The following is a 40,667-nucleotide window of genomic DNA, read 5'->3' as shown; positions in this document are numbered from 1 at the left end:
GATGATCCTCAGAAAGCTGAGGCTTTTTTACGCCCTTGTTCTGATCGCCTGGCTTAGCCGATCAATCACCGTAGACTTCCAGGCTTGAGGGCAAGCGCCGACCCAACCGAATTATTCAGACCCGACTATTTATCGAGATGAAAAGATATGCAATGATCGCCGCCGAATCAGCGGAGCATGTCTGAACCTTGCGTGAGCATCCGTTCCGGCAACTCCAAAACCCCACGGCGCATTGCTTTTTCATTGAACCGATAATGACCAACTTTCTGTTCGATCTGCTATCGAACCTCGCCTTGCTCGCCATCGTATCGATGGCCTGCCGACTGTATAACCGGTTCGGGTCGGGTGCAGCGTTGAGCGGCCCGGCGATTTTCATCGTGCTCGCGCTGCTCGCGTGCGTGCTCGACGGCTTGTTGACTTTTGTCGTGTTCGCCGACGCGCAGAGTCGCTATGGACAATTCGTCCGGCCGACTCTATTTCTTCGGCGTGCTGGCGCATATGCGCTCGCAATCGTGATCGCGTTCTCATGGCATCGCGTGTCGAAGCGCAGGCGAGCCGTGAAAAGCGACCAGGACAACGCGGTTGTCATCTGCACGTCACCGTATTCCGAATCGCGATTGCGCATGTAGGGGCGGCGCGCTCGAGCGGCTTCTCACATACGCCCCGCCACTTTTTCGTCTCTCAATTGCCGCCCGCGAGCAGGGCAGGAACGGTCCTTGCGCCTGCGGGCGCCGTCGGCTATAACTCCCGAAGACCGCGCGTTGTGGGTCATGGCACCACCGTCGTTCAATCCGTTGATGGCAACTTATAACGAGGAACATCTTGGATATCGAAACCGCACGTGCATTCATCATGACCCGGGGCATCGACATCGGCACCAAGGTGCTCGGCGCCATCGTGCTGTGGATCGTCGGCCGCTGGGTCATCGGGCTGATCTCCAACCTGTTGCGCAAGGTGCTCGCTCGCAACGGCAAGGTCGATCCGACGCTCGCCCACTACCTCGCGTCGATTCTCGGCGCGTTGCTGAACCTGCTGCTCATCCTCGCAATCCTGCAAATCTTCGGTGTGCAGACAACGTCGTTCGCCGCATTGCTCGCCGGTCTTGGCCTCGCGATCGGTACTGCGTGGGGCGGCCTGCTCGCGCACTTCGCGGCCGGCGTGTTCATGCAGGTGCTGCGACCGTTCAAGGTCGGCGATTTCGTCACGGCCGCGGGCGTCACCGGCACCGTCACGGAGTTGGGCCTGTTCGGCACGACGATCGTCACGCCGGACAACGTGATGACCATCGTCGGCAACAACAAGATCTTTTCCGACACGATCTCGAACTACAGCGTGCTGCCGTTCCGGCGCGTCGAGCTGACCGCGAAGATCGCCAACAGCGTCGATCCGACCGATGCGATCGCGCGTCTGAAAGCCGCCGTCGCAAAGATTCCGAACGTCTCCGAAAACCCCGCGCCGGACATCGAGGTCTTGAGCTTCACGCCGGAAGGACCGTTGCTGTGCGTACGCCCTTACTCGTCCAATCAGAACTACTGGCAGGTCTACTTCGACACCAATCGCGCGATCGTGCAGACCTTCAAGGAAGCCGGCTATCCGACCCCGGAAACGCCGCTCGCGCCACGCGCGATCACGCGCGATTGATGCGACCTAACGTGCGCGCGAAGCCGGCACGGGTCGCCGGCACCGCGGCATGAAAAAAGGCGTCGCAAGATTCGCGACGCCTTCTGGTCATCAAGGTCCGAACTACAGCCGGCTACAGCTCGTCAACGCGTACTCGCGTTCGCGCCATTCTTGCGCAGCATCTTCCACAACGCGGCGAGCACGACCGGCACAATTGCCGCGCCGATACCGACCAGCACGATCACGTTCAGATACTGACGGATGAACGGAATGTTGCCGAAGAAATAGCCGAGCAGCACGAGCAGGAGCACCCACGACAGCGCGCCGACGACGTTGAACATCTGGAAGCGGCTCCAGGTCATCGACGACGCACCCGCGACGAACGGTGCAAAGGTCCGCACGACCGGGATGAAACGCGCGAGCACGATCGTCTTGCCGCCGTGTTTCTCATAGAAATCGTGAGTCTTCTGCAGCGCGGCGCGATCGAGAAAGCGCTCGAGCACCGGAATATGCGAATTGAACACACGCGGTCCGATCGCACGGCCGATCAGATAGTTGGTCGTATTGCCGCCGATCGCCGCCACCAGCAACAGCAGGATCAGCAGCCCGAGATGCATCTGCCCGGCCGCGCAGAACGCGCCGCCGATGAACAGCAGCGAGTCGCCCGGCAGAAACGGCACAACCACGAGTCCGGTTTCTGCGAACACGATCGCGAATAGCACCGCGTAGACCCAGGTGCCATACACCTGGATGAAGTCCCCGAGGAACTTGTCGATGTGTAGGACAAGGTTGGCGAAATGGAGCAACGTATCCAAGGAATGTCCTTATAGACCGATGATTGCGTAGATGAAAAACGGCCGTCGCGCGACCCGATAACAGGGCAGCAAGCGGCGGGCCGACCGCTGCGAATTGACCGCGACATGATACAGAAAGTGCCTCGGGTCGATTAAAAAACTGCGGGTCGGGCACCGGCACGGGCGACGTACGCCGAGTCGCTATAATTTCGCCATGTCCGAATTCTCCGAAACGCCTGCGGGCACCGCGGCCGCGGCCGCACCCTCCGACGGCTCCCGCGCGGCGCCCGCGCCGCGTCCGCTGCGCGCGATCCAGCCGCTCCCCGATCAACTGATCAGCCAGATCGCCGCCGGCGAAGTGGTCGAGCGGCCGGCGTCGGTGGTCAAGGAGCTGCTCGAGAATGCGCTCGACGCGGGCGCGCAGACGCTGCGCATCCTGCTCGACGAAGGCGGCGTCAAACGCATCTCGATCACCGACGACGGCTGTGGCATCCCCGAGAACGAACTCGTACTCGCACTGACGCGCCATGCGACCAGCAAGATCCGCTCGCTTGCCGAGCTCGAGGCGGTCGCGACGCTCGGGTTCCGCGGTGAAGCGCTGGCGTCGATTGCGTCGGTCGCGCAGATGAGCATCACGAGCCGCACCGCCGACGTGCCGCACGCGGTGCGCATCGATGCGGAAACCGGCGTGCTGAGCCCCGCCGCCGGCGCGCAAGGCACGACGATCGAGGTCCGCGAGCTGTACTTCAACACGCCCGCGCGCCGCAAATTCCTGAAGAGCGAACAGACCGAACTCGGCCACTGTCTCGAACAGATCCGCCGCGCCGCTCTCGCGCGGCCGGACGTGGCGATCTCGGTGCTGCACAACGGCAAGGCCGTCGAGCACTGGAACGCGAGCGAGCCGCCCGCGCGCGTCGCGAAGATTCTCGGCGACACGTTCGCGACCGCCCATCTGCCGCTCGACGAATCCGCCGGTCCGCTCGCAATCTACGGCTGCGCCGGTCTGCCGACCGCAAGCCGCGGCCGCGCCGATCAACAGTATTTCTTCGTCAACGGCCGCTTCGTGCGGGACAAGCTGCTCACGCACGCAGTGCGCGCCGCGTATGAAGACGTGCTGCACGGTGAGCGTTATCCGTCGTACGTGCTGTTCCTCGATCTGCCGCCCGAGGGCGTCGACGTGAACGTGCATCCGTCGAAAATCGAGGTGCGTTTCCGCGATTCGCGCTCGATTCACCAGTTCGTGTTCCATGCGGTGCAGCGCGCGCTCGCGCGGCACGCGGGCGCGTCGCCGGAAACGACGGCTGGCGGGCATGCGGCACACCTGGAACCGTCGGCCGGTGAACCGGCTTCGTTTGGTTCGACGCCGCTGGGCGGCGCAAGCGGCGCAAGCGGCGCAGGCGACGGCATCGGCGCGGGCGCCGGTGTTTCGAGCGCCGCGGGCTTCGCCGCCGGAAGCCGTGGCAGCTTTGGCGGCGGCGGCTTCGGCAGCTTCGGGGCCTCGCAGCCCGGCAACACGTGGATGCGCCAGGCGCGCATGACGCAAGGCACGCTGCCGGTCGCGCAACCGCTCGCCGGTTACGACGCGCTGTTCGGCCGCAAGGACCCGCTCGCGGGCCGGGTCCAAGGCGCGTCGCTGTTCGAAGCGCGCGACTCCGCAACCGAAACGACGTCGCCATACGACGCGGCACCGTTCGCGTCGCGCCCGGCTGCCCCCGCATTCGACACTACCGACGATCAGCCGCTCGGCTTCGCGCTCGGCCAGATCCACGGCATCTACGTGCTTGCGCAGAACCGCCACGGGCTCGTGATCGTCGACATGCATGCCGCGCACGAGCGCATCCTGTACGAGCAGTTCAAGAACGCGCTCGCCGACCGAGCGATCGCCGTGCAGCCGCTGCTGATTCCGCAGACGATGCAGGCCGATCCGGTCGAAATCGGCACGGTCGAGGAAGAGCGCGATACGCTCGATGCGCTCGGCTTCGACCTCGCGGTGCTGTCGCCCACCACCCTCGCGATCCGCGCGGTCCCCGCGCTGCTAAAGGACGCCGATCTGCAAGCGCTCGCGCGCGCGGTGCTGTCCGACCTGCACGCGTTCGGCGGCTCGCGCGTGCTGACCGAGCGTCAGCACGAACTGCTCGGCACGCTCGCGTGCCATCACGCAGTGCGCGCGAACCGGCGTCTGACGCTCGACGAAATGAACGCGCTGTTGCGCCAGATGGAAGCGACCGAGCGCGCCGACCAGTGCAACCACGGGCGTCCGACGTGGTATCAGCTGACGCTGGCCGATCTCGATCGGCTGTTCATGCGCGGCCAGTAACCGCCGCGTTCGATCACACCGCCCGCGCCGCGCGCCCGCTTGCTCATGACGTCACGCCCTACCCTGATCCCGTGCCTGCTCGGCCCGACCGCGTCCGGCAAGACGGCCGCGGCGCTCGCGCTCGCGGCGCGGCGGCCGGTCGAAATCATCAGCGTCGACTCGGCGCTCGTCTATCGCGAGATGGACATCGGCACCGCGAAGCCGACTGCGGAAGAACGCGCGGTCGCGCCGCATCATCTGATCGATATCGTCGATCCGGCCGACTCGTACTCGGCCGCGCAGTTTCGCGCCGACACGCTGCGGCTCGTCGGTGAAATTCATGCGCGCGGTCGGCTGCCGCTGCTGGTCGGCGGCACGATGCTGTACTACAAGGCGCTCACGCAGGGGCTCAACGACCTGCCCGGCGCCGATCCCGAACTACGCGCGACGCTCGACGCCGACGCCGCCCGCGACGGCTGGCCGGCGCTTCACGCACGGCTCGCCGCGCTCGATCCGGTCACTGCCGCGCGTCTCGCGCCGAACGATTCGCAGCGCATCCAGCGCGCGCTGGAAGTGTTCATGCTGACCGGCCAGCCGATGTCGGCGCTGCTCGCCGCGCCCGCGCGCACGGACGACGCCGCGTCGGCATGGCGCTTCGTGCCGGTCGCGCTGGAGCCGTCCGAGCGTGGCTTGCTGCACGCGCGCATCGAGCAGCGCTTCGATGCGATGCTCGCGCACGGTTTCGTCGATGAAGTGGTCAAGCTGCGCGCGCGCGGCGACCTGCTGCCGGAGATGTCGTCGATGCGCTGCGTCGGCTATCGGCAGGTGTGGGAATACCTCGATGGCTCGGTCGATTATCGGACCATGCGCGACAAGGGCATCTTCGCGACGCGGCAACTCTGCAAGCGGCAGCTCACGTGGCTGCGCAGCATGCCGGAAAGACAGGTGGTGGATTGCTGCGATCCGCACGCGACGGCGCGGGTGGTGGAGTTGATCGAGACGCTGGTTGGAGACGCCGATCGAAGTGAGGGAATTAGAGGGACCTGAAGCGGGGATTCAAAGCGGGAAATGTGAAGCAATGGATTTGAAGCCCGCGCGGCGCGCCGTTGCGGCACGCCACGCGAACCCTCGTCAATCGTTAGACCACGACCGTCTGCGCTTCACCCGCCGCGCTTTCACGGACCGTGCCGATCTTCCAGACCTGCTCGCCCGCCGCGGACAGCAGACCGATCGCCGCCTGAGCATCTGCGGCCGACACGATCACCGCCATACCGATACCGCAGTTGAACACGCGGTGCATTTCCGCATCGGCGACGCCGCCGTGCTTCTGCAGCCACGAGAACAGCGGCGGCAGCGGCCACGCGCGATGATCGAGTTCGGCCGTGAGACCCTCGCGCAGCACGCGCGGAATGTTCTCGACCAGGCCGCCGCCGGTGATGTGCGCCATGCCCTTCACCTCGAGCTGCTGCATCAGCGCAAGCAGCGGCTTCACGTAGATGCGCGTCGGCGCCATCAGCGCGTCGGCGAGCGGGCGGCCGTCGAAGTCCGCGTTCAGATCGGGATTGGCGCGCTCGATGATCTTGCGCACCAGCGAAAAGCCGTTCGAATGGATGCCGCTCGACGCGAGCCCGAGCACCACGTCGCCCGGAGCAATCTTGCTGCCGTCGATGATCTTGCTCTTTTCCACCGCGCCGACCGCGAAACCGGCCAGATCGTATTCGCCGTCCGGATACATGCCCGGCATTTCCGCGGTTTCGCCGCCGATCAGCGCGCAGCCCGACAGCTCGCAGCCGTGTGCAATGCCCTTCACGACGGTCGCCGCCGTGCCGACATCGAGCTTGCCGCAGGCGAAATAGTCGAGGAAAAACAGCGGCTCGGCGCCCTGCACGAGGATGTCGTTGACGCTCATCGCGACCAGATCCTGGCCGACCGTGTCGTGCTTGTTCAGCTGGAACGCGAGACGCAGCTTGGTGCCGACGCCGTCGGTGCCGGACACGAGCACCGGTTCCTTGTACTTCTTCGGCACTTCGAACAGCGCGCCGAATCCACCGATGCCGCCCAGCACGCCGTCGCGCAGGGTCTTCTTGGCAAAGGGCTTGATGGCGTCGACGAGGGCGTCGCCCGCATCGATGTCCACGCCGGCGTCGCGATACGACAAACCTTGGGCCGAATCGGGTGAAGGCTGGGCGGATTTCGGTTGATTCATGGGGAAGAGCAAGAAGGTCGGTAAAATGCGATTTTACCCGATGCTGGCCGCGTGGCTGGAATTCGCGCGTTCCGACGAGATCCTGGAAACGACCTTTGCAACACGATACCCCGATTCCGGCGCCGCCGACCCGCGCATTTGCGTCCGTCGCGCTTCGCGACCTGCGGCCTCACGACCCGGCGAGCACGCTTCACGACAACTGAGCGCCTGGCAACGTTCCAGGCCCCGCGGTCCGGGCCACTCGCGGCCCGAGCCTCATTTTCGGCATTAACCTACTGTGCTTCGTCAACTGACGCTCGATCTCGGCACCCCGCCGCCATCGACATTCGACAATTTCTTCGCCGGCGCGAACGCCGAACTGGTCACGCGCCTGCGTGAGCTCGACGACGCGCTCGCCTCCGGACCGGTCGCCGATCGCACCTTCTACATCTGGGGCGAAGCCGGCAGCGGCCGCACGCACCTGCTGCAGGCGCTCGTGCATGAAGCGCCGCCGGGACATGCGCGCTTCGCCGGTCCGCAAAGCAGCCTTGCCGCCTTCGGCTTCGATCCGCGCGTCGCGCTCTATGCGATCGACGACTGCGACGCGCTGTCGGCCGCTCAGCAGATCGCCGTGTTCAACCTGTTCAACGAGGTGCGCGCGCATCCGACCAGCGCGCTCGTCGCCGCGGGCAACGCGGCGCCGATCGGCATGACGGTGCGCGAGGATTTGCGCACGCGCCTCGGCTGGGGTCTCGTGTTTCACCTCGCGCCGCTGCCCGACGACGCGAAGGCCGCGGTGTTGAAACGCGCGGCGCGCGAGCGCGGCATCATGCTCGCCGACGACGTGCCGGCCTACCTGCTCACGCACTTTCGCCGCGACATGCCGAGCCTGATGGCGCTGCTCGACGCGCTCGACCGCTTCTCGCTCGAACAGAAACGCGCGGTCACGCTGCCGCTGTTGCGCACGATGCTCGCGTCGCCCGATCCCGCCACCGCGCTGGGTTCACACGCCGTTCTTCCGGCTTCAAGTAAAATGGGCCCCCATGGCTAATCTTGCACTCTTCGATCTCGATCACACGCTCATTCCCACCGACAGCGACCACGAATGGGGCCGCTTCATGGTGAAAAAAGGCATGGTCGACGCCGAAAATTTCGCCCGTGAAAACGACCGCTTCTACGCCGACTACAAGGCCGGCAAGCTCGACATTCACGCTTATCTGATCGCCATGCTGACGCCGCTCGCGAAGTACACGCGCGCGCAGCTTGCGGACTTTCACGCGCAGTACATGCACGAAGTCATCACGCCGGCCATCCAGCCGGTGGCGATCGAGCTCGTGAAGCAGCATCGCGAAGCGGGCGACCTGTGCTGCGTCGTCACCGCGACCAACGAATTCATCACGCGTCCCATCGCCCAGGCGTTCGGCGTCGACACGCTGATCGCGTGCGAGGCGGAGACCGTCGGCGGCGATCCGCACGGCGCCTACACCGGCCGCCCGACCGGCACGCCGAGCTACAAGGAAGGCAAGATCGTGCGCACCGAAATGTGGCTCGCGTCGCTCGGCAAGACGTGGAGCGACTTCGAGCACAGCTATTTCTATAGCGATTCGCACAACGACATCCCGCTGCTCGAAAAAGTCACCGATCCCATCGCGACCAATCCGGACGACACGTTGCGCGCCCATGCGCAGGCCAAAGGCTGGCGCATCCTCGAACTCTTCCAACCCTCGTGATCAAGAAACTCATCCGCAAGCTATTCGGCCAGGACACGGCGAGCGCTGACGACACGCTCTCCGCCGCCAGCGTCGACGGCAACGCCAATGACAAGCCGCCGGCGCGCGGCAAGTCCGTATCCGGCACGACCGTATCCGGCACGGCCGCGCGGCCGCGTCGCAAATCCACCGCCGCTGCCGCCGCACAAGCGCCGCGCGAACCGGACGTCCCCGTCATCATTCCGCACGACGTGCATGGCATCGACCCCACGCTGATCTCGCGCAACGCGATCCGCGTGACCGAGGGCCTGCAACAGGCGGGCTTCCGCGCGTTCATCGTCGGCGGCGCGGTGCGCGACCTGCTGCTCGGCGTGAAGCCGAAAGACTTCGACGTCGCGACCGACGCGACGCCCGAACAGGTGCAGAAGCTGTTCCGCCGCGCGCGCATCATCGGCCGGCGCTTCCAGATCGTGCACGTCCAGTTCGGCCAGGAAATCATCGAGACCTCGACGTTCCGCGCGCTGGTCGATCCGCCCGCGGCCGACGCGCCGCCGCCGAAGCGTCTGAAGCGCGACGAGCTCGACCGCCGCACCCACGCGGTCGACGCGAGCGGCCGCGTGCTGCGCGACAACGTGTGGGGCGAGCAGCACGAGGACGCCACGCGCCGCGACTTCACGATCAACGCGATGTACTACGATCCGGCCACCCAAACCGTGCTGGATTACCACAACGGCATGGCCGACATGCGCACGCGCCTGCTGCGCATGATCGGCGACCCGGCCACGCGCTATCGCGAGGACCCGGTGCGCATGCTCCGCGTCGTGCGCTTCGCCGCCAAGCTCGACTTCGACATCGACGACGCCACGCGCGCGCCGATCGAGAAGATGGCCGATCTGATCAACAACGTGCCCGCCGCGCGTCTGTTCGACGAAATGCTGAAGCTGATGCTGTCGGGTCACGCGCTCGCGTGCCTGAAGCGGCTGCGCCAGGAAGGCCTGCATCACGGGCTGCTGCCGCTGCTCGACGTGGTGCTCGAGCAGCCGACCGGCGAGAAATTCATTTCTCTGGCACTCTCTAATACAGATGCACGCGTGCTCGCCGGCAAACCGGTGTCGCCGGGCTTCCTGTTCGCGACGCTGTTGTGGCACGACGTGCAGCAGCGCTGGCAGAAGTTCGAGGCCGAAGGCGAGTATCCGGTGCCCGCGCTGCATCGTGCGATGGACGAAGTGCTCGACATGCAGACCGAAAAGCTCGCGATCCACAAGCGCTTCTCGGCCGACATGCGCGAGATCTGGGGTCTGCAGCTGCGCCTCGAAAAGCGCTCGGGCCGCAGCGCGCTGAAGTTGCTGGAACACCAAAGATTTAGAGCGGGGTATGATTTCCTCCTGTTGCGCTGCGAATCGGGCGAACTCGACGAGTCGGTCGGTACGTGGTGGACGGAGTTCATCGAAGGAGACGCCGCCGCGCGCGAGGCATTGCTCACGCAAGGCGGGAAAGACCGGAGCCCCAGAAAACGACGGCGGCGCGGTGGCGCCAGAAACCGCAAATCAGGTGACGGGGTGGAGGGCGGCTCGTCCGCCGAACGCGCGGACAACGACGCGAGCCGCGAAGGCTCGCACGAAGACTGACGCGGCGTTCGCGGAAGAGCCGTCGAAACGATAGCTGCAGGAAGTTATGCCATGACGGTTGCTTATCTTGGCCTCGGCGCGAATCTCGGGGACGCGCGCCAGACCCTGAAAGACGCGGTGGTGTGCCTCGCACAACAGCACACCATCACCGTGCTCGCCAAATCGAGCCTATATCGCACTGCCCCGATCGACGCGGGCGGCGACGACTATTTCAATTGCGTCGTGAAGCTGGAAACGACGCTCCCCGTGCGGCATCTGCTCGCGCTGTGTCACAAGATCGAGCATCATTTCGGCCGTGAGCGGCCGTTCCGCAATGCGCCGCGCACGCTCGATCTCGACATCCTGCTGTACGGCGATCAATCGATCGACGAAGCCGATCTGATCGTGCCGCATCCACGCCTCGTCGAGCGCGCGTTTGCGCTGGTGCCGCTGGTCGAGATCGACGCGGCGATCGTGATTCCGCGACATGGCCGGGCCGCCGCGCTGCTCGATAGCGTGAGCGATCAGCGCATCGAGAAGGTGAAGGGGCCCTGCCAGTGTCCGATGCTCAATGCACTCACCGGTAATTCCGCCGGGAAGGGCCGCTGCGAATGAGTTCGCCGCCGCTCACGGTCACCGCGCCGCAGCTGCGCCCGCCGTTCGGCTATATCGCGATCGAGGGGCCGATCGGCGTCGGCAAGACCTCACTCGCGCGGCGCCTCGCGCAACGCTGGTCGATGCACGAACTGTTCGAGCGCCCGCAGGACAATCCGTTTCTTGAACGCTTCTATCGCGACACCGCGCGCTATGCGCTGCCGGTGCAGTTGCGCTTCGCGCTGCAACGCGCGCAGCAGGCGCAGGCAGTGGGCGCCGCGCAGGCGAGCGGAACATCGCTGATCGCCGACTTCATCACGCAGCGAAACGACATCTTCGCGCGTCTGACCTTGCAGGAAGACGAATGGCAGCTGTACCGCGCGCTTGCCGCGCGGCTCGACGTCAGCGCGCCGGAGCCGGACTTCGTCGTTTATCTGCAGGCGAGTCCCGAGGTGCTGTTCGCGCGCATCCAGAAGCGCGCGGTGCCGATGGAGCTGCAGATTTCCGATGCGTATCTGCGCGCGCTGTGCGACGCGTACAACGAATTCTTCTACCACTACGACCGCACGCCCGTGCTGACGGTCAACGCCGAACACCTGAATCCGCTCGACTCCGACGCGGACCTTGCGCTGCTCGCCGAACGCATCGAGACAATGCGCGGCCGCAAGGAATTCTTTGTCAAAGCCACGTCGCTGTAAGCGGCGCGGCTAGTTCATTTTTCTCACTGGATTGACCATGACTTATTTGCAGGAAGCGAGCCGGAGCGCGATCACCGTGCCGAAACTGCAGGCAATGCGCGACGCCGGCGAAAAGATCGCGATGCTCACCTGCTACGACGCGAGCTTCGCCGCGCTGCTCGATCGCGCGGGCGTCGACGTGCTGCTGATCGGCGACTCGCTCGGCAACGTGCTGCAAGGCCAGGCGACCACGCTGCCCGTGACGCTGGCGGACATTGCGTATCACACGGCGAGCGTCTCGCGCGCGCGGCCGTCGGCGCTGATCATGGCGGACCTGCCGTTCGGCACGTACGGCACGCGCGAAGATGCATTCAGGAGTTCGGTCGAACTGATGCGCGCGGGCGCGCAGATGGTCAAGCTCGAAGGCGGAGAATGGCTCGCGGATACGGTGCGGTTTCTGGTCGAGCGCTCGATTCCGGTGTGCGCGCACGTGGGTCTGACGCCGCAGTCGGTGCATGCATTCGGCGGCTTCAAGGTGCAGGGCAAGACCGAAGCGGGCGCGAGCCAGCTACTGCGCGATTCACTCGCGATGCAGACCGCCGGCGCGCAATCACTGTTGATGGAAGCGATCCCGGCTCAACTCGCGGGCGAGGTCACGAGGCAACTGCGCGTTCCGACGATCGGCATCGGCGCGGGTCTCGACTGCTCGGGTCAGGTGCTCGTGCTGCACGACATGCTCGGGATTTTCCCCGGCAAGCGGCCGCGCTTCGTGAAAGATTTCATGCAGGGACAGCCGAACATTCAGGCGGCCGTCGAGGCGTATGTGCGGGCGGTGAAGGACGGCACGTTCCCAGGCGCCGAGCACACGTTCTGATGTATGTTTGCCGCGCTGGGTGCGCGGCATTCGGTTTGTCTCAGCGCTCTAAGCAACAACCCGTGCGGGTATCGCGCCGCGCAACGCGTTGCACACGAGCAGCGCTTCGGCGTTCAGCACATCCCGCTGCGTCAGCACTTTCTCACCCGCCTGCAAGTCCGAGGCCCCGTCGAGCAATACGCTTCGCATCACGCCAGGCAGCACGCCCGACGCGAGCGGCGGAGTCCACCATCGTCCCGCGAGCTTCACGAACACATTCGATCTGCCGCCCTCGGTCAGTTCGCCCCGTTCGTTGAAGAACAGCGTATCGAAGGCGCCCTTCGCCTCGGCTTCGCGCCAGCCGCGGTCGTAGTCGGCGCGGCGCGTGGTCTTGTGGCGCAGAAGCGGATCGGCGGCCTGGGTTGGCGCGAACTGCGCTTCGGGGCCGAGCAGAACCCCAACGATCGCATCCGCCAACGGCGTAAGTATCGCGGCGGTGATCTGCGTCACACCGCTTTTGCTCAACGCAAGCCGCATACGATGCGGCGTCTGCGCCGGCAGCGTGGCGCACCGCGCTGAAATCTCCTCGCGAATGCGCGCTTCGTCGAACCCGAAACCAAGGGTCGCGGCGCTCGACGACAAGCGCCGCAAATGCCGCTCGACATGCCGCACGCCGTCTTCCCGCGTTGCGTACATCGTTTCGAACAGTTCGAAGCCGGGCTCGGCGCCGGTCAGAAAACGTGCTTTCAATCGACACTCCTCGTGCTCGTCGGCGGCCACGCTGTCGAGCACGATGCCCGCGCCGATGCCCATGCTGCCGCGCAGACCGTCCGTGCCGCCCGCTTGCGCCGTCGACGCGGTCAATGTCAGCGTGCGGATCGCGACCGACATGCAGAAGTCGCCGCAATCCTGATCATCGTCCGGCGCATCGAGCCAGCCGATCGCGCCGGTATAAAGTCCGCGCGGCGTGCTTTCCAGTTCGTCGATCAGCTGCATCGTGCGATGCTTCGGCGCACCGGTAATCGAACCGCAGGGAAAGAGCGCGCGCAGGATCGTCGCGAACGAGGTGCCGTCGAGCAACGTCGCCTCCACTGTCGACGTCATCTGCCACACCGACGCGTACGGCTCGACCGAAAACAGCGCCGGCACATTGACCGAACCGATCCGCGCAACCCGCGACAGATCGTTGCGCAGTAGATCGACGATCATCACGTTCTCGGCGCGATTCTTCAGATCGGTGGCGAGGAACTCGGCGTTGCCGCGGTCGATGGCGGGATCTTGCGAGCGCGGCGCCGTGCCCTTCATCGGCCGCGCGCGCAACGTCGGGCCGTGCTTCTCGACGAACAATTCGGGCGAACACGACAGCACCCACGCATCGTCGGGCAACGCGATCAGCGCGCCGAACGACACCGGCTGGCGCGCGCGCAAACGCCGATAGAACGCAAGCGGCGAGCCGAACACGTCGAAGCCGAGGCGGTACGTGTAGTTGACCTGATAGGAATCGCCCGCGCGCAGCGCAGCGTGAATCGCGTCGATCGACGCATCGAATTCGGCGCGATCGACGCTCTCGCGCACGTTCGCCGTACCCGCGACCGACGGCTCCGGAGCACCGTTGTCCCGCGTCATCAGCCACGCGTCGACCTCGTCGCGCGCAAGCTTCGCACAGCGTTCGAACAATAAAAAACGCAGCGTGGCATTGCCACGCTGCGTTTCAGTGGACCGAAGCTTGTCGATACCGACGAGCCCACGACCAAATTCATAGTCGGCCAGCACGACGGCGTGCAGGCCGTTGCGGGTATCGGTCGCGACGCGGTCGCACACCGCTTCGAGCTGCGCCGCCTCGGTGCAGACCCGCTCGCGCACGAAACCCGTGTACAAGCGGCTCGACGGACGCGCCGCCGTTGCACCGCAATCGTCAAGCAGCGCGAACACCGCGCCGCGCCTGTCCACCGTCATCCTGACCGCCAAATCAGATCAATCGAAAAAGCTCTTCACCCGATCGAACCAGCTCTTGCTCTGCGGACTATGCCGCGCACCGCCTTCCACGAGCGCCTTTTCGAACTGCTTGAGCAGGTCGCGCTGCGCTTCGGTGAGCTTGACCGGCGTTTCGACCTGCACATGCACGTACAGATCACCGGCGATGCTCGAACGCAGCCCCTTGATGCCCTTGCCGCGCAAACGGAACGTCTTGCCCGACTGCGTACCTTCCGGCACGGTGAAAGTTGCGCGACCGGCCAGCGTCGGCACTTCGATATCGCCGCCAAGCGCCGCGGTGGTGAACGGGATCGGCATCTGGCAATGCAGATCGTCGCCGTCACGCTCGAACACCGAGTGCTGCTTGATATGAATCTCGACGTACAGATCGCCCGACGGTCCGCCGTTGATGCCCGGCTCGCCATTGCCGGCCGAGCGGATGCGCATGCCGTCGTCGATACCGGCCGGGATCTTCACTTCGAGCGTCTTGGTTTCCTTCACCTTGCCCGCGCCGTGGCAGTGATTGCACGGCTCGGGGATGTAGGTGCCGCTGCCGTGGCACTTCGGGCAAGTCTGCTGGATGCTGAAGAAGCCCTGCGACATGCGCACCGAACCCGAGCCGCTACAGGTCGGGCAGGTTTCCGGCTTGGTGCCCGGCTTCGCGCCCGAGCCATGACAGACTTCGCACGAAACCCAGCTCGGCACGCGGATCTGCGTGTCGTAGCCGTGTGCGGCCTGCTCGAGCGTGATTTCCATGCTGTAGCGCAGATCCGCGCCGCGATACACCTGCGGACCCGCGCGGCCGCCTCCGCGTGCGCCGGCGCCGGCCGCCTGGCCGAAGATGTCGCCGAAGATGTCGCCGAATGCATCGGCAAATCCGCCGAAACCTTGCGCACCGGCCCCACCCATGTTCGGATCGACGCCCGCGTGACCGTACTGATCGTACGCGGCGCGCTTTTGCGAATCCGACAGCATTTCATAGGCTTCCTTCACCTCCTTGAAATGCTCTTCCGCATCCTTGTTGCCCGGATTGCGGTCGGGGTGGTGCTTCATCGCGAGCTTGCGATAAGCCTTCTTGATTTCGTCGTCGCTCGCGTTCTTTGCGACGCCCAGAACCTCGTAGTAATCCCGTTTCGCCATATCGGTTCAACGCCGCCGCGCAAAGCGACGCGGTAGCTCCTTGTGAATGCTGTGGAGTCTCACGACTCGTCCGGCCGCTGTCTGCGCCGCGTCTCGACACGGTTCAAAACAACGCCCTCCATAAAACGAACGTGCCCGGAGAGCCCAAAAGGCTCGCCAGGCGCGAAAAACCGCTCTTGCACTCAAGGCGCCCAAAGGGCGCCGATCTCGTGCAGCCGGGCCGCGCACATCGCTGTGCACGGCTTTACGGTCGGATGCCGACCTGGCTTTAGTCCTTCTTCACTTCCTTGAACTCAGCGTCGACCACGTCGTCGGCCTGCTGGCTCGCGCCCGCCGATGCACCGGCACCCGTACCGCCCGCCGCGCCCGCTGCCGCTTCGGCACCTTGCGCAGCCTGCATGTCGGCGTACATCTTCTCGCCCATCTTCTGCGAGGCCGTGGCCACCGCTTCGATCTTCGCTTCGATCGCGGCCTTGTCGCTCGAGCTGCTCTTCAGCGTGTCTTCGAGTTCCTTCAACGCGGCTTCGATCTTGTCCTTCTCACCCGCTTCGAGCTTGTCGCCGTACTCGGTCAGCGCCTTCTTCGTGCTATGGACGAGTGCGTCACCCTGGTTGCGGGCGTCGGCCAACTCACGCAGCTTGTGATCTTCTTCAGCGTTCGCTTCCGCATCCTTCACCATCTTCTCGATTTCGGCTTCGGACAGACCCGAGTTCGCCTTGATCGTGATGCGGTTTTCCTTGCCGGTCGCCTTGTCCTTCGCGCCGACGTGCAGAATGCCGTTCGCGTCGATGTCGAAGCTCACTTCGATCTGCGGCACGCCGCGCGGTGCCGGCGGAATGCCTTCGAGGTTGAACTCGCCGAGCAGCTTGTTGCCCGCTGCCATTTCGCGTTCACCCTGGAACACCTTGATCGTCACGGCGCTCTGGTTGTCGTCAGCCGTCGAGTAGACCTGTGCGTGCTTGGTCGGGATCGTGGTGTTCTTGTTGATCATCTTCGTCATCACGCCGCCGAGCGTTTCGATGCCGAGCGACAGCGGGGTCACGTCGAGCAGCAGCACGTCCTTGCGGTCGCCCGACAGCACCTGGCCCTGGATCGCGGCACCAACGGCCACGGCTTCGTCCGGGTTCACGTCACGGCGCGGGTCCTTGCCGAAGAACTCCTTCACCTTTTCCTGCACCTTCGGCATACGGGTCATACCGCCGACCAGGATCACGTCGTCGATTTCACCGACCTTCACGCCTGCGTCCTTGATGGCCACGCGGCACGGCTCGATGGTGCGTTGGATCAGTTCTTCAACCAGCGCTTCCAACTTCGCACGCGTAATTTTCAGGTTCAAGTGCTTCGGACCCGACGCGTCGGCCGTGATGTACGGCAGGTTGATTTCGGTCTGCTGGCTCGACGACAGCTCGATCTTGGCCTTTTCAGCCGATTCCTTCAGGCGCTGCAGCGCGAGCACGTCTTTCGACAGATCGACGCCCTGTTCCTTCTTGAACTCGCCGATGATGTAGTCGATGATGCGCTGGTCGAAGTCTTCACCGCCGAGGAACGTATCGCCGTTCGTGGACAGCACTTCGAACTGCATTTCACCGTCGACGTCCGCGATTTCGATGATCGAGATGTCGAACGTGCCGCCGCCGAGGTCGAACACGGCGATCTTGCGGTCACCCTTTTCAGCCTTGTCGAGGCCGAATGCCAATGCGGCTGCGGTCGGTTCGTTGATGATCCGCTTCACTTCCAGACCGGCGATGCGGCCTGCATCTTTGGTGGCCTGACGCTGGCTGTCGTTGAAATACGCCGGCACCGTGATCACGGCTTCGGTGACGGTCTCGCCGAGGTAGTCCTCAGCGGTCTTCTTCATCTTGCGCAGCACTTCGGCCGAGATTTGCGGCGGCGCGAGCTTCTGGTCGCGCACTTCGATCCATGCGTCGCCGTTGTCCGCCTTGATGATCTTGTAGGGCATCAGGCCGATGTCCTTCTGCACTTCCTTCTCTTCGAAGCGGCGGCCGATCAGGCGCTTGACCGCGAACAGCGTGTTCTTCGGGTTCGTGACCGACTGACGCTTGGCCGGCGCGCCGACCAGGATCTCGCTGTCTTCCATGTAAGCGATGATCGACGGCGTGGTGCGCGCGCCTTCCGAGTTCTCGATGACCTTGACCGAGTTGCCTTCCATGATCGCCACGCACGAGTTGGTCGTGCCGAGGTCGATGCCGATGATTTTGCCCATTTTTACAAATCTCCTGACTTTGATCGCTGCGGAAAGCGCCCGGTTGGCCCATCTGGCGGCGGGACGATCCGCTCTCAATTCCTACCTGCACTCAAAATAAGTGCGGCCACATCGTTTTCAAGACCTCTATCGCGATGCGGTCTTTAATTTTTTTCAATCACGGGGCGGCCTCGTGAATCCTTGCTGCGAGCCCGCTCCGCCAGCTTGCACGGCGCCCCCGGCGTGGTTCGCCGGAAGTGCCTGAATCGACTGGATGTTTTGCGGCGCGCGGCGATGCGAAGCGACGAGGCAGACGCCGCCGGCGCGGACGCCGGGGTGCGCTTCGACGTGCTTACTTCGGCGCCGCGACGGTCACGAGCGCGGGACGGAGCACGCGATCCGCGATTACGAAGCCCTTTTGCAACACCGCGACGACCGTGTTCGGCTCCTGGTCGGCCGGCACCATCGAAATGGCCTGATGGCGATGCGGGTCGAACTTCTCGCCGACCGGGTTGATGGCCACGACGCGACCCTTCTCGAGCGCGCCGCTCAACTGGCGCAGCGTGAGCTCGACGCCTTCGCGGACCTTCTGCAGGTCGTCGGACGAATGGGCGACGGCCGCCTCGAGGCTGTCGACGACCGGCAGCAGATGCTCGGCGAAGTTCTCGATCGCAAACTTGTGCGCCTTGGCGACGTCTTCCTGAGCGCGGCGGCGCACGTTTTCGGTTTCGGCCTTCGCGCGCAGGAAGTCTTCCTGCAATTCGGCGATCTTCGCCTGAGCGTCGGCCAGCGCCTGCTCGGCGGCAGCCTGGGCGGATTCAGTGGTGGCGCCGGTGTCCTGCTGTTGAGTGGCGGCCTCAGCCGCCTCGGCGGCCTGGCGCGCGGCTTCGTCGGCGGGCGTGGGATTCTGGCTCGTCGGGTTCTCTTGCGTGTTTTCCATGTCGCTGAAAGTCGTTAAAAAGTAAAAGCAAAGACGGAAAAAGCCGTTCCGACACAGTACGATTCGTGCTTTGCAAAATCGCGACAGGTGTCTTCGCGCCGATCCGCCAGACCGGACCCCAGATGGGGTCTGAAATAGCCGTTTCAAGCGGCTCCGAGGTTTTTTCGCACCACCGTCGTGCAGGCGAAATGCGCCGTAACAAGCATTCATGTGGCGCAATCAGATAGGGATTGAGTGCAGCCCGCAACTGACCTATTCTCCAGTCATGGAGCGGCAACGCACGTTAACCCTAATTTGACGTAAGCCTTACCGACACCTGACAGTCGTTCCGAGAGCCCGTTTCAGCCCATCGAGGGGAGTACCGTGAAACTGACCGTTGCAATCGGGGTGGTCGCACTGGTACTGATCGCGGGCACCACGACCATCTGCATGTCCGGCGCGGTTAACGACCACACCACCGAGTACGGTGGCGCACACGCCACGGTCGAGCAGTTTTTTAGTTCCCACCCGAAAATCTGTCGATAGTGCGCCGGTCGCGTTTCGTCGGTCGCCCGTGCAGCGCGGCGGCCGGCTCGTGATACACCTTGCGCCGTTCCTGCTCGACTTGCCGCTTCTCCTTGCTCTGCGCGGTTTCAACGTAAAGCGTCTGCGCCACGCTCGCCGGGCCGCGCACGTCGCATACGCCCAGCACCTCGACCTGCCACACGTAGCGCTCGATCTCGATTTCGACCAGATCGCCGACACGGACGTCCTTGGCCGGCTTCACGGCCGCGCCGCCGATGCGCACCCGCCCCTTGTCGACCGCATCCGCGGCCAGCGAACGCGTCTTGAAGAAACGCGCGGCCCACAGCCATTTGTCGATGCGCAGTTTCGCGCCCGGTTCGGTTGAAATGCGGTAGTTCATCTGCGTATTCAAGCTCCTGTCGTGTGCGGCACCGGCACCGCCTGCACCGGCCAGCCCTGCAGATGCTGCGCGACGATTTCGCCGAGCGCTGCAACCCACGGCTGAGACGCGTTCAGACAGGGGATCCGGTGAAACTCCTTGCCACCCGCCTGCAGAAATTCGTCGCGCACTTCCATGCCGATTTCCTCGATCGTTTCGAGGCAGTCGGCGGTGAAACCCGGACAAAACACGTCAGCACGCCGCACGCCTGCCGCGCCGAGTTCCTTCAACGTCGGCGCCGTGTAGGGCTGCAGCCATTCGGCCTTGCCAAAGCGCGACTGGAACGTGATGCGGCATTCGACCGACGTCAACTCCAGCGCCTGCATCAGCAGCGCGCCGGTCTGCTGGCATTGCTCGTGATACGGGTCGCCGAGGTCGAGCGTGCGCTTGGGCACTCCGTGGAAACTCAGCACGAGCTTGTCGCCCGCCGCGAAATCAGGGCGGCCGTGCAGATGCCAGTGATGACGCACCTGCGCGGCGAGCGCCGCGATATACGCCGGGTGATCGGCGTACTGGCGAACCGTGCGGATTTCCGGCTGGTTGCGCATGCGCTTGAGCGCGGAAAAGGCTTCGTCGAACGCGGTCGCGGTGGTCGACGCCGAATACTGCGGATACATCGGCATCAGCAGCACGCGCTCGGTGCCGGCGAGCTTCAGCTGGTTCAGCATTGCCGGAATGCCGGGCGTGCCGTAGCGCATCGCGTAGTCGACCAGCACCGTGTAGTCGTTGACTTGCAGCAGATGGCGCAAGCCCTCGACCTGCTTTTCAGTGTGCACGCGCAGCGGCGAGCCCTCAGGCATCCACACCGCCGCGTACTTCTTCGCCGAGCTGCGGCCGCGAAACGGCAAGATCAGCAGACGCAGAATCAGCTGCCACAGCAGCGCGGGAATTTCGACCACGCGAGGATCGGACAAGAACTGCGCGAGATAGCGGCGCACCGCGCGCGGCGTCGGCGCATCTGGCGTGCCGAGGTTGATCAGCAACACGGCGACGCGATGCGACGTGGCGTTCTGTGATGGCCGCTCGAGGTCGAAGCGCATAGGCAGCAGAAGTCACCGCTTCACGCGGCGAGTCGATTCAATGGAGATTCATTATAGCGGCGCGGGTTCGGCCCGGCGCCGCGGGGCCCTGGCCATTCGGACGATTGGCAGACGCCGCCCGTTCGCGCATCATGGCCGGCACGGGCTGCGATGACGGCGGCGCCGCCGCCGAGCGCGAGGACTACTGCTGGCTAAGCGTCATGGACAACAGCCGCGCGGTGATGTCCACGATCGGAATCACGCGGTTGTAGGCCATGCGGGTCGGTCCGATCACACCGAGCGTGCCGACGATCTTGCCGTTCACCTCGTACGGCGCGGTGACGACGCTCATTTCCTCGATCGGCACCAGCGTCGATTCGCCGCCAATGAAAATTTGTACACCCGCCGCGTGACTCGAGACGTCGAGCAACTGAAGGAGGCTGGTCTTCTGGTCGAACACATCGAACAGCTTGCGCAGGCGCGCCATGTCCGACGAAAGATCGGCGACTTCGAGCAGATTGCGCTCGCCGGAGATAAGCACGGTCTCGCCGGTATCGGATTCGTCGGTGCTCGCGGTAACGGCCGCGTGCATCAACGAGGTCATGTCGCCGCGCAGCTCGTCGATTTCCTCGCGCAGGCGGCGGCGCACTTCGTCGAACGAGAGGCCCGCGAAGTGCGCGTTGATGTAATTGGAGGCTTCCACCAGCTGCGAAGGCGAAAAGTCGCGCTGGGTGGCGAGAATGCGGTTCTGCACGTCGCCTTCGGGCGTCACGATGATCAGCAGAATGCGCTTGTCGGACAGGCGCATGAATTCGATCTGCTTGAATACGTGGCTGCGGCGCGGTGTGAGCACCACGCCGGCGAACTGCGACAGGTTGGACAGCACGCTCGCCGCCGCGGCGACGATCTTCTGCGGCTCGCCCACCTGCAGCGTGGTTTTGACCGCGCGCATCACCGCTTCTTCGTCGGCGGCGGACTCGACCGTCAACATCGTGTCGACGAACAGACGGTAGCCGCGTGGCGTCGGAATGCGCCCCGCCGACGTGTGCGGACTGATCACGAGCCCCAGATCCTCGAGGTCCGACATCACGTTGCGGATCGTGGCCGGGCTCAGCTCGAGGCCCGAGTAACGTGACAGCGTGCGCGAGCCGACCGGCTGACCTTCGGCGATGTAGCGCTCGATCAGCGTTTTGAGGAGGGTTTGTGCGCGAGGATCTAGCATGAGGAAAAATTTTAGCTCAATGGCATCGCAGCCGCGAGCGCCCGCGGCGCCCGCTCCCGGCAAATGCGGCGCCGTCAGCGGGCGCGCATGTCATCGGGTCTTCACCATTCTAACGATAATCGCGACATGCGCAGACGCCCCGCGTGCGTCGGCCCGCTACCGGGTTGGCCTGCGGTTCTTTTCAGGCCCTACCTATGGTGTAATGCCGGCATGCAAGTGACCAGCCAGTTCAAGACCGTCGCGCTCGTCGGGCGCAGCAATACGCCAGGCATCGGCGAGCCGCTGACCGCGCTCGCCGCGTGCATCGCGAAGCTCGGCCTCGAAGTCGTGTTCGAAGCCGACACCGCCGCCGAAATCGGCGTAACCGACTATCCGGCGCTGCGTCCCGCCGAGATCGGCGCGCGCGCCGACGTCGCCGTGGTGCTCGGCGGCGACGGCACGATGCTCGGCATCGGTCGCCAGCTCGCGCCATATCGCACGCCCTTGATCGGCATCAACCACGGACGGCTCGGCTTCATCACCGACATTCCAATCTCCGACATGCGCGAGATCGTGCCGCAAATGCTGTCCGGCAATTTCGAGCGCGAGGAGCGCGTGCTGCTCGAAGCGCGCATCGTGCGCGACGGCACGTCGATTTATCACGCGCTCGCGTTCAACGACGTGGTGGTCAACCGTAGCGGTTTTTCGGGCATGGCGGAGCTGCGCGTGTCGGTCGACGGCCGCTTCATGTACAACCAGCGCTCGGACGGCCTGATCGTCGCGACGCCGACCGGCTCGACTGCGTACGCGCTGTCGTCGCAGGGGCCGATCCTGCATCCCCAATTGCAGGGCTTCGTGCTCGTGCCGATCGCGCCGCACGCGCTGTCGAACCGGCCGATCGTGCTGCCGGACGACTCGAAGGTCAGCATCCAGATCGTTTCCGGGCGCGAAGTGAACGTCAATTTCGACATGCAGTCGTTCACGTCGCTGGAGCTCGGCGACACGATCGAGGTGCGCCGTTCGCGTCACACGGTGCCAATGCTGCATCCTGTCGGCTACAGCTATTACGCGACGCTGCGCAAGAAGCTGCACTGGCACGAGTACCCGTCGCACGAAGAAGACCCGAGGCCGTAAGCGGCGCTTTCAAGCCCACGCCGCCGCGGCCGCCACCCGAATCCAAGCTACCCGACGACCTCCATGCTTCGCCACCTCTCGATACGCGACTTCGTCATCGTCGCCGCGCTCGACCTCGAATTCGACAGCGGCTTTACCGTTTTCTCGGGCGAAACCGGCGCCGGCAAATCGATCCTGATCGACGCCCTCGCGCTCGCGCTTGGCGCGCGCGCCGAGGCGAGCGTCGTGCGCACCGGCGAGAGCCGCGCCGATATCACCGCGGAGTTCGAAACGCACGCGCAGGTCGATCAATGGCTCGACGCGCAGGCGCTCGGCGCGGCCGACGACGGCCAGCACGGCGGCACCGTGATGCTGCGGCGGGTGGTCGACGCGAACGGCCGCTCACGCGCGTTCATCAATGGCACGGCCGCGACGCTCGCGCAGCTGCGCGAGGTCGGCGAAATGCTCGTCGATATTCACGGCCAGCATGCGCACCAGTTGCTGATGCGCCCGGACGCGCAGCGCGAGCTGTTCGACACGCACGCGGGCCTGTCCGACCTGGCCGCCGCCGTGACACGCGCGTGGCGCACGTGGCGCGACAAGGCGCAGGCGGTCGAGCACGCGCAAACGCGCGATCGCGAGCTGCAACTCGAACGCGAGCGACTCGCGTGGCAACTCACCGAACTCGACAAGCTCGCGCCGCAGCCGGGCGAATGGGAAGAGGTCAACACCGAGCATCGGCGGCTGTCGCATTCCGCGAATCTGATCGACGGCGTGCAGGGTGCGCTCGGCGCGCTGTCCGAATCGGACGACGCGATGATCACGCATCTCGGCTCGATCGTATCGAAGGTGCGCGACCTCGCGGAGATCGACCCGGCGCTGAACGACGTGCTCGCGGCGCTCGAACCCGCCGAGATCCAGTTGCAGGAAGCCGCGTATTCGCTGAGCCACTACGCGCAGAAGCTCGAGCTCGATCCGGAGCGGCTCGCGCAGGTCGAAAAGCGCCTCGACGCGCTGCACTCGGCCGCGCGAAAATTCCGTCTGCAGCCCGAGACGCTGCCGGAAGAACACGAAGCGCGCCGCAAGCAATTGGCCGCGCTCGACGCCGCCGCCGACCTCGACGGCCTGCGCGCCGCCGAGGCGCAAGCGAAGGACGCGTTCGTCGCCGAGGCTAAAAAACTGTCGAAGGCACGGGCCAAAGCAGGCAAGGCGCTCGGCGAGGCGGTCACGACCGGCATGCAGGAACTGTCGATGAAAGGCGGCAGCTTCGAAGTCGCGCTGGTGCCGTTGCCCGAAGGCGGTGCGCATGGGCTCGAGCAGATCGAGTTCCGCGTGGCCGGTCACGCCGGCGTGCCGCTGCGGCCGCTCGCGAAAGTCGCGTCGGGCGGCGAACTCGCGCGTATCAGTCTCGCGCTCGCAGTGATCGCGAGCGCGGCCAGCCCGACACCGACGCTGATCTTCGACGAAGTGGATACCGGCATCGGCGGCGGCGTGGCTGAAGTGGTCGGGCGGCTATTGCATCAACTCGGCGAGGCGCGCCAGGTGTTGTGCGTGACCCATCTGCCGCAGGTCGCGGCGCGCGGCGATCATCATTTCCAGGTCGCAAAGATGAGCAACGGCACCGGCGGCACGCTCAGCAGCGTGACCTCGCTCGACAAGGCGAGCCGCATCGAGGAAGTCGCGCGCATGCTCGGCGGCCTCGAAATCACGGCGACCACGCGCAAGCACGCGAAGGAAATGCTGGCCGCCTGAGATTGCGCCGTGCGCAGCTCACCGCACACGGCCTGAGTCGGGTTGGCCGGGACGTCACACCGATCCCGGCCGCGCATGATGCGCTCGCGCTACGCGAAATGCGCAAGCGCCTTTACCCAAACACCCTCTTCCACAACGCCAGCACCGCCTCGCGCTCGGCCGCGACCAGCGCCGGATCGACCCGCGCCTTCTCCATCCCATCGAGCCGCAGCGTGTGCTGCAGCTTGCGATAGCGCCGATAGGCGGCGCCGACCGTCTCGGCTTCCGCTTCGCTCATCAGCCCGAAACGCGACACTTCGCGCAGCAGCGCGATATTGCCGGTATTGCGGATCAGCTCGGGATCGCGCGCCGCATGCAGCAGCACCCAGTACTGCACGGTGAACTCGATATCGACCATGCCGCCGCGGTCGTGCTTCAGGTCGAACAGAGTCGGCGTCTGGTTCGGGTGACCCGCTTCGACACGCGCGCGCATCTCGACGATCTCTTTCGCGAGCGGCGGCGCTTCGCGCGGTGTCGTCAGCACCTGTTCGCGGATCGCCTCGAACTTCGCGCCGATCTCCGGGTCGCCCGCACAGTAGCGTGCCCGCGTCAGCGCCTGATGCTCCCACACCCACGCGGTATTCGCCGCGTCGCCCTCGCGCAGCTGGTAGCGGCGGAACGCGTCGAGATCGGTGACGAGCAGGCCCGACTCGCCGTTGGGCCGCAGCCGCAGATCGATGTCGAACAAGGTGCCGGCGCCGGTCGCGGTGGTCAGCCACGTGATCAGGCGCCGCGTGAAGGCGGCGTAGACGTCGGCCGCGGCATCGTCGGGATCGTCATACAGGAAGATCAGGTCGAGGTCCGACGCGTAGCCGAGCTCCTTGCCGCCGAGCTTGCCGTAGGCGATCACCGCGAAGCGCGGCACGTCGCGGTGACGTTTGGGCAATTGATTCCACACGGCTTCGATCGTCACGTCGAGCACCGCGTCGGCGAGCTCGGACAGTCGGTCGCTGACGTGCTCGACGGACAGCTTGCCGGCAAGATCGATCAGCAGAATGCGGAACACCTCGGCCTGATGCGCGTGGCGCAGCAGATCCATCTGCTGCTCGACGCCGTCGGCGGCGGCGAGCCGCAAACGCAACGTACGCTTGAATTCGGGCCAGTCGAACGGGCTGTTGATCGCCTCGCCGTCGAGCAGTTCGTCGAGCAGCTGCGGATGCCGGATCAGATAGCCGGCCGCCCAGCGCGAGCCGCCCAGCACCGACAGCACCTGGTGCAGCGCCTGCGGATACTCGGTCAAGAGCGCCAGATACGCGCCGCGCCGGCTCACCGCTTCGAGCAGATCGAACAGGCGCGCGACCGTATCGCCGCGCCGGCCGGCCGGCTCCAGCGTGCGCGCGGCTTCGAGCGCGCGCTGCGCGACGATGTCGAAGCGCTGCCGGCTGCGCTCGTTCAGGCCCGTGTAGCGCGACGAGCGCCACACCGCCTGCAGCCGCGCGAGCAACTCGCCGGGTTCGGCCACACCGAGTTCGATGAGGCGCGCGCGCAGCGCGTCGTCGGCGCTATCGTCGGCGAGCGCACTGCTCCACACCCACGCGGCCGCGCCGTCCTCGGGCGCGCCGCAGCCGTCGCGGCCGCCCACCTTGTCGGCGAAAATCTGGTCGAACTGCTGTTCGACGAACTCGCGATGCGCGTCGAGCTTAGTCATCAATTCCGGGTAGTCGTCGCAGCCCATCGCGCGCGCGAGCGCCGCGCGGTCTTCGGCACCGACGGGCATCGCGTGAGTCTGCGCGTCGTTGCGATATTGCAAGCGATGTTCGAGCTCGCGCAGAAAGCGATACGCCTGCGACAGCTTCAGGCACACCGACGGGTCCATCAACCCATGCGTGGCCGCATGGCGCAGCACGGCGAGCGTCGGCCGCACGCGAAAGCCGGCGTCCTGGCCGCCGCGGATCAGCTGGAACACCTGCGCGCTAAACTCGATTTCACGGATGCCGCCTCGGCCGAGCTTGATGTCGTCGGCCTTGTCGGGGCGCATCGACGCGCGGCGCTGCGCCTCCTGGCGGATCTGCAGATGCAGCGCGCGGATCGCGCTGATCACGCCGAAATCCAGATAGCGTCGATAGACGAACGGCGTGACGATCGCATCGAGCTGCTTCTGCAGCCGCTGCGCCGCGGCGCTTGCGCCCTCGGACACGAGCCGGCCCTTGATCCACGCGTAGCGCTCCCACTCGCGGCCCTGCACGTAGAAATACTCTTCGAGCATGCCGAGGCTGCACACGAGCGGGCCCGAATCGCCGTTCGGCCGCAGACGCATATCGACACGAAACACGTAGCCGTCGGCGGTGACTTCAGCGAGCGCGCCGATCAGCCGCTTGCCGAGCCGCGTGAAGAACTCCTGGGTCGCGAGCGGCGAGCGCTGGCCGCCGGTGGTCTCGCCATCGTCCTCGTATACGAAGATCAGATCGATATCCGACGACACGTTCAGCTCGCGCCCGCCGAGCTTGCCCATGCCGACCACGCCGAGCGTGAGCCGCTCGCCCTGCTGGTCGCGCGGCTCGCCATACAGCGCTTCCAGCTCGGCGCTCAGCACCGTCAGCGCGCGCTGGATCGTCGTTTCCGCGAGCTCGGTCATCGCGCCGGTGACTTCGGCGATATCGGCTTCGCCGGCCAGGTCGCGCTCCATCACCGCGCAGAATACTTCGGTGCGCAACTGGCGCAGCGCGCGTTTCAGCGCATCTTCATTGACCGGCGCACCGGCGGGGCCAGCCGCCTCGGCGCACAGTGCGTCGAGACGCGCGTCGATGCGCTCGCGCGTCAGCGGTTCGTCGGCCAGCGCGCTGACATGCGCGACCAGTTGCGGGCGGGCCGCGGCGGCGCGCGCGGCATAGTGCGAATAGCTGGAACTCAGGAGGGTTGCGTCAGTCATCAAAAATCTGGCTCGCTCGTTGCTTGATCGAATTTGTCCGGCGGTATTCTGACGATGTAGGGGTGTCGTTTCGGGGTCGCTGTCGTATCGTTCTATTGTGCAACCGGCACGCGGCGGCAAGCATGCCGAAGCCCGTGCCGAACGGCCTCGCGAATCCCCGTCACGGGCTTTCGGACAGGGTTTGCAGGAAGTCCGCCGACACTTTCCCGTGTGTTACATTTCGTCGTTAACACGCAAAACTACCATACGCCCAGCCGCCGCAGCATGTCCGAGCGAAACGAATCCGCCGACCCGCAAGCCCCATCGCAGGTCCGGCATGTGAGCGGAAGCGACCACATCGTGTTGCGTCGGACGTTTCGCGTGCTCGCCACGCTCGCACTCGTCCTCTATTTCATCGCGGGCGGAGTGTTTCTGGGTTTGCGCTACGCGGTGCTGCCGCGAGTCGACACGTTCCGGCCGCGCATCGAAGCCGCAGTCTCCGACAAGCTGCACACCCAATTCACGATCGGCCGGCTCGCGCCGCACTGGAGCGGCTTCCAGCCTGGGCTCGACGTCACCAACCTCGTCATCCGCGATCACGACGGCCAACCCGCGCTGACGATTCCGCACGCCACCGCGACGGTATCCTGGCGCTCGCTATGGGAGTTTCATCCGGCGCTGTCGAGCCTGATCGTCGATCAGCCGGACGTGCTGGTGTCGCGCAGCGACGACGGCGTGCTGTCGGTCGCGGGCGTGCCGGTACCGACGCGCCACAGCGGCAACGACGCGCTGTCCACCTGGTTGTTGCGTCAGCAGGCGATCGTCGTGCGCGGCGGCGTGCTGCGCTGGCGCGACGCGACCCGCCACGAGCCCGAGCTGGCGCTGCGCGATATCCGCATCGCGATCCTCAATGACGGCCGCGACCACCGCATGGCGCTGCAGGCGCCGCCCGACGGCAGCGTGCTGAAAGGCCCGCTCGACTTCCGCACGCACTTTCGCCACGCGCCGCTCTCCGCGATCGGCAAGCCGATCAACTGGAGCGGCCAGGTGTATATGTCGACGGGCCCGGTCGATCTGCCGACCCTCGCGCGCTACGTCGAATTCCCGATCGAGACGTTCGCCGGCCGCATCGACAATGCAATCTGGATCGACTTCAGCGAAGGCCGCATGAACCAGGCGACCGGCCAGCTGAACGGCAACGACGTCGCGATGCGGGTGCGCCCGACCCAGCCAAAGCTGCTCGTGCCGATCGCCCACTTTCTGTGGCGCGTCGAGGCAGACGACGGCGAGTACCGGCTGCAGTTGTCGGACCTGCGTGCCGAGCTCGGCCAGCCGCCGCTCGAAGACGGCACGCCGCTCACGCGCATCCTGCGGTTCCGGACCCTCGACAGCCGCTACCGGACCGCGTCGCAGCAGCACGGGCAGCTTTTGAGCATCAGCGGCGATCGTGTCGATCTCGGCATCCTCGCCGAATTCAGCCGCGCGCTGCCGTTGCCGCGGCACTTTCTGAACGAACTCGTGCGCATCAATCCGCGCGGGCTGGTCGCGAACTACGTGATCGAGGTCGAGCGCGACAAACCGGAATCCGGAGAAGTGGGCAGCGACCATCGGCCGACGGGTGCGGAGCCGATCGAGCGTTATCGCTTCAAGGGCGATCTGCAGGGCATCAGCTTCGCCGCCCAGGAGCCGGGGCCTGGCCTGACGCCGCGCGGCCACCCGCGCGCCGGCATTCCCGGCATCGAGAACCTGTGGGGCACCGTCGACGCCGACGAAAAAGGCGGCCGCGCGAACCTCGATACGTCCAACGTGGCGATCACGCTGCCAGGCGTGTTCGACGATCCGCGTCTGACGCTCGCGCGTCTGCGCGGCCGCGCCGAGTGGACGATGGGCAAGAAGACGCCGGGCGACACGCGTCCCGCGTTCGCGGTCAAGCTCGACGATTTCAGCGTATCGAACCCCGACGTCGAGGCAAGCGCGACCGCGAGCTACAGCAATCCCGGCCACGGCCGCGGCTCGCTCGACCTCAAAGCCGACTTCCAGCGCGCGCAGGTGACCCGTATCGCCCGCTATCTGCCGACCGCGGTCAGCGAAAAGCTGCGTATTTACCTGGACCACGGCCTGCAGGCTGGCGTGTCGCGCGGCGGCACGATCGAAGTGCACGGCGACCTGACCAAGTTCCCCTACGCACGCGACCCCGACGCCGGCCTCTTCCACATCGTCGCGCCGTTCACCGGCGGCAAGTTCGATCCGACGCCGTTCCCGCCGCGCAACATGCGCAACGGCACGCCAAACGTTTGGCCCCCGCTCGACGGCATCGACGGCGTGTTCGAGCTCAAGCAGAACGTGCTGCGCTTCGACATCGACCGCGGCCGTTACAAGCGCGTCGCGCTGACCGGCGTGAACGGCCGCATCGACGACCTCGGCACCAAAGGCTCGAACCTCACCATCCAGGGCAACGGCCGGGGCCCGCTCGCCGACATGCTCGACTATGTGAACCGCAGCTCACTCGGCATCATGGCGCGGCATCAGACCGAAAAGATTCGCGCGGAAGGGCCTGCGTCCCTCGCGCTGAAGCTGACGATCCCGCGTACGCCGAAGCCGCATGTCGGCGTCGAAGGCGCGCTAGGCTTCCTGAACAATCGCCTGAGCGTGAGCAATGCGCCGCCGCTGTCGCGGCTGAACGGCCGGGTGCGCTTCACCGAACGAACGGTCGAGGTCGAGCGGCTCTCCGGACAGTTCCTTGGCGGCGACGTGCATGCGAACGGCGGCTTGCGGCAAGACGGCACATACGCGCTCGCGCTCAACGGCCACATCGCCGTCGATGCCGCACGCGAGCTGCATCCGCCTGGCGCGGCCGCGCAGGTGCTGACGCATATGAGCGGCAGCGCGCCTTATGCGTTGCGCGTCGCCGGCGCGAGGGGACGCCTGCCGCAGGTCAGCGCCAACTCGGATCTGAGCGGCCTCGCTCTCGATTTTCCAGCGCCGTTCGAGAAGCAGGCCGGCACACCGATGCCGCTGCATTTTGCGGTCAATCCGTCGACGGTGCCGGGCGAAGCCGGCCTCGAACGCGCCGACCTGACGCTGGGGCCGGTCGCCGCCGCGTATCTGCTGCGTTATCGGCCGAGCGCGCAGCCGCGTACGCCACCGACCGTCGTGCGCGGCGCGATCGGCGTGAACCGGGCGGTCGAGCTGCCGTCCGAGGGCGTGGTCGCCGCGGTGGACATCAAGGAGTTCAACGCGGATGCCTGGCGCGCGCTCGCCGCGCAGTTGCGCGCGGGCGCGGCCGGCGCGAATGGCGTGAACGGCGGCGCGAACGGCGGCAATAGCGCAACCAACGCCAGCAGCGCGACCACCCCCGCCGCCGCGCCGAATCCGATGCTCACGCAGTTCCTGCCGAACCGCTTCGCGCTGCACATCGACACGCTGACGCTTCTCAAGCGTCACTGGGACAACGTGATCGTCGGCGCGTCGCATATGGATCGCACGTGGCAGGCGAACATCGCGTCGAATCAGGTGTCCGGCCACGTGTCGTGGCTGCCGGGCGTGACCCGCGAATCGCCGGGAGAACTGCAGGCGCGCTTCGCACGCGTCGTGATTCCATCGGTCGCGGACAAGGACCTGCTCGGCCCGGCGATGTCGGCGCCCGCGCTGAACATGCCGTCGATCGATCTGGTCGTGAACGAGCTGATCGTGCACGACCGCAACGTCGGCCGGCTCGAGGTCGACGCGCACAACTACGACGAGAACGGCGTGCCGGTGTGGCAGCTCGACAAGCTCGACGTGACGAACCCTACCGCGACGCTCACCGCGACCGCGAACTGGCGCACCTCGACCGAACTGCCCATCTCGGCCGACGAGGCCACGCCGCGCCGCACCGTGTTCGATTTCAAGCTCGACATTAAGGACGCTGGCGCAATGCTCGAGCGCTTCGGTCTGCCGAGAACGCTCAAGGGCGGCATCGGCTCTATCCAGGGCAAGGCCGTGTGGCAGGGCGGCCCGACCACGATCGACTATTCGACGCTGAACGGCAACCTCGCGCTCGATCTGCGCCACGGCCAGATCCTGAAGGTCGATCCAGGCGTCGCAACGCTGCTCGGCGTGCTGAGCCTGCAAAGCCTCGCGCGCATCGCCACGCTCGATTTCCGCGACGTGCTCGGCGAGGGCCTGCCGTTCTCGAGCGTGACCGGTACCGCGCAGATTCATGACGGCATCGCCCGCACCGACAACTTCAGGATGGTGACCGCGCCGGCCCGCGCCGAAATGGTGGGCTCGGTCGACATCGCGCAGAGAACCCAGAACCTGCACCTGCACGTGATACCGACCGTCAGCGCCGGCTCCGCGGTGATCGCCGCGACGATCATCAATCCGCTGATCGGCCTCGGCGCGCTGGTCGCCGATATCGCCTTCACACATGGGGTGTCGCACGTGTTCGCGCGCGACTACGCGATCACCGGTTCGTGGTCCAAACCGCAGGTTCAGCGGGTGACGGGCGAACGGGGTAAGATTGACGCTCCGGCTTCGACCGTGGAAGCGCACTGAGCTTCGGTTTCCCTGGCGCCGCTGTCTCGTTCCACGCGGCCGCTCGTGCCGCTCTGCCGACTCGATGCGCCAACGGGGCCGAGCCAGCCCAGAACCATGCGGTGCCCGCGCTTCATACCGCCGCCCGCCGGGAGTCTTTCGACACGCTCATGAGCGAAACACACGTCACATCATCCGCATTCGCCGCAACGTCCGGCTCTGTCGCCAGCCCCTTTCGGGTCGCCGCGCTGCAGATGGTCAGCACGCCGGATCGCGATCGCAATCTCGCCGACGCAGAGCGCCTGATCGCCGAAGCCGCCGCCGACGGCGCGCAGCTCGTGCTGCTCCCCGAGTATTTCTGTTTCATGGGCTTCAAGGACACCGACAAGCTCGCCGTGCGCGAGCCGCATCGGGATGGCCCGATCCAGCGCTTTCTGGCCGACGCCGCGCGCCGCCACCGGCTCTGGGTGATCGGCGGCACCTTGCCGCTGAACGCGCCGGAGGCGTCGCGCGTGCTGAACACGACGCTGGTGTTCGACCCGCTCGGCAACGAAGCCGCGCGCTACGACAAGATCCATCTGTTCAACTTCGAAAAAGGCGATGAATCGTTCGACGAAGCTCGCACGATCCGGCCCGGCACCTCGGTGCAAAGCTTCGAGGCGCCATTCGGCCGGGTCGGCCTGTCGGTCTGCTACGATCTGCGCTTTCCCGAGCTGTACCGGCGCCTGGGCGACTGCGCGCTGATCGTGGTGCCGTCCGCGTTTACCTACACGACCGGCCGCGCGCATTGGGAGCTGCTGCTGCGCACCCGCGCGATCGAAAACCAGTGCTACGTGCTCGCCGCGGCGCAGGGCGGCAAACATGAAAACGGCCGCCGCACCTGGGGCCACAGCATGCTGATCGACCCGTGGGGCGAGATCGTCGCGGTGCGCGACGAGGGCGCCGGCGTGGTCGCGGGCAACCTCGAACGCGCGCGCATCGACGATGTGCGGCAGAGCCTGCCGGCATGGCGTCACCGCGTGCTGACCTGAAACCGACATTGAAACTGCCGCGCCTGCCACGCATATACCGACGCAGGCGCTCCCCGACCCCTTCGTATCGAGCAGAACATACTTCGCATGAACATCATCGAACCCGGTATCCGTAATCTCGCCGCCGCCAAGGACATCCTCCTCACGCCCTATGGCCTCGACGAGTCGCTGCTCACGCGCACGCTCGCCGAAATCTTCACGCACCGCGTCGACTACGCGGACCTGTACTTCCAGACCACCCGCAGCGAAGCGTGGAGTCTCGAGGAAGGCATCGTGAAATCGGGCAGCTTCAGCATCGACCAGGGCGTCGGCGTGCGCGCCGTGTCGGGCGACCGTACCGCGTTCGCCTACTCGGACGACCTGTCGCCCGAAGCGATCCGCCAGGCGGCCATCGCCACGCGCGCAATCGCCAAGGCGGGCGGCGGCAAGCAGAAGATCAAGGTGGCGTCGTCGCTGACCGGCATCGCCGGACGCGATCTGTACCTGCCGTCCGACCCGCTGCATTCGCTCGACGCCACCGCGAAGGTCAAGCTGCTCGAGCGCATCGAACAGATGGCGCGCGGCCGCGATCCGCGCATCCAGCAGGTGATGGCGGGCTTGGCCGGCGAATACGACGTGGTGCTGGTCGCGCGCAGCGACGGCGGCTTCGCGGCCGACATCCGGCCGCTCGTGCGCGTGTCGGTCACCGTGATCGCCGAGCAGAACGGCCGCCGCGAAATCGGCAGCGGCGGCGGCGGCGGACGTTTCGACTACGGCTATTTCACCGATGAAGTGCTGTCGCGCTATGTCGACGATGCGGTGCACGCGGCCCTCGTCAATCTCGACGCGCGTCCGGCGCCGGCCGGCGCAATGACCGTCGTGCTCGGCCCGGGCTGGCCCGGCGTGCTGCTGCACGAAGCGATCGGTCACGGGCTCGAGGGCGACTTCAACCGCAAGGGCTCGTCGGCGTTCGCCGGACGCATCGGCGAGCAGGTCGCCGCGAAGGGCGTCACCGTGGTCGACGACGGCACGCTGCCGAACCGCCGCGGCTCGCTCAATATCGACGACGAAGGCAATCCGACCCAGTGCACGACGCTGATCGAGGACGGCATCCTGAAGGGCTACATCCAGGACACGCTGAACGCGCGCCTGATGAAGATGCCGGTCACCGGCAACGCGCGGCGCGAATCGTACGCGGCGCTGCCAATGCCGCGCATGACCAACACGTACATGCTCAACGGCGACAAGGACCCGCAGGAAATCCTCGCGTCCGTGAAGAACGGCCTGTATGCGGTGAACTTCGGCGGCGGTCAGGTGGACATCACGAACGGCAAGTTCGTGTTCTCGGCCTCCGAGGCGTACATGATCGAGAACGGCAAGATCACGTATCCGGTCAAGGGCGCGACGCTGATCGGCAGCGGCCCGGAATCGCTGAAGTACATCACGATGATCGGCAACGACATGAAGCTCGATTCGGGCGTCGGCGTGTGCGGCAAGGAAGGCCAGAGCGTGCCGGTGGGCGTCGGTCAGCCGACGCTGCGCATCGAGAAGATGACGGTCGGCGGCACGGCCTGATTCCTCGGCGGATGCACGCTTCGCGCACGCAAAACGCGAAGCGTGCGGGTTTTCCGCATTTTTCGACGTCCCGGCTTGCCACCCGAGCCTGTACCGGTTATAAAGTCACTCACCCTTTTTTGACCAGCGACGCATTCACTTCGCCATGTCCGCCAAGTTTTATTTTTACTTTTTTTGGTATCTCAGACCGCTGGCGGATCGAGAGGGGTGTTAGTACACGCAGGACACCGAGAATTCCCGAAAAACCGCCAGCTAGTCTGGCGGTTTTTTTTCGCCTCGCGCTTTTCGATACCTATTTGGCCCACGCGAACACGCTACGAACCGATTCAGGAGAACCACATGCCCCCGCACAATACCGACGATGTCCGCATCCGCGAATTGAAGGAACTCACGCCGCCCGCTCACCTGATCCGCGAGTTTGCTTGCGACGAGACGGTGTCCAACGTGATCTACGAATCGCGCACCGCGATGCATCGCATTCTGCACGGCATGGACGACCGTCTGATCGTCGTGATCGGCCCGTGCTCGATTCACGATCCGAAGGCCGCCATCGAATACGCGGGACGTCTGATCGAGCAGCGCAAGCGCTTCGCCGGCGAGCTCGAAGTCGTGATGCGCGTGTACTTCGAAAAGCCGCGCACGACGGTGGGCTGGAAGGGTCTCATCAACGACCCGCACATGGACAACAGCTTCAAGATCAACGAAGGTCTGCGCACCGCGCGCGAGCTGCTGCTGCGGATCAACGAACTCGGTCTGCCCGCCGGCACCGAGTACCTCGATATGATCAGCCCGCAGTACATCGCGGATCTGATCTCGTGGGGGGCGATCGGCGCGCGCACGACCGAATCGCAGGTGCATCGCGAGCTGGCTTCGGGACTGTCGTGCCCGGTCGGCTTCAAGAACGGCACGGACGGCAACGTGAAGATCGCCGTCGACGCAATCAAGGCCGCCTCGCAGCCGCACCACTTCCTGTCGGTCACCAAGGGCGGGCACTCGGCGATCGTATCGACCGCGGGCAATGAGGACTGCCACGTCATTCTGCGCGGGGGCAAAACGCCGAACTACGACGCCGACAGCGTCAATGCGGCCTGCGCGGACATCGGCAAGGCGGGTCTCGCCGCGCGTCTGATGATCGATGCGAGCCATGCGAACAGCTCGAAAAAGCACGAAAACCAGATTCCGGTGTGCGCGGACGTCGGCCGTCAGATCGCCGCGGGTGACGAGCGCATCGTTGGCGTGATGGTGGAGTCGCACCTCGTCGCGGGTCGCCAGGATCTGAAGGAAGGCTGCCAGCTCACGTACGGCCAGAGCATTACCGATGCATGCATCGGCTGGGACGAAAGCGTCGCCGTGCTCGAAGGCCTTGCCGAAGCGGTCAAGCAACGCCGCGTCGCGCGCGGCAGCGGCAACTGAACGCCTGCCCCGCCGCCATCGCGGGGGCTTGTCGGTAGTCCGTAGAAAACCCGGTTCGATTTCGAACCGGGTTTTTTATTGGCCATTCGGACGAATGGTACTGAGCCGGCCGCCTCGCTATCGTCATAGCTCGTTGCCTGGTTGCTTGCACGACTTGACTGGGCTGGAGAGTGCGTATAAGATTTTGTACATGAGGTGGCGATGGAGCAGGAAAAAGAAATTCGCTGGTTAGGCTCCAGCTACCGTGATTTGCTTGCTTTTCCCACCGAAGCGCGTCGTCTCGCCGGGTTTCAGCTTCACAAGATTCAGTCAGGACTCGACCCTGACGACTGGAAACCGTTCGAGTCTATCGGCGCGGGAACTCGCGAAATTCGCATCAGAGACGAGGACGGTATTTTTCGCGTGATGTACGTGACCAAATATGCCGAAGCGCTGTACGTGCTGCATTGCTTTCAGAAGAAAACGCAGAAGCTCGGACCGCGCGACAGAAAAATTGCCGAAACGCGCTATCGCGCCATCACTCATTACAGGACCACCCAGCCATGACGATCGACACCAACATTCGTCACGTAACGCGAGCCGGCGCGAACGTGTTCCTCGAACTCGGTTTTTCCGCCGAGGAAGCGAAGCGCCTTCACGCGGCGTCGCAAAAGCAGATCAACGACACGCGGCTGCTCAAGGAACAATTGATGACGGAGCTGTCCACGTGGATCGAACAGCATCATCTGAAGCAGGCCGAGGCGGCCGAAATTCTGATGGTGTCGCGTCCGCGCGTGTCAGACGTCGTCAACAAGAAAACCACCAAGTTCACGATCGACACGCTCGTTGAAATGCTGAGCCGCATTGGCAAGCCGGTTACGCTCGCCGTCGGTTGAGCGGTTGAGCGTCGGCTCGTGCGAAGCTCACTACCTATTTATATGCGCATGGGCGTCGCCGCTCAAGGCGTGCCGCGATCGTGCTGCCACAGCACGTCGGTGCCGCCGTCCGCGCGATTGAGCACGCGCGCCAGCACGAAGAGCAGATCGGACAGCCGGTTCACGTACTGACGCGGCGCCGCGTTCAGCGTCTCGTGTTCGCCAAGCGCGACGATCGAGCGCTCCGCTCGGCGGCAAACGGTACGGCACACATGCGCGAGCGCAGCCGCGCGCGAACCGCCCGGCAGAATGAATTCCTTCAGTGGCGGCAGCGTGGCGTTGTAGTCGGCGAGCCAGCCGTCGAGCTGAGCGAGATGCCGCTCGGTGATCATCGTATGACCCGGAATGCACAGTTCGCCACCCAGATCGAACAGATCGTGCTGAATCGCGACCAGCGCCGCGCGTACATTTTCGGGCAGGTTCTCGCACAACAGCACGCCGAGGTTCGAATTGAGTTCGTCGACGTCACCGATCGCGGCGATTCGCGCGCTGTCCTTGCGCACACGGCGGCCGTCGCCGAGACCAGTAGTGCCGTCGTCGCCGGTGCGAGTGGCGATTTTGCTGAGGCGATTGCCCATAATGTCTCCCCTGTATTCAGTGACGATGCGGCCATCACGTTTGTCCATATTGCGCGCATCGCGAAATCGCCGCCATTATATGAGCGGAAGCCGGCCCAGCGCCTCCTGGCGGGCGAACGGCGTAAAATGAAACAGCTGCTGCAAACAGGCTGTTACCTAAAGAAACTTTCATCGGACCGGAGTAAGCGTTGAAGCGCCAACTCCGCTCGACAGGAGACATGCGTGAACCATCCCGTACCGCCGGCGCCGCTACGCCGGCCGTTTCCCGCCGAATTGCTGAACCAGCTCAAAGCCGCCTTCGGCGATCGGGTCTCCGTTGCCGAAGCCGTGCGTGCGCACCACGGCCGCGACGAATCGCCGTTCGATCCACAACTGCCTGACGCCGTCGTCTTCGCGCGTACAACCGAAGACGTGCAAACCGCCGTCAAGCTATGCGGCCAGTTCGACGTGCCGATCATTCCGTACGGCAATGGCTCGTCGCTCGAAGGACATCTGCTTGCCGTGCAAGGCGGCGTGTCGATCGATCTGTCGGAGATGAACCGGGTGTTGTCGATCAACGCCGAAGACCTGACCGTCACCGTCGAGCCCGGCATCTCGCGCAAGCAGCTGAACGAAGCGCTGCGCGACACCGGCCTGTTCTTCCCGATCGACCCGGGCGCGGACGCGAGCATCGGCGGCATGTCGGCGACCCGCGCGTCCGGTACCAACGCCGTGCGCTACGGCACGATGCGCGAGAACGTGCTCGGCCTGACGGTCGTGCTCGCCGACGGCCGCGTGATCAAGACCGGCTCGCGCGCGCGCAAATCGTCGGCGGGGTACGACCTCACGCGACTGTTCGTCGGCTCGGAAGGCACGCTCGGCGTGATCACCGAAATCACGCTGCGCCTCTATCCGCAGCCGGAGGCGGTGTCGGCCGCGGTGTGCACGTTCCCGTCGATGGGCGATGCGGTGCGCGCGGTCATCGAGACGATCCAGATCGGCGTGCCGATCGCGCGTGTCGAGTTCGTCGATTCGCTGGCGATCCGCTCGATCAATCGCCACTCGAATCTGTCGCTGCGCGAAGCGCCCACCTTGTTCTTCGAATTTCACGGCACCGAGGCCGGCGTCAAGGAACAGGCCGAACTCGTGCAGGAAATCGCCGCGCAAAATGCCGGCGAAGGCTTCGAATGGGCGACGCGCCCCGAAGACCGCAGCCGCCTGTGGAACGCGCGTCACAACGCCTATTTCGCGATGCTGCAACTGAAGCCCGGCTCGCGCGCGGTGACTACCGACGTCTGCGTACCGATCTCGCGTCTGGCGGAGTGTGTGGTCGAAACGGAGCAGGATCTGTTGGCGTCGCCGCTGCCCTGCCCGATCGTCGGCCATGTCGGCGACGGCAATTTCCACGTCGCAATCCTGATCGATCCGGACAAGCCCGAAGAGCTCGAAGAAGCCGAACGCCTGAACCATCGCATCGTGCAGCGCGCGCTGCGCATGGACGGCACCTGCACCGGCGAGCATGGCGTCGGTCTGCACAAAATGGGTTTTCTGCTCGAGGAGCACGGCGACGTCGCGGTCGACACGATGCGCTCCATCAAGCACGCGCTCGACCCGCGCAATCTGATGAACCCGGGCAAGATTTTCGCCTGGGCGGCGGCCTGATCTACATTGCAAAGGCCGGCCGCGACAAGCCGCCGGCCCGAACACGCAAGTGACGCGAAGCAGGCCGCTCGAAACAGCCGGCTCGAACCTGGAAGCCGGACCGGCGCAAGCCACGAGGAGACTACTCACATGAACGCACCCGCTGAACTGTCGGCCGAAGTCCTCGCGCAGCGTCAGCGCGAAGTCGTGCAGGCGCTGATGGCCGTGTTGCCGACCCACTGTCTGCTGTATCGCGAGGAAGATACCGTCGCGTACGACTGCGACGGCCTCGCCGCGTACCGGCGTCTGCCGCTCGCGGTCGCGTTGCCGGAAACCGAATCGCAGGTGCAGCGCATCGTGCAGATCTGCCATCGTCTCGATGTGCCCATCGTGCCGCGCGGCGCGGGCACCGGGCTGTCCGGTGGCGCAATGCCGATTCGGCACGGCGTCGTGGTGTCGCTCGCGCGCTTTCGCAAGATCGTCGAGGTCGACCCGTATGCGCGCATCGCGACCGTGCAGCCGGGCGTGCGCAACCTCGCGATCTCCGAAGCCGCGGCACCGTATGGCCTCTACTACGCGCCGGATCCGTCGTCGCAGATTGCCTGCACGATTGGCGGCAATGTGTCCGAGAATTCGGGCGGCGTGCATTGCCTGAAGTACGGCCTCACCGTGCACAACGTGCTGCGCGTGCGCGCGGTGACGATGGACGGCGAGATCGTCGAATTCGGCTCGCTCGCGCCTGACGCGCCGGGGCTCGATCTGCTCGCGGTGCTGATCGGCAGCGAGGGCATGTTCGCAATCGTCACCGAGGTCACCGTCAAGCTGATCCCGAAGCCGCAAACGGCGCAGGTCATCATGGCCAGCTTCGACGATGTGGTGAAAGGCGGCGACGCCGTTGCCGGCATCATTGCGGCGGGCATCATCCCGGCCGGCCTCGAGATGATGGACAAGCCCGCCACGCGCGCGGTCGAGGAGTTCGTCAACGCGGGCTACGACCTCGACGCGGCGGCGATCCTGCTGTGCGAATCGGACGGCACGCCCGAGGAAGTCGCGGCCGAGATCGTGCGCATGACCGCGGTGCTGCGCGAGCACGGCGCGACCCGTATCCAGATTTCGCGCACGGAGGCCGAGCGCCTGCGCTTCTGGTCCGGGCGCAAGAACGCGTTTCCGGCCGCCGGCCGCATCTCGCCGGACTACTACTGCATGGACGGCACCGTGCCGCGCCGAAGTATCGGGCCGCTGCTCGCGCGCATCGAGGAGATGGAGAAAACCTACCAGCTGCGCTGCATCAACGTGTTCCATGCCGGCGACGGCAATATGCATCCGCTGATCCTGTTCAACGGCAACGACCAGGACGAGTGGCATCGCGCCGAGTTGTTCGGTTCCGACATCCTCGAAGCTTGCGTCGAGCTGGGCGGCACGGTGACGGGCGAGCATGGCGTCGGCATCGAGAAGATCAATTCGATGTGCGTGCAGTTCTCGCCCGAGGAGCGCGACACGTTCCACGCGGTCAAGCGAGCATTCGACGCGCC

The 40,667-nt window shown here is 65.3% G+C and carries 32 protein-coding genes (1 of these 32 only partly in view); 21 read left to right on the top strand and 11 right to left on the bottom strand.

Translation table 11 applies throughout. The annotated features are described in order from the left end of the window. Window positions 1–254 precede the first annotated feature (254 nt). Together AB3X95_RS23980 and AB3X95_RS23975 are read left to right on the top strand one after the other, a co-directional pair. The gene (locus tag AB3X95_RS23980; RefSeq protein ID WP_176122505.1) at window positions 255–629 is read left to right on the top strand and encodes a hypothetical protein; all 375 of its coding nucleotides are present in this window, start codon (window positions 255–257) and stop codon (window positions 627–629) included. Between the two features lie 193 nt (window positions 630–822). Continuing rightward, window positions 823–1,641 carry a mechanosensitive ion channel family protein gene (locus tag AB3X95_RS23975; protein WP_176122504.1) on the top strand — a complete coding sequence of 273 codons (819 nt, stop codon included), beginning with the start codon at window positions 823–825 and terminating at the stop codon, window positions 1,639–1,641. A 122-nt stretch (window positions 1,642–1,763) separates the two neighbouring features. Here AB3X95_RS23975 and AB3X95_RS23970 read toward each other — a convergent pair whose 3' ends face one another. Next, window positions 1,764–2,435, bottom strand: coding sequence for a VTT domain-containing protein (locus tag AB3X95_RS23970; RefSeq protein ID WP_368622702.1), 672 nt, complete (start codon window positions 2,433–2,435; stop codon window positions 1,764–1,766). A gap of 193 nt (window positions 2,436–2,628) precedes the next feature. Between AB3X95_RS23970 and mutL the strand changes: the two genes are divergently transcribed. Then, on the top strand, window positions 2,629–4,731 hold the full coding sequence (gene mutL / locus AB3X95_RS23965; protein WP_368622701.1) for a DNA mismatch repair endonuclease MutL: 2,103 nt from the start codon (window positions 2,629–2,631) through the stop codon (window positions 4,729–4,731). 45 nt (window positions 4,732–4,776) lie between these two features. Next, window positions 4,777–5,757 (top strand): tRNA (adenosine(37)-N6)-dimethylallyltransferase MiaA, encoded by a 981-nt coding sequence (gene miaA / locus AB3X95_RS23960; protein WP_368622700.1) that lies wholly within the window; start codon window positions 4,777–4,779, stop codon window positions 5,755–5,757. Window positions 5,758–5,848: 91 nt separating this feature from the next. Here the strand turns inward: miaA and purM are convergent, their stop codons facing one another. Next, entirely contained in the window at window positions 5,849–6,916 is a 1,068-nt protein-coding gene (gene purM, locus AB3X95_RS23955) for a phosphoribosylformylglycinamidine cyclo-ligase (RefSeq protein ID WP_176122500.1), read from the bottom strand. Window positions 6,917–7,193: 277 nt separating this feature from the next. Between purM and hda the strand changes: the two genes are divergently transcribed. The 6 genes from hda to panB are packed head-to-tail and all read left to right on the top strand — an operon-like array spanning window position 7,194 to window position 12,356. Continuing rightward, complete coding sequence (gene hda / locus AB3X95_RS23950) at window positions 7,194–7,946, top strand: DnaA regulatory inactivator Hda (RefSeq protein ID WP_176367890.1); 753 nt, start codon at window positions 7,194–7,196, stop codon at window positions 7,944–7,946. Continuing rightward, a complete protein-coding gene (locus AB3X95_RS23945) occupies window positions 7,939–8,625 on the top strand; it encodes an HAD family phosphatase (protein WP_013088509.1) in 687 nt (228 codons plus the stop codon). The genes hda and AB3X95_RS23945 overlap by 8 nt, the downstream gene beginning before the upstream one ends. Further along, window positions 8,622–10,232, top strand: coding sequence for a polynucleotide adenylyltransferase PcnB (gene pcnB / locus AB3X95_RS23940; RefSeq protein ID WP_368622699.1), 1,611 nt, complete (start codon window positions 8,622–8,624; stop codon window positions 10,230–10,232). The genes AB3X95_RS23945 and pcnB overlap by 4 nt, the downstream gene beginning before the upstream one ends. A 51-nt stretch (window positions 10,233–10,283) precedes the next feature. Next, complete coding sequence (gene folK, locus AB3X95_RS23935) at window positions 10,284–10,826, top strand: 2-amino-4-hydroxy-6-hydroxymethyldihydropteridine diphosphokinase (protein ID WP_368622698.1); 543 nt, start codon at window positions 10,284–10,286, stop codon at window positions 10,824–10,826. Continuing rightward, the gene (locus AB3X95_RS23930) at window positions 10,823–11,503 is read left to right on the top strand and encodes a deoxynucleoside kinase (protein WP_368622697.1); all 681 of its coding nucleotides are present in this window, start codon (window positions 10,823–10,825) and stop codon (window positions 11,501–11,503) included. The genes folK and AB3X95_RS23930 overlap by 4 nt, the downstream gene beginning before the upstream one ends. 37 nt (window positions 11,504–11,540) lie before the next feature. After that, window positions 11,541–12,356: a 3-methyl-2-oxobutanoate hydroxymethyltransferase gene (gene panB / locus AB3X95_RS23925; RefSeq protein WP_176122495.1), complete on the top strand. Its 816-nt coding sequence runs from the start codon at window positions 11,541–11,543 to the stop codon at window positions 12,354–12,356. A 48-nt stretch (window positions 12,357–12,404) separates the two neighbouring features. On the opposite strand, the gene pabB is transcribed toward panB, so the two are convergent. The 4 genes from pabB to grpE all read right to left on the bottom strand — a co-directional run bounded on the left by pabB (window position 12,405) and on the right by grpE (window position 18,592). After that, a complete protein-coding gene (pabB, locus tag AB3X95_RS23920; RefSeq protein WP_368622696.1) occupies window positions 12,405–14,291 on the bottom strand; it encodes an aminodeoxychorismate synthase component I in 1,887 nt (628 codons plus the stop codon). An 18-nt stretch (window positions 14,292–14,309) separates the two neighbouring features. Further along, on the bottom strand, window positions 14,310–15,449 hold the full coding sequence (gene dnaJ, locus AB3X95_RS23915; RefSeq protein ID WP_176122493.1) for a molecular chaperone DnaJ: 1,140 nt from the start codon (window positions 15,447–15,449) through the stop codon (window positions 14,310–14,312). A gap of 268 nt (window positions 15,450–15,717) precedes the next feature. Continuing rightward, window positions 15,718–17,673, bottom strand: a complete 1,956-nt coding sequence (gene dnaK, locus AB3X95_RS23910; RefSeq protein WP_368622695.1) for a molecular chaperone DnaK — start codon at window positions 17,671–17,673, stop codon at window positions 15,718–15,720. Window positions 17,674–18,004: 331 nt separating this feature from the next. Then, window positions 18,005–18,592 carry a nucleotide exchange factor GrpE gene (gene grpE / locus AB3X95_RS23905; RefSeq protein WP_176122491.1) on the bottom strand — a complete coding sequence of 196 codons (588 nt, stop codon included), beginning with the start codon at window positions 18,590–18,592 and terminating at the stop codon, window positions 18,005–18,007. 363 nt (window positions 18,593–18,955) lie between these two features. Here grpE and AB3X95_RS23900 point away from each other — a divergent pair, with 363 nt between their 5' ends. Then, a complete protein-coding gene (locus AB3X95_RS23900) occupies window positions 18,956–19,117 on the top strand; it encodes a hypothetical protein (protein WP_176109498.1) in 162 nt (53 codons plus the stop codon). On the opposite strand, the gene AB3X95_RS23895 is transcribed toward AB3X95_RS23900, so the two are convergent. The 3 genes from AB3X95_RS23895 to hrcA form a co-directional block, all read right to left on the bottom strand. Next, entirely contained in the window at window positions 19,089–19,496 is a 408-nt protein-coding gene (locus AB3X95_RS23895) for an RNA-binding S4 domain-containing protein (protein WP_176109499.1), read from the bottom strand. The genes AB3X95_RS23900 and AB3X95_RS23895 overlap by 29 nt on opposite strands. 8 nt (window positions 19,497–19,504) lie before the next feature. After that, complete coding sequence (gene hemH / locus AB3X95_RS23890) at window positions 19,505–20,575, bottom strand: ferrochelatase (protein WP_368622694.1); 1,071 nt, start codon at window positions 20,573–20,575, stop codon at window positions 19,505–19,507. 181 nt (window positions 20,576–20,756) lie between these two features. Then, the gene (hrcA, locus tag AB3X95_RS23885; RefSeq protein ID WP_026227992.1) at window positions 20,757–21,776 is read right to left on the bottom strand and encodes a heat-inducible transcriptional repressor HrcA; all 1,020 of its coding nucleotides are present in this window, start codon (window positions 21,774–21,776) and stop codon (window positions 20,757–20,759) included. Between the two features lie 210 nt (window positions 21,777–21,986). Between hrcA and AB3X95_RS23880 the strand changes: the two genes are divergently transcribed. Both AB3X95_RS23880 and recN read left to right on the top strand, forming a co-directional pair. After that, window positions 21,987–22,889 (top strand): NAD kinase, encoded by a 903-nt coding sequence (locus AB3X95_RS23880; RefSeq protein WP_176122489.1) that lies wholly within the window; start codon window positions 21,987–21,989, stop codon window positions 22,887–22,889. 63 nt (window positions 22,890–22,952) lie between these two features. Further along, window positions 22,953–24,620: a DNA repair protein RecN gene (gene recN, locus AB3X95_RS23875; RefSeq protein ID WP_176109502.1), complete on the top strand. Its 1,668-nt coding sequence runs from the start codon at window positions 22,953–22,955 to the stop codon at window positions 24,618–24,620. 112 nt (window positions 24,621–24,732) lie between these two features. On the opposite strand, the gene glnE is transcribed toward recN, so the two are convergent. Further along, entirely contained in the window at window positions 24,733–27,531 is a 2,799-nt protein-coding gene (gene glnE, locus AB3X95_RS23870; RefSeq protein ID WP_368622693.1) for a bifunctional [glutamate--ammonia ligase]-adenylyl-L-tyrosine phosphorylase/[glutamate--ammonia-ligase] adenylyltransferase, read from the bottom strand. A 261-nt stretch (window positions 27,532–27,792) separates the two neighbouring features. Between glnE and AB3X95_RS23865 the strand changes: the two genes are divergently transcribed. From AB3X95_RS23865 to AB3X95_RS23840, 6 genes are all read left to right on the top strand, one after another. Beyond that, window positions 27,793–32,046, top strand: coding sequence for a YhdP family protein (locus tag AB3X95_RS23865; RefSeq protein WP_368622692.1), 4,254 nt, complete (start codon window positions 27,793–27,795; stop codon window positions 32,044–32,046). Window positions 32,047–32,195: 149 nt separating this feature from the next. Beyond that, complete coding sequence (locus tag AB3X95_RS23860) at window positions 32,196–33,056, top strand: carbon-nitrogen hydrolase family protein (protein WP_368622691.1); 861 nt, start codon at window positions 32,196–32,198, stop codon at window positions 33,054–33,056. Between the two features lie 87 nt (window positions 33,057–33,143). Next, entirely contained in the window at window positions 33,144–34,610 is a 1,467-nt protein-coding gene (tldD, locus tag AB3X95_RS23855; RefSeq protein ID WP_184225997.1) for a metalloprotease TldD, read from the top strand. A gap of 339 nt (window positions 34,611–34,949) precedes the next feature. Beyond that, window positions 34,950–36,023 (top strand): 3-deoxy-7-phosphoheptulonate synthase AroG, encoded by a 1,074-nt coding sequence (gene aroG, locus AB3X95_RS23850; protein ID WP_176109507.1) that lies wholly within the window; start codon window positions 34,950–34,952, stop codon window positions 36,021–36,023. A gap of 201 nt (window positions 36,024–36,224) precedes the next feature. Further along, complete coding sequence (locus AB3X95_RS23845; protein ID WP_176122484.1) at window positions 36,225–36,569, top strand: type II toxin-antitoxin system RelE/ParE family toxin; 345 nt, start codon at window positions 36,225–36,227, stop codon at window positions 36,567–36,569. After that, window positions 36,566–36,898 (top strand): helix-turn-helix domain-containing protein, encoded by a 333-nt coding sequence (locus AB3X95_RS23840; RefSeq protein ID WP_008923434.1) that lies wholly within the window; start codon window positions 36,566–36,568, stop codon window positions 36,896–36,898. Before AB3X95_RS23845 ends, AB3X95_RS23840 begins: the two co-directional genes overlap by 4 nt. A gap of 62 nt (window positions 36,899–36,960) precedes the next feature. Here AB3X95_RS23840 and AB3X95_RS23835 read toward each other — a convergent pair whose 3' ends face one another. Continuing rightward, on the bottom strand, window positions 36,961–37,515 hold the full coding sequence (locus AB3X95_RS23835) for a cob(I)yrinic acid a,c-diamide adenosyltransferase (protein WP_368622690.1): 555 nt from the start codon (window positions 37,513–37,515) through the stop codon (window positions 36,961–36,963). Window positions 37,516–37,737: 222 nt separating this feature from the next. On the opposite strand from AB3X95_RS23835, the gene AB3X95_RS23830 reads away from it, so the two are divergent. Together AB3X95_RS23830 and AB3X95_RS23825 are read left to right on the top strand one after the other, a co-directional pair. Then, window positions 37,738–39,156 (top strand): FAD-linked oxidase C-terminal domain-containing protein, encoded by a 1,419-nt coding sequence (locus tag AB3X95_RS23830; RefSeq protein WP_368622689.1) that lies wholly within the window; start codon window positions 37,738–37,740, stop codon window positions 39,154–39,156. 129 nt (window positions 39,157–39,285) lie between these two features. Beyond that, window positions 39,286–40,667: the 5' portion of an FAD-linked oxidase C-terminal domain-containing protein gene (locus AB3X95_RS23825; RefSeq protein WP_176122481.1), read on the top strand. 112 nt of this gene lie beyond the right edge of the window; 1,382 of the gene's 1,494 nt are visible here — the first part of the coding sequence; the start codon lies at window positions 39,286–39,288; its stop codon lies off the right edge, out of view.

Source organism: Paraburkholderia sp. BR13444, assembly GCF_040948755.1.
GTDB lineage: Bacteria > Pseudomonadota > Gammaproteobacteria > Burkholderiales > Burkholderiaceae > Paraburkholderia > Paraburkholderia youngii.
Note: the sequence above shows the minus strand (reverse complement) of the source record. Positions and strands in the feature narration are given on the sequence as shown.

Excerpts from the sequence above, each read along its gene's own strand:
- grpE (WP_176122491.1), bottom strand. The coding sequence starts at position 18,592 with ATGGAAAACACGCAAGAGAACCCGACGAGCCAGAATCCCACGCCCGCC.
- hemH (WP_368622694.1), bottom strand. The coding sequence starts at position 20,575 with ATGCGCTTCGACCTCGAGCGGCCATCACAGAACGCCACGTCGCATCGC.
- folK (WP_368622698.1), top strand. The coding sequence starts at position 10,284 with ATGACGGTTGCTTATCTTGGCCTCGGCGCGAATCTCGGGGACGCGCGC.
- AB3X95_RS23845 (WP_176122484.1), top strand. The coding sequence starts at position 36,225 with ATGGAGCAGGAAAAAGAAATTCGCTGGTTAGGCTCCAGCTACCGTGAT.
- AB3X95_RS23865 (WP_368622692.1), top strand. The coding sequence starts at position 27,793 with ATGTCCGAGCGAAACGAATCCGCCGACCCGCAAGCCCCATCGCAGGTC.
- recN (WP_176109502.1), top strand. The coding sequence starts at position 22,953 with ATGCTTCGCCACCTCTCGATACGCGACTTCGTCATCGTCGCCGCGCTC.
- mutL (WP_368622701.1), top strand. The coding sequence starts at position 2,629 with ATGTCCGAATTCTCCGAAACGCCTGCGGGCACCGCGGCCGCGGCCGCA.
- AB3X95_RS23840 (WP_008923434.1), top strand. The coding sequence starts at position 36,566 with ATGACGATCGACACCAACATTCGTCACGTAACGCGAGCCGGCGCGAAC.
- pabB (WP_368622696.1), bottom strand. The coding sequence starts at position 14,291 with ATGACGGTGGACAGGCGCGGCGCGGTGTTCGCGCTGCTTGACGATTGC.
- dnaJ (WP_176122493.1), bottom strand. The coding sequence starts at position 15,449 with ATGGCGAAACGGGATTACTACGAGGTTCTGGGCGTCGCAAAGAACGCG.
- AB3X95_RS23860 (WP_368622691.1), top strand. The coding sequence starts at position 32,196 with ATGAGCGAAACACACGTCACATCATCCGCATTCGCCGCAACGTCCGGC.
- purM (WP_176122500.1), bottom strand. The coding sequence starts at position 6,916 with ATGAATCAACCGAAATCCGCCCAGCCTTCACCCGATTCGGCCCAAGGT.
- AB3X95_RS23880 (WP_176122489.1), top strand. The coding sequence starts at position 21,987 with ATGCAAGTGACCAGCCAGTTCAAGACCGTCGCGCTCGTCGGGCGCAGC.
- tldD (WP_184225997.1), top strand. The coding sequence starts at position 33,144 with ATGAACATCATCGAACCCGGTATCCGTAATCTCGCCGCCGCCAAGGAC.
- AB3X95_RS23835 (WP_368622690.1), bottom strand. The coding sequence starts at position 37,515 with ATGGGCAATCGCCTCAGCAAAATCGCCACTCGCACCGGCGACGACGGC.
- AB3X95_RS23980 (WP_176122505.1), top strand. The coding sequence starts at position 255 with ATGACCAACTTTCTGTTCGATCTGCTATCGAACCTCGCCTTGCTCGCC.
- aroG (WP_176109507.1), top strand. The coding sequence starts at position 34,950 with ATGCCCCCGCACAATACCGACGATGTCCGCATCCGCGAATTGAAGGAA.
- hrcA (WP_026227992.1), bottom strand. The coding sequence starts at position 21,776 with ATGCTAGATCCTCGCGCACAAACCCTCCTCAAAACGCTGATCGAGCGC.
- AB3X95_RS23945 (WP_013088509.1), top strand. The coding sequence starts at position 7,939 with ATGGCTAATCTTGCACTCTTCGATCTCGATCACACGCTCATTCCCACC.
- panB (WP_176122495.1), top strand. The coding sequence starts at position 11,541 with ATGACTTATTTGCAGGAAGCGAGCCGGAGCGCGATCACCGTGCCGAAA.
- miaA (WP_368622700.1), top strand. The coding sequence starts at position 4,777 with ATGACGTCACGCCCTACCCTGATCCCGTGCCTGCTCGGCCCGACCGCG.
- dnaK (WP_368622695.1), bottom strand. The coding sequence starts at position 17,673 with ATGGGCAAAATCATCGGCATCGACCTCGGCACGACCAACTCGTGCGTG.
- AB3X95_RS23930 (WP_368622697.1), top strand. The coding sequence starts at position 10,823 with ATGAGTTCGCCGCCGCTCACGGTCACCGCGCCGCAGCTGCGCCCGCCG.
- AB3X95_RS23895 (WP_176109499.1), bottom strand. The coding sequence starts at position 19,496 with ATGAACTACCGCATTTCAACCGAACCGGGCGCGAAACTGCGCATCGAC.